General features: G+C 41.0%; 48 protein-coding genes, 3 tRNA genes and 4 rRNA genes (1 of these 55 cut by a window edge). 22 read left to right on the forward strand and 33 right to left on the reverse strand.

What is annotated here, in order from left to right; translation table 11 throughout:
* A protein-coding gene (locus EL242_RS02460; protein WP_126301358.1) for a TRAP transporter large permease crosses the window boundary here: on the reverse strand, window positions 1-104 show its beginning. 1,198 nt of this gene lie to the left of the window's left edge; 104 of the gene's 1,302 nt are visible here — the first part of the coding sequence; it begins with the start codon at window positions 102-104; its stop codon lies beyond the left edge, outside the window.
* A 16-nt stretch (window positions 105-120) separates the two neighbouring features.
* On the reverse strand, window positions 121-612 hold the full coding sequence (locus tag EL242_RS02465; RefSeq protein ID WP_032848867.1) for a TRAP transporter small permease: 492 nt from the start codon (window positions 610-612) through the stop codon (window positions 121-123).
* Between the two features lie 225 nt (window positions 613-837).
* Between EL242_RS02465 and EL242_RS02470 the strand changes: the two genes are divergently transcribed.
* The 6 genes from EL242_RS02470 to EL242_RS02495 all read left to right on the forward strand — a co-directional run bounded on the left by EL242_RS02470 (window position 838) and on the right by EL242_RS02495 (window position 7,521).
* The gene (locus EL242_RS02470; RefSeq protein WP_006251128.1) at window positions 838-1,836 is read left to right on the forward strand and encodes a TRAP transporter substrate-binding protein; all 999 of its coding nucleotides are present in this window, start codon (window positions 838-840) and stop codon (window positions 1,834-1,836) included.
* 72 nt (window positions 1,837-1,908) lie between these two features.
* Window positions 1,909-2,754 (forward strand): SDR family oxidoreductase, encoded by an 846-nt coding sequence (locus tag EL242_RS02475; RefSeq protein WP_126301359.1) that lies wholly within the window; start codon window positions 1,909-1,911, stop codon window positions 2,752-2,754.
* Window positions 2,755-2,768: 14 nt separating this feature from the next.
* The gene (gene uxaC / locus EL242_RS02480; protein ID WP_126301360.1) at window positions 2,769-4,172 is read left to right on the forward strand and encodes a glucuronate isomerase; all 1,404 of its coding nucleotides are present in this window, start codon (window positions 2,769-2,771) and stop codon (window positions 4,170-4,172) included.
* Between the two features lie 9 nt (window positions 4,173-4,181).
* Window positions 4,182-5,120, forward strand: a complete 939-nt coding sequence (locus EL242_RS02485; protein WP_126301361.1) for a sugar kinase — start codon at window positions 4,182-4,184, stop codon at window positions 5,118-5,120.
* An 85-nt stretch (window positions 5,121-5,205) separates the two neighbouring features.
* A complete protein-coding gene (locus EL242_RS02490) occupies window positions 5,206-5,844 on the forward strand; it encodes a bifunctional 4-hydroxy-2-oxoglutarate aldolase/2-dehydro-3-deoxy-phosphogluconate aldolase (protein WP_126301362.1) in 639 nt (212 codons plus the stop codon).
* A gap of 225 nt (window positions 5,845-6,069) precedes the next feature.
* On the forward strand, window positions 6,070-7,521 hold the full coding sequence (locus EL242_RS02495) for a surface lipoprotein assembly modifier (RefSeq protein WP_126301363.1): 1,452 nt from the start codon (window positions 6,070-6,072) through the stop codon (window positions 7,519-7,521).
* 31 nt (window positions 7,522-7,552) lie between these two features.
* Here the strand turns inward: EL242_RS02495 and EL242_RS02500 are convergent, their stop codons facing one another.
* Both EL242_RS02500 and mutS read right to left on the reverse strand, forming a co-directional pair.
* Window positions 7,553-7,747, reverse strand: a complete 195-nt coding sequence (locus tag EL242_RS02500; protein WP_126301364.1) for a hypothetical protein — start codon at window positions 7,745-7,747, stop codon at window positions 7,553-7,555.
* A 26-nt stretch (window positions 7,748-7,773) separates the two neighbouring features.
* A complete protein-coding gene (gene mutS, locus EL242_RS02505) occupies window positions 7,774-10,380 on the reverse strand; it encodes a DNA mismatch repair protein MutS (RefSeq protein WP_126302696.1) in 2,607 nt (868 codons plus the stop codon).
* Window positions 10,381-10,529: 149 nt separating this feature from the next.
* Between mutS and EL242_RS02510 the strand changes: the two genes are divergently transcribed.
* From EL242_RS02510 to EL242_RS02525, 4 genes are all read left to right on the forward strand, one after another.
* Window positions 10,530-11,096: a DUF5358 domain-containing protein gene (locus EL242_RS02510; RefSeq protein WP_126301365.1), complete on the forward strand. Its 567-nt coding sequence runs from the start codon at window positions 10,530-10,532 to the stop codon at window positions 11,094-11,096.
* Between the two features lie 135 nt (window positions 11,097-11,231).
* A complete protein-coding gene (locus EL242_RS02515) occupies window positions 11,232-11,900 on the forward strand; it encodes a ComEA family DNA-binding protein (protein ID WP_232019682.1) in 669 nt (222 codons plus the stop codon).
* 147 nt (window positions 11,901-12,047) lie between these two features.
* On the forward strand, window positions 12,048-12,677 hold the full coding sequence (locus EL242_RS02520; protein ID WP_126301366.1) for an FKBP-type peptidyl-prolyl cis-trans isomerase: 630 nt from the start codon (window positions 12,048-12,050) through the stop codon (window positions 12,675-12,677).
* Between the two features lie 66 nt (window positions 12,678-12,743).
* Window positions 12,744-13,259: a protein disulfide oxidoreductase gene (locus EL242_RS02525; RefSeq protein ID WP_126301367.1), complete on the forward strand. Its 516-nt coding sequence runs from the start codon at window positions 12,744-12,746 to the stop codon at window positions 13,257-13,259.
* A 46-nt stretch (window positions 13,260-13,305) separates the two neighbouring features.
* Here EL242_RS02525 and EL242_RS02530 read toward each other — a convergent pair whose 3' ends face one another.
* Window positions 13,306-14,370: an MFS transporter gene (locus EL242_RS02530; RefSeq protein ID WP_126301368.1), complete on the reverse strand. Its 1,065-nt coding sequence runs from the start codon at window positions 14,368-14,370 to the stop codon at window positions 13,306-13,308.
* 183 nt (window positions 14,371-14,553) lie between these two features.
* Between EL242_RS02530 and mnmE the strand changes: the two genes are divergently transcribed.
* Both mnmE and tilS read left to right on the forward strand, forming a co-directional pair.
* Window positions 14,554-15,912, forward strand: a complete 1,359-nt coding sequence (gene mnmE, locus EL242_RS02535) for a tRNA uridine-5-carboxymethylaminomethyl(34) synthesis GTPase MnmE (protein ID WP_126301369.1) — start codon at window positions 14,554-14,556, stop codon at window positions 15,910-15,912.
* Window positions 15,913-17,178, forward strand: a complete 1,266-nt coding sequence (gene tilS, locus EL242_RS02540; protein ID WP_126301370.1) for a tRNA lysidine(34) synthetase TilS — start codon at window positions 15,913-15,915, stop codon at window positions 17,176-17,178.
* Here the strand turns inward: tilS and xerD are convergent.
* The 9 genes from xerD to murI form a co-directional block, all read right to left on the reverse strand.
* On the reverse strand, window positions 17,168-18,061 hold the full coding sequence (xerD, locus tag EL242_RS02545; protein WP_126301371.1) for a site-specific tyrosine recombinase XerD: 894 nt from the start codon (window positions 18,059-18,061) through the stop codon (window positions 17,168-17,170). The two genes, tilS and xerD, sit on opposite strands and share 11 nt — an antisense overlap.
* Window positions 18,062-18,177: 116 nt before the next feature.
* Window positions 18,178-18,254, reverse strand: a tRNA-Asp gene (locus tag EL242_RS02550).
* A 10-nt stretch (window positions 18,255-18,264) separates the two neighbouring features.
* A 5S ribosomal RNA gene (rrf, locus tag EL242_RS02555) occupies window positions 18,265-18,380 on the reverse strand.
* Window positions 18,381-18,455: 75 nt separating this feature from the next.
* Window positions 18,456-18,571 (reverse strand): 5S ribosomal RNA (rrf, locus tag EL242_RS02560).
* 89 nt (window positions 18,572-18,660) lie between these two features.
* Window positions 18,661-21,559: ribosomal RNA gene (locus EL242_RS02565) — 23S ribosomal RNA — on the reverse strand.
* A gap of 318 nt (window positions 21,560-21,877) precedes the next feature.
* Window positions 21,878-21,953: transfer RNA gene (locus EL242_RS02570), tRNA-Ala, on the reverse strand.
* A gap of 56 nt (window positions 21,954-22,009) precedes the next feature.
* Window positions 22,010-22,086, reverse strand: a tRNA-Ile gene (locus EL242_RS02575).
* A 75-nt stretch (window positions 22,087-22,161) separates the two neighbouring features.
* Window positions 22,162-23,701 (reverse strand): 16S ribosomal RNA (locus EL242_RS02580).
* The 16S, 23S and 5S rRNA genes sit together here with 3 tRNA genes alongside, the layout of an rRNA operon.
* Before the next feature lie 344 nt (window positions 23,702-24,045).
* Window positions 24,046-24,837: a glutamate racemase gene (murI, locus tag EL242_RS02585; RefSeq protein ID WP_126301372.1), complete on the reverse strand. Its 792-nt coding sequence runs from the start codon at window positions 24,835-24,837 to the stop codon at window positions 24,046-24,048.
* Between the two features lie 129 nt (window positions 24,838-24,966).
* Between murI and EL242_RS02590 the strand changes: the two genes are divergently transcribed.
* Window positions 24,967-25,836 (forward strand): NAD(P)-dependent oxidoreductase, encoded by an 870-nt coding sequence (locus tag EL242_RS02590; RefSeq protein WP_126301373.1) that lies wholly within the window; start codon window positions 24,967-24,969, stop codon window positions 25,834-25,836.
* 35 nt (window positions 25,837-25,871) lie between these two features.
* Here the strand turns inward: EL242_RS02590 and EL242_RS02595 are convergent, their stop codons facing one another.
* The 7 genes from EL242_RS02595 to htpG all read right to left on the reverse strand — a co-directional run bounded on the left by EL242_RS02595 (window position 25,872) and on the right by htpG (window position 33,608).
* Complete coding sequence (locus tag EL242_RS02595) at window positions 25,872-26,357, reverse strand: chorismate--pyruvate lyase family protein (protein ID WP_126301374.1); 486 nt, start codon at window positions 26,355-26,357, stop codon at window positions 25,872-25,874.
* A 10-nt stretch (window positions 26,358-26,367) separates the two neighbouring features.
* Entirely contained in the window at window positions 26,368-26,964 is a 597-nt protein-coding gene (locus EL242_RS02600; protein WP_126301375.1) for a hypothetical protein, read from the reverse strand.
* 73 nt (window positions 26,965-27,037) lie between these two features.
* Entirely contained in the window at window positions 27,038-27,799 is a 762-nt protein-coding gene (gene udp / locus EL242_RS02605; RefSeq protein ID WP_126301376.1) for a uridine phosphorylase, read from the reverse strand.
* A 181-nt stretch (window positions 27,800-27,980) separates the two neighbouring features.
* Window positions 27,981-28,697, reverse strand: coding sequence for an acid phosphatase AphA (gene aphA / locus EL242_RS02610; RefSeq protein WP_126301377.1), 717 nt, complete (start codon window positions 28,695-28,697; stop codon window positions 27,981-27,983).
* A 113-nt stretch (window positions 28,698-28,810) separates the two neighbouring features.
* A complete protein-coding gene (locus EL242_RS02615; protein WP_172595340.1) occupies window positions 28,811-29,761 on the reverse strand; it encodes a glycosyltransferase in 951 nt (316 codons plus the stop codon).
* Window positions 29,762-29,872: 111 nt separating this feature from the next.
* On the reverse strand, window positions 29,873-31,588 hold the full coding sequence (gene proS / locus EL242_RS02625; RefSeq protein WP_126301378.1) for a proline--tRNA ligase: 1,716 nt from the start codon (window positions 31,586-31,588) through the stop codon (window positions 29,873-29,875).
* Window positions 31,589-31,724: 136 nt separating this feature from the next.
* Entirely contained in the window at window positions 31,725-33,608 is a 1,884-nt protein-coding gene (gene htpG, locus EL242_RS02630; protein ID WP_126301379.1) for a molecular chaperone HtpG, read from the reverse strand.
* 163 nt (window positions 33,609-33,771) lie between these two features.
* On the opposite strand from htpG, the gene EL242_RS02635 reads away from it, so the two are divergent.
* The 3 genes from EL242_RS02635 to recG are packed head-to-tail and all read left to right on the forward strand — an operon-like array spanning window position 33,772 to window position 36,554.
* Entirely contained in the window at window positions 33,772-34,047 is a 276-nt protein-coding gene (locus EL242_RS02635) for a type II toxin-antitoxin system Phd/YefM family antitoxin (protein ID WP_126301380.1), read from the forward strand.
* Window positions 34,047-34,469, forward strand: coding sequence for a type II toxin-antitoxin system VapC family toxin (locus EL242_RS02640; RefSeq protein ID WP_126301381.1), 423 nt, complete (start codon window positions 34,047-34,049; stop codon window positions 34,467-34,469). The genes EL242_RS02635 and EL242_RS02640 overlap by 1 nt, the downstream gene beginning before the upstream one ends.
* 3 nt (window positions 34,470-34,472) lie before the next feature.
* Window positions 34,473-36,554: an ATP-dependent DNA helicase RecG gene (gene recG, locus EL242_RS02645; RefSeq protein ID WP_126301382.1), complete on the forward strand. Its 2,082-nt coding sequence runs from the start codon at window positions 34,473-34,475 to the stop codon at window positions 36,552-36,554.
* A 22-nt stretch (window positions 36,555-36,576) separates the two neighbouring features.
* Here recG and EL242_RS02650 read toward each other — a convergent pair whose 3' ends face one another.
* The 10 genes from EL242_RS02650 to EL242_RS02695 all read right to left on the reverse strand — a co-directional run bounded on the left by EL242_RS02650 (window position 36,577) and on the right by EL242_RS02695 (window position 49,020).
* Window positions 36,577-37,509: a nucleoside hydrolase gene (locus tag EL242_RS02650; RefSeq protein ID WP_126301383.1), complete on the reverse strand. Its 933-nt coding sequence runs from the start codon at window positions 37,507-37,509 to the stop codon at window positions 36,577-36,579.
* A 52-nt stretch (window positions 37,510-37,561) separates the two neighbouring features.
* A complete protein-coding gene (locus tag EL242_RS02655; RefSeq protein ID WP_126301384.1) occupies window positions 37,562-39,214 on the reverse strand; it encodes a phospho-sugar mutase in 1,653 nt (550 codons plus the stop codon).
* Window positions 39,215-39,433: 219 nt separating this feature from the next.
* Window positions 39,434-40,651 carry a capsule biosynthesis protein gene (locus EL242_RS02660; protein ID WP_126301385.1) on the reverse strand — a complete coding sequence of 406 codons (1,218 nt, stop codon included), beginning with the start codon at window positions 40,649-40,651 and terminating at the stop codon, window positions 39,434-39,436.
* Window positions 40,652-40,669: 18 nt separating this feature from the next.
* Window positions 40,670-42,760 carry a capsular polysaccharide biosynthesis protein gene (locus tag EL242_RS02665; RefSeq protein WP_126301386.1) on the reverse strand — a complete coding sequence of 697 codons (2,091 nt, stop codon included), beginning with the start codon at window positions 42,758-42,760 and terminating at the stop codon, window positions 40,670-40,672.
* Between the two features lie 25 nt (window positions 42,761-42,785).
* The gene (gene glf / locus EL242_RS02670) at window positions 42,786-43,937 is read right to left on the reverse strand and encodes a UDP-galactopyranose mutase (protein ID WP_126301387.1); all 1,152 of its coding nucleotides are present in this window, start codon (window positions 43,935-43,937) and stop codon (window positions 42,786-42,788) included.
* Between the two features lie 49 nt (window positions 43,938-43,986).
* Window positions 43,987-44,916 carry a glycosyltransferase gene (locus EL242_RS02675; protein WP_126301388.1) on the reverse strand — a complete coding sequence of 310 codons (930 nt, stop codon included), beginning with the start codon at window positions 44,914-44,916 and terminating at the stop codon, window positions 43,987-43,989.
* Window positions 44,917-44,922: 6 nt separating this feature from the next.
* Window positions 44,923-45,645: a hypothetical protein gene (locus tag EL242_RS02680; protein WP_126301389.1), complete on the reverse strand. Its 723-nt coding sequence runs from the start codon at window positions 45,643-45,645 to the stop codon at window positions 44,923-44,925.
* A gap of 30 nt (window positions 45,646-45,675) precedes the next feature.
* Window positions 45,676-46,395, reverse strand: a complete 720-nt coding sequence (locus tag EL242_RS02685; protein WP_126301390.1) for a hypothetical protein — start codon at window positions 46,393-46,395, stop codon at window positions 45,676-45,678.
* 17 nt (window positions 46,396-46,412) lie between these two features.
* Window positions 46,413-47,153: a hypothetical protein gene (locus EL242_RS02690; protein WP_126301391.1), complete on the reverse strand. Its 741-nt coding sequence runs from the start codon at window positions 47,151-47,153 to the stop codon at window positions 46,413-46,415.
* A gap of 106 nt (window positions 47,154-47,259) precedes the next feature.
* A complete protein-coding gene (locus EL242_RS02695; RefSeq protein WP_126301392.1) occupies window positions 47,260-49,020 on the reverse strand; it encodes a glycosyltransferase in 1,761 nt (586 codons plus the stop codon).
* Between the two features lie 305 nt (window positions 49,021-49,325).
* Here EL242_RS02695 and EL242_RS02700 point away from each other — a divergent pair, with 305 nt between their 5' ends.
* From EL242_RS02700 to EL242_RS02715, 4 genes are all read left to right on the forward strand, one after another.
* Window positions 49,326-50,504: a polysaccharide biosynthesis/export family protein gene (locus EL242_RS02700; RefSeq protein WP_126302699.1), complete on the forward strand. Its 1,179-nt coding sequence runs from the start codon at window positions 49,326-49,328 to the stop codon at window positions 50,502-50,504.
* Window positions 50,505-50,576: 72 nt separating this feature from the next.
* Window positions 50,577-51,680, forward strand: coding sequence for a capsule biosynthesis protein (locus EL242_RS02705; protein WP_126301393.1), 1,104 nt, complete (start codon window positions 50,577-50,579; stop codon window positions 51,678-51,680).
* On the forward strand, window positions 51,680-52,477 hold the full coding sequence (locus tag EL242_RS02710; protein WP_126301394.1) for an ABC transporter permease: 798 nt from the start codon (window positions 51,680-51,682) through the stop codon (window positions 52,475-52,477). Before EL242_RS02705 ends, EL242_RS02710 begins: the two co-directional genes overlap by 1 nt.
* Window positions 52,474-53,121 carry an ABC transporter ATP-binding protein gene (locus EL242_RS02715; RefSeq protein WP_126301395.1) on the forward strand — a complete coding sequence of 216 codons (648 nt, stop codon included), beginning with the start codon at window positions 52,474-52,476 and terminating at the stop codon, window positions 53,119-53,121. Before EL242_RS02710 ends, EL242_RS02715 begins: the two co-directional genes overlap by 4 nt.
* Window positions 53,122-53,208: 87 nt before the next feature.
* Here EL242_RS02715 and EL242_RS02720 read toward each other — a convergent pair whose 3' ends face one another.
* Together EL242_RS02720 and EL242_RS02725 are read right to left on the reverse strand one after the other, a co-directional pair.
* Complete coding sequence (locus tag EL242_RS02720) at window positions 53,209-53,838, reverse strand: tellurite resistance TerB family protein (RefSeq protein ID WP_126301396.1); 630 nt, start codon at window positions 53,836-53,838, stop codon at window positions 53,209-53,211.
* A 74-nt stretch (window positions 53,839-53,912) separates the two neighbouring features.
* Window positions 53,913-54,374, reverse strand: a complete 462-nt coding sequence (locus EL242_RS02725; protein ID WP_126301397.1) for a YchJ family protein — start codon at window positions 54,372-54,374, stop codon at window positions 53,913-53,915.
* Window positions 54,375-54,826: 452 nt separating this feature from the next.
* On the opposite strand from EL242_RS02725, the gene mnmG reads away from it, so the two are divergent.
* Entirely contained in the window at window positions 54,827-56,719 is a 1,893-nt protein-coding gene (gene mnmG / locus EL242_RS02730) for a tRNA uridine-5-carboxymethylaminomethyl(34) synthesis enzyme MnmG (RefSeq protein ID WP_126301398.1), read from the forward strand.
* Window positions 56,720-57,047: 328 nt separating this feature from the next.
* Window positions 57,048-57,662, forward strand: a complete 615-nt coding sequence (rsmG, locus tag EL242_RS02740) for a 16S rRNA (guanine(527)-N(7))-methyltransferase RsmG (protein ID WP_126301399.1) — start codon at window positions 57,048-57,050, stop codon at window positions 57,660-57,662.
* The last annotated feature ends 9 nt before the right edge of the window (window positions 57,663-57,671 follow it).

Below are 57,671 nucleotides of genomic sequence, written 5' to 3' on the forward strand. Positions count from 1 at the left end.
ACCGTCAGTAGAGAGGCTAAGCCAATCGAAAAAGAAATTGGTACACCAATGAATAGAAAAAGGAAGAAGGTGGTACAAAGTACAAGAACGACAGACCATTCCATAATACGTTCTCCTAAATTAATGTAATGAAGGGACAGGTTTTGCTATCGCAAATAAGTCACGAATAACATAAACCAACATAAAAAAGCCGCTTAATGGAATAGCACTATAAATCAACCCCATCTGTACACCTAAAACAGGCGAGACCTGACCGGCATTGATAGTATCATTCACTAACTTCACACCGCCATAGCACATAATCAGCACAATAAAACATAAACTGATCAGATTAACGACAAAATGTAAGCGTTTTAATTTATCCGGTGAGGATTCCAATTTCGTTGCCAACAAATCGATGGCTAAATGCTTTTTCTGACCAAACGCATAAGCAGCACCAATCAAACCTACCCAAATAAATGAAAAACGTGCCAACTCATCGGTATATACGCTTGGTGCTTTTAAAATAAAGCGAGAAAAGACCTGCCATACCACGCAACCTACAAGCAAAATGCTAATGACAACGCATAACGTAGATAAAATTTTATCAATTTTTAAAACAAAACTATCCATACGACCTCTCTTTTGAAACAGAAAAACCTAAATTGGTGAACCAATTCTGCTGTTTTCTGGCTTTTTTAGCAACAATTCTTTGTTGATTTTGTGATCTGGTTCACAAATTTAGCAAAATTGGTTTGATATGTTCAAGATCGCTTTGTATGATAAGTCAACAATTTAGTCAATGCAGTAACAATGAATTGCAGGTTCCACATTTCCAACTTAGTAAGGAGAACATATATGTTCACGAGAAAAACCCTTCTTTCAGCTTCATTAGCCACCGCATTATCTCTGGGATTAGCCTTTTCTGCCTCAGCAAAAACCACGTTAAAGCTAAATCACAATAACGACAAAACACACCCTGTTCATATTTCAATGCAAAAAATGGCGGATGAAGTCAAAGAATTAACCAATGGAGAAGTCGTCATTCGTGTTTATCCGAACAGCCAATTAGGTACTCAACGTGAATCGATTGAATTACTACAAGCAGGTTCGCTCGATATGGCAAAATCAAACGCCAGTGAAATGGAATCATTTGAACCGACTTATGGTGCATTTAACATTCCTTATCTATTCCAAAATGTCGATCACTACTACACAGCATTAAAAGATCCGGAAGTCGGTCAAAAAATCTTGGAAGCCTCTAAAGGAAAAGGATTTATCGGTTTAACCTACTATGATGGTGGCGCCCGTAGTTTCTACGCCAATAAAGCGATTAAAACACCGGCAGACTTAAAAGGCTTAAAAGTGCGTGTTCAGCCAAGCCCAAGTGCAGTCAAGATGATGGAACTTCTTGGTGGTTCAGCAACCCCACTAGCCTATGGCGAACTCTACACCGCATTACAACAAAAAGTGGTTGATGCAGCAGAAAACAATGAAACCGCATTAACATTGGCTCGTCACGGTGAAGTATCAAAAATCTTCAGCCAAGATGAACATACAATGATTCCTGATGTGCTACTCATTAGTGAAAAGACTTGGGCTAAATTAACACCTGAACAACAAAAAGCCCTTAAAACGGCCGCAGATAATTCAATGATGTCTCATAAAGAGTTATGGGCAAAAATGATTGCCGAAGAGAAGAAAAAAGCACAAGAGCAAATGGGCGTTGAATTTATCACCGTTGAAAAACAACCATTTATTGATGCAACCAAACCGATGAAAGATGAAGCAAAAGCCAATCCGGTCATTGGTGGATTGGTTGAAAAAATCGATGCACTTGCTCCTGCCGCAAAATAGTGGTCAATCAATCGTTCTATTGCTACCTGTGGGTAGCAATAGATCTTTATAACCAGATAGAAAGGACAGATTATGGATATTGCAAAAAATCACAACTTACAAGATAAAGTCATTGTTGTTACCGGTGCCGGTGGTGTTTTGTGTGCATTCTTAGCCAAAGAATTAGCGAAAACTAAAGCAAAAGTGGCATTACTTGATCTTAATTTAGACTCTGCACAAAAAGTCGCTGATGAAATCAACGCACAAGGCGGTACAGCCAAAGCCTACCAAACGAATGTCTTAGAATTAGATAACATTAAAGCAGTACGAGACCAAATTGCAGCAGATTTCGGCACTTGCGATATTTTAATTAATGGTGCCGGTGGTAATAGCCCTAAAGCAACCACTGATAATGAATTTCACACTTTAGATTTAGCAGACAGCACAAAATCGTTCTTTGAATTAGATAAATCCGGTATTGAATTTGTATTTAATCTCAACTACTTAGGAACATTATTACCAACCCAAGTTTTCGCTAAAGATATGATTGGCAAAGCGGGGGCAAATATTGTCAATATTTCCAGTATGAATGCTTTCACACCATTAACAAAAATCCCTGCCTATTCCGGAGCTAAAGCTGCCATCAGCAACTTTACTCAATGGCTTGCGGTTTACTTCTCTAAAGTCGGCATTCGCTGTAATGCTATTGCCCCCGGCTTCTTAGTCAGTAACCAAAATCGAGGTTTACTCTTTGACAGCGAAGGCAATCCAACTGCTCGTGCCAATAAAATTCTTACCAATACTCCGATGGGGCGTTTTGGTGAACCGGAAGAATTACTCGGTGCATTGCTCTTCTTAGTGGATAGCCAATACTCCAGTTTCGTAAACGGTGTGATTGTGCCTGTAGATGGTGGTTTCTCTGCTTATAGTGGTGTATAGCCTAAGAGGTTGGTATGAAACAATTTTTATGTGAAGACTTTTTACTCTCAACCCCAACGGCACAAAAGCTCTATCACGACTATGCCAAAGATCAGCCGATTTTTGACTACCACTGCCATTTAAACCCAAAAGAAATTGCGGAAAATCGCCAATTTAACGATTTAGCCGAAATCTGGCTGGAAGGCGATCACTACAAATGGCGGGCGATGCGTTCTGCCGGTGTGGAAGAACGTTTGATTACGGGCGATGCCGATAAATACAGCAAATATTTAGCCTTTGCACAAACTGTGCCAAAATGTATCGGCAACCCGATTTACCATTGGACGCATTTAGAACTTCGCCGTCCGTTTGGGATTACCAACACGTTATTTTCACCACAAACCGCAGAAAAAATTTGGCATCAAGGCAAAGCATTACTGCAACAGCCTGAATTTTCCGCCCGTGGCATTATGCAACAGATGAATGTGAAATTAGTCGGAACTACTGATGACCCGATTGATTCTTTGGAATACCACAAAGCGATTGCAGAAGATAACACCTTTGGCATTGAAGTTGTGCCAAGTTTCCGACCTGACCGAGCATTTAAAATCGAACTGCCGCTATTTAATGACTACGTTGAGCAACTTGGTAAAGTCGCTGATATTGACATCAACACTTTTGATAAATTAAAGCAGGCACTACTAAAACGCATTGAACATTTCGATCAGCAGGGGTGTAAATCCGCCGATCACGGCATTGAAATCGTACGTTTTGCCGCTATTCCTGATGAAACAAAACTTACCCATATTTTGCAAAAAAGATTGCAAAATCAACCGCTTGCAGAAGAGGAAATCGCACAATTCAGCACGGCATTATTAGTCTGGTTAGGCACGGAATACCACAAACGTAACTGGGTGATGCAAATGCACATTGGGGCAATCCGCAATAATAACAGCCGTATGTTTAAGCTGCTCGGGGCAGACAGCGGATTTGATTCCATTGGCGACCGCACTTTTGCCGAGCCACTCTCCCGTTTATTAGACAGTATGGATCAAACCGACCAACTTCCGAAAACCATTTTATATTGCTTAAACCCACGTGATAACGAAATGCTCGGCAGTATGATCGGCAATTTCCAAACCGGTGGCATTGCGGGCAAAATCCAATTTGGTTCAGGCTGGTGGTTCAATGATCAGAAAGACGGAATGGAACGCCAACTGCAACAGCTTTCACAATTAGGCTTGCTCAGCCAATTTGTTGGAATGCTGACTGATTCCCGTAGTTTCTTATCTTACACCCGCCACGAATATTTCCGCCGTATTCTTTGCGAAATGATTGGTAGTTGGGTGGAACGGGGTGAAGCACCAAACGATCTCAACTTACTGGGCAATATGGTGAAAAATATTTGCTATGACAATGCCAAAGGTTATTTCAAATAGGAGATAGCAATGAAAAAACTCGCCATTCTTGGTGAATGTATGATTGAGTTAAACGGGGAGCCATTTGGGGAGATGCACCAAACCTACGGAGGGGATTCGCTCAACACCGCCACCTATTTGGCTCGGGTGAGTTCGCCTGAACAAATTGAGGTGCGTTATCTCTCCGCTCTCGGCACGGATAAACTCAGTCAGGGAATGTTAGCGGCGTGGCAGGCGGATAATATCAACATCAATTTTGTATTGCGTGATGAGCACCGTCAGCCGGGGCTGTATCTGATTCAGTTGGATAAGCAGGGCGAGCGGACGTTCCTCTATTGGCGAAATCAATCTGCCGCCCGCTACTTGTTGCAACACCCCGGCTATCCCAAAGCACTCTCGGCGTTACGCGAGGTGGATATAATTTACTTGAGCGGTATCAGCCTTGCCATCTTGCCTGAAAACGACCGCACTTTGTTGATTGCACAGCTGCGTGAGCTGAAAACCCAAGGGGTGAAAATCGCCTTTGACAGCAATTATCGCCCGAAACTGTGGGAAAGTCAGGCGGCAGCCCAAGCTCACTATGCCGAGCTATTGCAATTAGTCGATTTAGCTCTCGTTACCTTTGATGACGAACAACTGCTTTGGGGTGATGTGAATGAACAAGCCACCTTTGACCGTCTGGCTCAATATGGCATTCACACCATTGTGGTGAAACAAGGCTCGCTGGGGGCAACGGTGTTGCAAAACGGGGAGCAGACTTTTGTGCCGACCGTTGCAGTGGAAAACGTGGTCGATACCACTTCCGCCGGCGATTCCTTTAATGCCGGCTTCCTTAACGGTTATTTATTGGGTAAAGATGTTGTCACTTGTTGCCAGCAAGGAAATGCCGTTGCCGGTATCGTCATTCAGCACAAAGGGGCGATTATTGCCAAATCCGCCACTGCTCATCTGAAATCGCAGTTTGAATAATCAAAGTAAATAACAGACAAGCGGTTCAATTTGCAACATTTTTTACAAAAGCGACCGCTTGCAATACAACATAATGAGGCTAGAAATGCGTTATACCACCGAACAAATCATTGAAAAATTAAGACAACTGAAAGTTGTTCCCGTGATTGCTTTGGATAAAGCAGAAGATATTTTACCGCTGGCGAAAACCCTTTCCGAAAACGGTTTACCGGTGGTGGAAATCACTTTCCGCTCGGAAGCTGCCGAAGAGGCGATTAAGCTGGTTCACCAACACTATCCGGAGGTGTTAATCGCTGCCGGCACGGTGCTAACCAAAGAACAAGTCCTTGCCGCCAAAAACGCAGGGGCAGATTGCATTGTGACCCCGGGCTTTAATCCTACTATCGTTAAATATTGCCAAGAATTAGGTTTGCCGGTTACACCGGGTGTGAACAACCCGATGGCGATTGAAGCCGCCCTCGAACTTGGCATACAAGCAGTTAAATTTTTCCCTGCCGAAGCCAGTGGCGGGGTGAAAATGATTAAAGCCCTTCTCGGCCCTTACGCCAACTTACAAATTATGCCGACCGGCGGCATCTCGCCACAAAACATCAACGACTACCTCGCCATTCCCAATGTAGTTGCCTGCGGCGGCTCTTGGTTTGTGGAGAAATCCCTGATTAAAGCGCAGAAGTGGGCGGAGATTGGGAAATTGACGAAGGAAGTGGTTGAGTTGGTGAAATAACCATTTAAAGTTCCAAGCAATGAGCTATTTTCTACCCAAAATGGAGCTCTTTCCTCTTATTTACAAAGCATAACAAATATTGCATACTTTATTTAGTAGCATATAGTAGGTATATTTAAAGCTATATATATTTAACTTAATGAAAAATATAGCAAAACAACCTCAAAACTCTTCACTAAAGGCTATTGAAAAATAGCCTTTTCTATTCAAATAAAAGATAGCTTTATGAAAAAAATAGTCTCAACGCTTTTAATCCTTACCTCAAACCTGGCATTTGCGGAAACCACGCCGGCTCAACTTCAAGAAAAAATGGATAACCAGCGAATGCAGGAAAACCCCGCATTGGAAAAACCGGATAATCGAGCCAGACCACAGCAATTAAATACGCAGAATAATACCAAGCCAATCGCTATTTCAAGCCAGCAGCTTCTGCAACAGCCGGAGCTACTCAACTCTGCGATGCTAACCGCTTTGGTAACGAATCATAGCGAAAACGTGCAATTCTTACTGCCGATTTATCAACAATTACCCACCGGTGTGCAAAACAGCGAGATTGTCCAATGGGCGGAGGCGGTAAACGCTAAAGCCAAACAGCATTATTCAGAGGCAATAAAAGGCTACCGCCAGTTACTGGCAAAATACCCTGAAAATCAGCCAATCCGTATGCAATTAGCGGTTGCATTGTTTGAAAATCGGGAAAATGAGGCAGCAGAGGCTCAATTTTATAAGTTACAAGCGGACAAATTACCGCAAGAAATTGCAAATGCGGTCAATAGCTATTTGGAGGCGATTGGCAAGCAAGATCAATGGAGTTTTCAAGGCGGCTTAACCTATTTGAATGACCCGAATATCAACAATGCCCCAAATGCAGGCACAACCTATGGCAACTGGACTGCACCGAAAAAAGAATCTGCCCAAGGGGTCGGATTTTACCTTGAGGCAGATAAAAAGTGGTCTTGGGGCAATGGTTTCTTCCACGAGTTTCGTTTAAACGGAAACGGCAAATATTACTGGAACAACAAAAAATATAACGAATATTCGCTCAGAGAAAGCCTCGGCTTGGGTTATCAAAATGCAAAGCAAAAAATCACCTTGTTGCCGTTTTTTGAACAGATGTGGTATGCCGGTGGCTCAAGCCAAACCGAAAGCACCAAGCGTTACTCCAACGCAGGCGGTGTGAATGCCCGCTGGCAATATTGGATTACTCCACAGTGGCAATCTGCAATCAGCTACGAATATGCGGAACAGCGTTACACTCGCCGCCAACATTTAGACGGCAACTATCATTTTATCGCACCTAGCCTCTATTTTTACCCTAACAGCTGGCAATATTGGTTTGTGGGGGCGAATTTTAATCGCACCAGCACCCGTGATTTAGATGATAGCTTTATTCGCCGAGGTGTTTCTATTGGTTGGGGACAAGAGTGGAAGAACGGGCTTTCTACCCAATTAAGTGCGAGCTACGCCCGTAAACAATACCGTGCACCCATGCCGATTTTCCAAATTACACAACGCAACCGTGAATATGGCGTACAAGCCAGCATCTGGCACAGAGCCTTGCATTTTAAGGGCATCACCCCTCGCTTAACGTGGCAATATAATAAGGTAAAAAGCAATCATAGCTTCTATAGTTATGACAAAAACCGTGTCTATATTGAGTTTTCACATACGTTCTAAACAAAATAGCCCCTTAAACGGGGCTATTTATTCACTTTCGTTCTAAACCATTTTTTAACACATCTTTTAAACTTTCCATCACTTCATCGTGAGAAAAAAGTTCAATTTTTCCATTCATTATATCTAGCAAGAAACGCTGTTCTTCCGTTAATGATTGCTCAAACATTAATGAAATTTTTTCTTGAATATCTTTTTGAAGTTGATTTTTAGATTGTATCCCTTTCATTACTATTTTTACCTTTTTAACGCTATTTACCCCAACAATTTTTTCAAGCGATACAACTCATCTAACGCTTGTCTTGGGGTAAGCTCATCAGGCTGAAGAGCTTTTAAGGCTTTTTCAACCTCACTTTCTGTGTTTGCAAGCGGTTGAAATTGTTCATTTTTTTGCAAATCTTCGGCTAAATCAGCAGAGAATAATAAATCTGCCTGTGGGTGTTCGTTTGCTTGTTTGGTTTGGTGGGAGATTTCCTCCAAATGTGCCAAACGCTGTTTTGCCAGTTGAATCACTTGCTTTGGTACGCCCGCCAAGGCTGCCACTGCCAAGCCGTAGCTTTTGCTTGCTGCCCCTTCTTGCACCGAGTGCATAAACACAATACTGTCTTGATGTTCACGAGCGTCTAAATGTACATTCGCCACCCCTTTGAGCTGATTCGGCAAGCCGGTGAGTTCAAAATAGTGGGTTGCAAACAAAGTAAGCGACTGAGTTTTCTTCGCCAGCCATTCAGCACACGCCCACGCCAGCGATAAACCGTCATAGGTTGAAGTGCCTCGCCCGATTTCATCAATCAACACCAAGCTGTTTTCTGTGGCTTGGTGCAGAATATTCGCCATCTCGGTCATTTCCACCATAAAGGTTGAGCGACCGGAGGCTAAATCATCGCTTGCTCCAATTCGGGTGAAAATGCGGTCAATCGGGCCGATTTCCGCACTTTCTGCCGGCACAAAACTGCCGATATAAGCCATCAGCGTAATCAGGGCAATTTGTCGCATATAGGTGCTTTTACCGCCCATATTCGGGCCGGTTACAATCAATAAATGTCGTTGAGAGTTCAGAAATACAGGATTGGCAATAAACGGTTCGGTTAAAACCTGCTCCACCACCGGGTGTCTGCCGCCTTTGATATTCACCATTCGCATCGGGCTAAAGCTCGGGCAAACATAGCCTAAACTATCAGCTCGCTCGGCAAGGTTGGTTAAGACATCAAGTTCAGACAGCACCATCGCCGCTAATTGCAATTCGCCTAAGCGAGGCATTAACACATCAAACAGTTCATCATAAAGCTGTTTTTCAAGGGCAAGAGATGCCCCTTTTGCTTTCAGCACCTTGTCTTCGTAAGTTTTCAGCTCAGGGATAATATACCGCTCGGCATTTTTAAGCGTTTGGCGGCGAACATAGTGAATCGGGGCTTTGTGTGCTTGCCCTTGGCTGATCTGAATGTAATAGCCGTGAACCGCATTAAAGCCGATTTTCAGCGAATCAATGCCGGTGCTTTCACGTTCTCTGATCTCCAAATTTTCCAGATATTGCGTTGCCCCGTCCGAAAGTTGCCGCCATTCGTCAAGCTCAGCATTGTAACCTTCTGCGATCACACCACCATCACGAATGAGTTGTGGTGGGTTTTCGATAATCGCCCGCTCCAGCAAATCGTGCAACTGGCTGAAATCCGCCAGTTGAGCCAAAAGCTGATCGATACTAGCGGTCAGATTTTGTGAATTTTTTGCAATTTCCGGTAATTGAGCCAATGCCGTGCGTAGTCGGGTGAGATCACGAGGGCGAGCCGTACGCAACGCTACTCGAGCAAGGATTCGCTCCATATCGCCAACTTGTTGCAACAATGGCTGTAAATCCGGCATTCTCTCATATTGTATCAATGCTGCTATCGCTTGTTGTCTGGCTTGCAATTTGCCACAATCCCGAATCGGCTGATGAATCCAACGCTTGAGCAGGCGACTTCCCATTGGGGTCACACATTTATCTAGCACCGCCGCAAGTGTGTTTTCCGTGCCACCCGCTAAGTTTTGGGTCAATTCTAAATTACGACGGGTGGCAGCATCGAGCAAAATAGTATCGCTATGTTGTGCCAAATGAATTGCGTTAATGTGCGGTAAAGCGGTGCGTTGCGTTTCTTGGGCATAATGCAAGACACAGCCGGCAGCACAAAGTGCCACTACCGCTTTTTCCACCCCAAATCCGGCAAGTGTTTGCGTGCCGAATTGGCGATTTAGCAGCTGAATCGCCGTTACCAGCTCAAATTCCCACACCGGACGGCGGCGTAACCCTTTGTAATTCGTTAAAATTGAGGCAGCGGAAAAATCTTCCGCATACAGAATTTCTGCCGGTTGTACACGTTGTAACTCGGCGGATAGCGCCTCTTTGCTGGCAAGTTCACTGATTAAAAACCGCCCGGAGGTCATATCTAGCGTAGCAATCGCAAAGGTGCCTTTTTCTTCGTAAACTGCCGCCACAAAGTTATCTTGGCGTTCGGGTAACAATGCCTCATCGCTAACTGTTCCCGGCGTAACAATCCGTACCACTTTGCGTTCTACCGGCCCTTTTGAGGTTGCTGGGTCGCCAATCTGTTCACAAATTGCTACCGATTCCCCCAACGCCACCAATTTCGCCAAATAGCCCTCCACGGCGTGATAAGGCACACCCGCCATCGGAATCGGCTCACCGGCAGATTGCCCTCGCTTAGTGAGCGAAATATCCAATAACGCTGCCGCTCGTTTCGCATCATCATAAAACAGCTCATAAAAATCCCCCATTCGGTAAAACAACAGAATGTCCGGATTTTGAGCTTTGAGTTGTAAATACTGTTGCATCATTGGCGTGTGGGTGGAGAAATCTTGTGTCATCAGTCTATTCATTGTGAGAAATCATTACCGTTAGTTTAACAGATTCAACCAAGGGATAAAAACAAGCGGTCATTTTTCGCTGAAAATTTGCAATGGTCAGCCGCTGTTTTTTTGCTACAATGCACAAAAATTTTAAGACAGAGGTCAGAATGTTAAGAAAAATAGCATTACTTTCTACAGGCTTGGTTTTAGCCGCTTGCGGTTCCAACGCCAATGAAAATCCAACACAAACAACTTTCCCGGGCGAATTTGCGAATGCCGATTATGTGCTTTCAGAAGAAAATGCTCAAAAATGGGTGATTGCCAGCGAACAGGCAAAACAGTGTATCTACCCCAATTTAACCCGTATTCAGCAAGAGCATTTTTCCAAAGAAGATTCTTATATTTTCTCGCAATATGTGTTTTTCTATCCGCTTGAAGAGATTATCGGCGAGCAGTATGTAAAAATCATTCAAAATGATGAAAAATCAATGGGTTATGCTCAGTATTTATTCAAAAAATTGAAAAATAACGAAGCAGTTGAAGCATTACCGAAAAAACAATGTGCGACCCTACGCACTAATGCGAAAAATGATTTAGCAGTGGTAAAAGGGCAGTATCAAAGCGGTATGATTGAAGATGCAAACAACCAAACCAAATCAGGCGATAAAGTTGCTACCAATGATAATAAATTCTTCTTCGATATTATCAAATGGGGCAGTATGTTACTTCTCTAGTGAGCATCAATACTCGGTTGTTTTAATAACAACCGAGCTATTTACGCCCTACCGATTGAACTTTTATCTAAAGCATCAGTCTTAAAATACAGTTTTTTTCAATTATTTTCCCTCTTTTATATTTAAGGATTTTCAATGAAAGCATTAAAAACATTATTAGCATTGGGCGTAGCAATGGCTGTTTCAGCTACTTCATTTGCACAAACTACTCAACCTACTGCGGCTGAACAAATGAACGCAGTTAAAGCCTCTGTTGCCGAAAAAGCAACTGCGGCTAAAGAAGCAACGAAAGAGAAAGCGGCAGAGTTAAAAGTCGGTTCTGCGGAAAAAATGGAGGCAGCAAAAGCCAAAACCGAATCAATCAAAAATTCCGCCAAAAATAAAATGGACACAGTAAAAGCTACCACAGCAGAAAAAACCGATATGATCAAAGCGAAAGCGGCTTCGGCAAGCGACACAATGAAAGTGAAAGCTCAGGAAGCAAAAGCCGCCACCGCAGAGAAAGCTGCAACTGCTCGTGAAACCTTAAATTCAGCCAAAACCGCAACCGCTGAAAAAGCAGCCTCAATGAAAGCAGCTGCAACAGAAAAAATGTCAGCAGTGAAAAAATCACAAAAAGTGAATATCAACACTGCCAACGAAGAGCAATTACAATCGCTTACCGGCATTGGTGAAGCAAAAGCCAAAGCGATTGTAGAATACCGCAAAAAACACGGTAAAATCAAAAATGCAGCAGAACTGGCTAACATTCCCGGCATTGGCGATGCAACCATTGAGAAAGTTGCTCCATATTTAACTTTCTAATGTTCTGCAAGCGGTTATTTTGTTGCAAAATTTTGCAGAAAAATAACCGCTTGTTCATTTCACACCTTGTATTCTTAAATTTCACCCCCATTAAGTGAATCGTATTTCTTTCAATACAGTATTCAATAAACTCAAAAGGAACAGAAAATGGCATTAGATTTCAATTCAGTTGGATTAGATTCAGTAGAAGCAAAAGGCGGTTACGGTATCGGTTTACAAATTGGTCAGCAACTTTTAGGCAGCGGAATGGACGTAAACTCAGAAGCCGTTGCCCGTGGTATTTATGATGTATTAAACAACAATGAGCCGGCAATCGACATCAATGAAGTGACCGCAGCATTACAAGAATTAGGTCAGCGTGCGGAAGCGGCTCAAGCGGAAGCATTTAAAGCGATTGATGCAGAAAACAAAGCGTTCTTGGAAGAGAATAAAAAAGCAAGCGGTGTAATCGTTACCGACAGTGGTTTACAATATGAAATTTTAACCGAAGGTACAGGCGAAAAACCGACTGCGACTTCAACCGTGCGTGTTCACTACACCGGTTCATTAATTGACGGCACTGTGTTTGACAGCTCGGTAAAACGTGGTCAGCCGGCAGAATTCCCGGTAAACGGCGTAATTCGTGGTTGGACAGAAGCATTGCAATTAATGCCGGTTGGCTCAAAATGGCGTTTAACCATTCCACAAGAATTAGCCTACGGCGAACGTGGTGCAGGTGCATCAATCCCACCATTTGCAACCTTAGTGTTTGAAGTGGAATTGCTTGATATTCTCTAATCAAACTCAAATAAAAAACCTGTGAAGGCATTTCACAGGTTTTTGCCATTTAAGATAACTTATATTATGCAGAAAAAATCGCTCCTGTCCCGCTTAGTTAAAAACATTTTCCTCTACGGCAGTCTGTTTATCATTATTAGCCTGATGGTCGATTGGTATCGCTCGCCCTCCGCTCCGGCAAAATTTGAGCAAACCGTGCATTATGATATTCAACACCAGCCGAAAGTGATCGCCCAGTTGAGCCACGAAAAGCCGATGCTACTCTATTTCTGGGGAAGCTGGTGCCACTATTGCCAAGTGGTTTCGCCGAATATCCAGCAATTAGCGAATGACGGCACGGAAGTTTTAGGTGTTGCCCTGAAATCCGGCGATGAAAATGACGTACAAGCCTATCTCAATGAAAACGGCTACACTTTTGCTACTCTGAATGACCCAAGTGGTGATTTCTCTCGAGGCTGGAACATTCAAGCCACCCCAACCATCTTGATTATCAAAGACGGTAAAATTGCCCACCACACCACCGGTTACACCAGCTATTTGAGCTTAAAATTCAGACTATGGCTGGCGGACGTGTTGTATTAAATGATCCCTCTCATTTGCAAAAAATCTCTCAAAAACGACCGCTTGTTTACACCAAAAAGACAAGCGGTACTAAGTTCATTGTCATCATTGTGGTGATCGATAAAATCAGTCTTGATGAACCAAAAATGAAACCTCGGTTTTTGCCGTTGTCGAATTTCACCAGCAAATTTGCCATTGCTGTGAGGGCGTACACTTCCACCACCGTAAAAATCACGGTGTAAATATAGGCAGCGGTCAGAGTTGCGACTTTTACTGCAATAAACCAAGGGGCAATAATTGCCACCGCTAATAACGGTGAAATCCAAATTAATTGCTGTTTGGTGAGGTTGATTTTACGAGAAAAAGTCGATTGCAAACTGACGGTTAAAACACCGTTGATGAACAACGCAATCGGCGAATGCTCCGGTGCGTGCAGGACATTGTCGAATAAATACGGAAAAATAATAAAATAGGACGATGCCACACTCAGCGGCACAAACAACATTAAGTGAGCGAACAAAAACTCTTTGCTGATAATTTCCTTAATTTGTGCGAAACGAAATTTCACACCGCCATTCACGCCTTCCACCGAATAGAAAGGTTTCACCATAAACGCAAACAAGCCGGCTTCCAAAATAAAGCAGATCCAAATCAACGTTTCAATCATCTCAAACCGAATAAACGGAATAATAATCAGCGGGGCGAGCATTGAAGACATACTGGTAACTTTTAGATATTTGCCTTGTAAACGGGTTTTAGCAGCATATTCATCGCCGGCAATCGCCAGTAAACAGGCTCTGGCATTAGTGCCAAACAAGCAGCTTCCCAACCCAAAGCAAGTGGTTGCCAGCAATAAAATAAAGTAATTATCCGCCGCCAAAAACAGCATATAAGCGACCACATCTAATAAACAGCCCAATAACATCATTTTTGCCAAGCCGTAGCGATCCCCCCAAATGCCGGCTAAAATTGCCAACGCCTGATTACAAAACAACAGCAATGAAAGGGAAAAAGCGATTTGGGCGTTATCTAGCCCTTTCTCTTTTAAATAAAAGAAAAACACGCTTTGCATTGAAAAAAAGGCGGTGGTGGAAATAAAACGGCGTAGGAGTAACAGTTTTTCTAAAGACATTAAAAATGATTGAATTGGTTAAATAAAGAGCGGCTATTCTACCTTTTAAGCCAGCCCCAATCAATCGGCTTTTGTTTTACCTTTGGCGTGGGTTTCGGTATGATAACGGCTATGACAAGCGGTCTGTTTTTAGTAAAAATTAACAAAAATTTGACCGCTTGCAACCTAATTTGAGGATAAAAAATGAAAGATACCATTGTTGCCCAAGCAACACCGATTGGCAGAGGCGGTGTGGGGATTTTACGCGTTTCCGGCCCACTTGCCAAAACCGTCGCTCAAGCCGTATTAGGCAAAACATTGCCACCCCGTATCGCCAACTATTTGCCGTTTAAAGACGAAGACGGCACTGTGTTGGATCAAGGCATCGCCTTATTTTTTAAAGCTCCCAACTCCTTTACCGGCGAAGATGTGCTTGAACTTCAAGGACACGGTGGGCAGGTTATTTTAGATTTACTGCTCAAACGCATTTTACAAGTTAAGGGGCTACGCATTGCCCGAGCAGGTGAATTTTCCGAACAGGCATTTTTAAACGATAAGCTCGACCTTGCCCAAGCAGAAGCGATTGCGGATTTAATCGACGCCACCAGCGAGCAAGCCGCTCGTTCAGCTCTGAAATCACTACAGGGTGAATTTTCTAATAAAATCAATGAATTAGTTGATTCAGTAATCTATCTACGCACTTATGTTGAAGCGGCGATTGACTTCCCCGATGAGGAAATTGACTTTTTGGCAGACGGCAAAATTGAGGCAAAATTAAACGAGATTATCGCTCAATTAGATGGTGTTCGCCGTGAAGCGAAACAAGGCTCGATTCTGCGTGAAGGAATGAAAGTGGTGATCGCCGGTCGCCCAAATGCGGGGAAATCCAGCTTGCTTAACGCCTTAGCCGGGAGAGAGGCGGCAATTGTAACCAATATCGCCGGCACAACCCGTGATGTGTTGCGTGAACATATTCACATTGACGGAATGCCGTTGCATATAATCGACACCGCGGGTCTCCGTGATGCCAGTGATGAAGTGGAACGTATCGGCATTCAGCGTGCTTGGGAAGAAATCGCTCAAGCCGACCATGTTTTATTAATGATTGACAGCACCGAGCAACAAGCCGATCAGTTCCGACAAGAGTGGGCGGAATTTCTAGCCAAACTGCCGGCAAATATGCCGGTAACCGTAATTCGCAACAAAGTCGATTTATCCGGCGAGCAGGAAGGCTTAATTCAGGTGGACGATTTCACGATGATTCGCCTCTCTGCCCAAACCAAAGTCGGCGTTGATTTATTGCGTGAACACTTGAAGAAATCAATGGGCTACCAAAGTTCTACGGAAGGCGGATTCTTGGCTCGCCGCCGTCATCTGCAAGCATTGGAAACCGCTGCCGAGCATTTAGAGCGAGGTCATATTCAGCTTACTCAATTCTTAGCCGGTGAATTATTGGCGGAAGAGTTGCGTATGGTGCAAAATGCCTTAAGTGAAATTACCGGCCAATTCACCTCTGATGATTTATTAGGCAATATTTTCAGCTCATTTTGCATCGGTAAATAAATGGCTCTTTTTAACCGCTTTCAAACCCAGTGTGCAACGCATTTGCCGAACCAAACCGCCTTTTTAGTCGGCTTAAGCGGTGGCGTGGATTCGGTGGTACTACTCCACCTTTTTGCCCGCACCTCATTCAACGTTAGGGCAATTTATGTCCACCACGGGCTAAGCCCAAATGCGGACGACTGGGCAGCATTTTGCGAGCAATATTGCAAGCGGTTAAATATTCCCTTTATTTTGCAAAAGGTCAGAGTGGACAGCTCAAACGGCGTTGAAAACGGGGCGAGAGAAGCTCGTTACCAAGCCATTCAACAACAGCTCAAGCCTAATGAAGTGTTAGCCACTGCCCACCATTTAGATGACCAAGCCGAGACTTTCTTGCTCGCTCTCAAGCGAGGCAGCGGAATCAAAGGCTTATCGGCAATGCAAGCGGTCACTTTTTTGCAAAATTTTACCGTTTTTCGACCGCTACTCACTTTCACTAAGTCAGATTTGATGGGTTATGCCGTTCAACATCAGCTAAGTTGGATTGAGGACGAAAGCAATGCCGATAACCGTTACGACCGTAATTTCCTTCGCAATAGCATCTTGCCACTACTCAATAAACGTTGGCAGCTCTTCAGCCAAATGGTTGCCCGTTCCGCTCAGCATTGTGCAGAACAACAAGCCTTGATAGAAGAGCTATTAAGCGATGAACTCAATTCAAGAATAGGGGAAAAACAACAGCTCAAAATTAACGGCTTTGGGCAATTTTCACTTGCTAAGCAACAGCAACTTATCCGCCTTTGGCTAGAACAAAACGGTGTAAAAATGCCAAGCCAAGCCCAGCTACAAGCGGTCATTTCTGAACTGATTTTTGCACAAGCAGATAAAAACCCTCAGGTTAAACTCGGTGAGAATATCATCAGACGCTATCAACAAGCTATTTACGTCACCGAAGAAATCGCCGACATTCCGCCGTTTGAGATAGCACTTACCGCTGAAAGCAAAGTGGAATTACCTTATCAGCTCGGTACCATTATTCGCCAGCAACAAAAGATCATTTGCAAAAAAAACGGGAAAAATCACCGCTTGCCACTGCCCCAAGAGCTAGCTCAAGTAACCATCTCGCTTAAAATCGGGCAACGAGGCAAAGTAAAATGCTACGGCAAAACGCAGCGGGAAGAAATGAAAAAGATTTGGCAAAATCACGGCATACCCGTTTGGGAACGTAACCGTACACCGCTGATTTTTTGGCAAGACGAATTAGTGGGCTTATTGCCTACCCTCTAGGGTGAAATTGCTGATGCAGCGATTTCAAGCGAGCTTTTGCCACTTGAGTGTAAATCTGGGTGGTCGATAAATCACTATGCCCCAACAACATCTGTACTACTCGCAAATCAGCTCCGTGATTAACCAAATGGGTCGCAAAGGCGTGGCGAAGCACGTGAGGCGAGAGTTTATCTGCATCAATACCGGCAAGCACGGCATAGTGCTTAATCCGATGCCAAAAGGTCTGCCTTGTCATCTGCTGCCCACGCCGGCTTGGAAATACCACATCAGACTGCTGATTATTCAGCAAAATAGGACGACCGTATTGGAAAAATTCTTGTATCCAATAATTCGCCTCCTCGCCCAATGGCACTAACCGCTCCTTGTCCCCTTTACCGATAATTCTCACCACCCCTTGTTTGAGGCTGATATTATCCATCGAAAGCGAAACCAGCTCTGTTACCCGCAGACCGGTAGCATACAGCAACTCCAGCATTGCTTTATCTCGTAGCTCTATCGGATCTAACGTATTCGGGGCATCTAACAAATTCATCACCTGATCTTCACTTAAGGATTTGGGCAAAGATGCTCCTCGTTTAGGGGAAGAAAGGGTTAAAGTCGGGTCATCTTGGCGATAATGCTCAAGGCATAAAAATCGGAAAAATTTCCTTAAACAACTCAACATTCTGGCAGAACTAGTCGCCTTATAGCCTTGCTCCAAACGCTCGCCAAGAAAGCCTTGTAAGTCGATAGAATCGAGAGACAGAAACACTTTAGGTTCAGAGAAATAATCAGAAAAACGCTCTAAGTCAGAACGATAAGAGGCAACGGTATTTTCAGACAAACCGTGTTCTTGCCATAGCGTATCAAGAAATTGTTCAATAATCGGGTCAAGTTCAGCCATACAAGCGAGTGTATTTTCAGGAAATTTTGCAAATTTTAACAGAATTAAATCTATAAAAATACAAAAGCGATAGAAACGAAAAAACCGATTAGCTTATGCTAATCGGTTTAAATTATTGGCGGAACGGACGGGACTCGAACCCGCGACCCCCTGCGTGACAGGCAGGTATTCTAACCAGCTGAACTACCGCTCCTAAATTAATAGATTGATAATGCCCTACTCTCACATGGCGAATCACCACACTACCATCGGCGTTACTGCGTTTTACTTCTGAGTTCGGGATGGAGTCAGGTAGAGCCACAGCACTCTGGTTATCAATCAAATTCGTTCTATTTAGTCAGTTTACTAATTGTTGTTTGTTTACTTATTAATAAACTCACTAAATAAATTAAAACCCCGACGATGCTCTACTCTCACATGGCGAATCACCACACTACCATCGACGTCACTGCGTTTTACTTCTGAGTTCGGTATGGGGTCAGGTAGGACCACAGCACTCTTGTCGTCGGGAAAATTCCTTTCTATCTTATGATTTCTTTATCTTTTCTTTATTCGTTCTTCTCAATACAAAAACAAGCCTAAAAACATTTGAGCGTTGTATAGTTAAGCCTCTCGGGCAATTAGTACTGGTTAGCTCAATGTCTCACAACACTTACACACCCAGCCTATCTACGTCGTAGTCTCCAACAACCCTTACACACTTATAGTGTGGGAGAACTCATCTCTTGGCAAGTTTCGTGCTTAGATGCTTTCAGCACTTATCTCTTCCGCACTTAGCTACCCGGCAATGCGTCTGGCGACACAACCGGAACACCAGTGGTGCGTCCACTCCGGTCCTCTCGTACTAGGAGCAGCCCCAACCAATTCTCCAACGCCCACGGCAGATAGGGACCGAACTGTCTCACGACGTTCTAAACCCAGCTCGCGTACCACTTTAAATGGCGAACAGCCATACCCTTGGGACCTACTTCAGCCCCAGGATGTGATGAGCCGACATCGAGGTGCCAAACACCGCCGTCGATATGAACTCTTGGGCGGTATCAGCCTGTTATCCCCGGAGTACCTTTTATCCGTTGAGCGATGGCCCTTCCATTCAGAACCACCGGATCACTATGACCTGCTTTCGCACCTGCTCGACTTGTCTGTCTCGCAGTTAAGCTTGCTTATACCATTGCACTAACCTCACGATGTCCGACCGTGATTAGCAAACCTTCGTGCTCCTCCGTTACTCTTTGGGAGGAGACCGCCCCAGTCAAACTACCCACCAGACACTGTCCGAGACCGCGTTCCGCAATCTTCGTTAGAACATCAAACGTTAAAGGGTGGTATTTCAAGGACGCCTCCACAATCACTGGCGTGACTGCTTCTAAGGCTCCCACCTATCCTACACATCAAAATTCAATGTTCAGTGTCAAGCTATAGTAAAGGTTCACGGGGTCTTTCCGTCTAGCCGCGGGTACACCGCATCTTCACGGCGATTTCAATTTCACTGAGTCTCGGGTGGAGACAGCCTGGCCATCATTATGCCATTCGTGCAGGTCGGAACTTACCCGACAAGGAATTTCGCTACCTTAGGACCGTTATAGTTACGGCCGCCGTTTACTGGGGCTTCGATCAGGAGCTTCTCTTTCGATAACACCATCAATTAACCTTCCAGCACCGGGCAGGCATCACACCCTATACGTCCACTTTCGTGTTTGCAGAGTGCTGTGTTTTTAATAAACAGTTGCAGCCAGCTGGTATCTTCGACCGGTTCAACCTTCGTGTGCAAGACACTACAATCTACGCCGGCGCACCTTCTCCCGAAGTTACGGTGCTATTTTGCCTAGTTCCTTCACCCGAGTTCTCTCAAGCGCCTGAGTATTCTCTACCTGACCACCTGTGTCGGTTTATAGTACGGTTTATAATAACCTGAAGCTTAGTGGCTTTTCCTGGAAGCGTGGTATCAGTTACTTCATCTCCGTAGAGACTCGTCATCACTTCTCGGTGTTAATAAGCGTCCGGATTTGCCTAAACGCTCCACCTACCGGCTTAAACAGACATCCAACAGTCTGCTAACCTAACCTTCTCCGTCCCCACATCGCAGTTATTACAAGTACGGGAATATTAACCCGTTTCCCATCGACTACGCTTTTCAGCCTCGCCTTAGGGGCCGACTCACCCTGCCCCGATTAACGTTGGACAGGAACCCTTGGTCTTCCGGCGAACGAGTTTTTCACTCGTTTTATCGTTACTTATGTCAGCATTCGCACTTGTGATATCTCCAGCAGACTTCTCAATCCACCTTCATCGACTTACACAACGCTCCCCTACCCAACAGACTTTCATCTGATGCCGCAGCTTCGGTGCTATATTTGAGCCCCGTTACATCTTCCGCGCAGGCCGACTCGACTAGTGAGCTATTACGCTTTCTTTAAATGATGGCTGCTTCTAAGCCAACATCCTAGCTGTCTAAGCCTTCCCACTTCGTTTCCCACTTAATATAGACTTTGGGACCTTAGCTGGCGGTCTGGGTTGTTTCCCTCTCCACGATGGACGTTAGCACCCACCGTGTGTCTCCTGAGTATCACTCTTCGGTATTCGCAGTTTGCATCGGGTTGGTAATCCGGGATGGACCCCTAGCCGAAACAGTGCTCTACCCCCGAAGGTGTCCGCTCAAGGCTCTACCTAAATAGATTTCGGGGAGAACCAGCTATCTCCCGGTTTGATTGGCCTTTCACCCCCAGCCACAAGTCATCCGCTAATTTTTCAACATTAGTCGGTTCGGTCCTCCAGTTAGTGTTACCCAACCTTCAACCTGCCCATGGCTAGATCACCGGGTTTCGGGTCTATACCTTGCAACTAGACGCCCAGTTAAGACTCGGTTTCCCTTCGGCTCCCTTATTCAGTTAACCTTGCTACAAAATATAAGTCGCTGACCCATTATACAAAAGGTACGCAGTCACAGAATAAATCTGCTCCCACTGCTTGTACGCACAAGGTTTCAGGTTCTATTTCACTCCCCTCGCCGGGGTTCTTTTCGCCTTTCCTTCACAGTACTGGTTCACTATCGGTCAATCAGGAGTATTTAGCCTTGGAGGATGGTCCCCCCATCTTCAAACAGGATATCACGTGTCCCGCCCTACTTGTTGTTAGCCTAGTACCACAATGGAGTTTTAAGGTACGGGATTATCACCCTCTACGATTGTCCTTCCCAGAACATTCCCCTAACTTCACTGCTATCACTAACTGGCTCTTTCGCGTTCGCTCGCCGCTACTAACGAAATCTCGGTTGATTTCTTTTCCTCGGGGTACTTAGATGTTTCAGTTCTCCCGGTTTGCCTCACACAGCTATGTATTCACTGGGTGATAGTAGGTTCTTCACCTACTGGGTTTCCCCATTCGGACATCTTGGATTAAACGCCTCTTATCGACTCATCCAAGCTTTTCGCAGATTAGCACGTCCTTCATCGCCTCTGATTGCCAAGGCATCCACCTTGTGCGCTTAGTCACTTAACTATACAACCTCAAATGTTTTCTAAAACTTCTTAGAAATAAAAAGTAAAAAACAATGAAGTCAGTTTTACAACTAAACACTTGACTGCTTTTGTTCAGTCAAGATTTTTTTACTACTCAGACTTTCAATTTATTCGTTATCACTTATGTATAATTACTTATGCGTAACGAACTTGAAATATCTCTCAGTTTTTCAGCTTGTTTCTATATTGTTAAAGAACAAAGATAATGGCTTTCGCCTATCATCATACCTAAAATTGCAAATAATCCGGTATTTTTAACCGCTTGTAATCTTAGGTATGATGATAAAGTCACGATGATTGGTGGAGATAAGCGGGATCGAACCGCTGACCTCCTGCGTGCAAGGCAGGCGCTCTCCCAGCTGAGCTATATCCCCATTTCATCTTCCGTTTTCTTCACTCATAGTCGCTTCGCTTTCGCTTGCCTTCTGAGTGGTGGGTCTGAGTGGACTTGAACCACCGACCTCACCCTTATCAGGGGTGCGCTCTAACCACCTGAGCTACAGACCCAACGGATGACCTTCGGTTTTTGTCTTCTTTTATCAAACAATCTGTGTGAACACTTGCTGTCGTTCTCGATTTTGGTAAGGAGGTGATCCAACCGCAGGTTCCCCTACGGTTACCTTGTTACGACTTCACCCCAGTCATGAATCATACCGTGGTAAACGCCCCCCTTTCGGTTAAGCTATCTACTTCTGGTACAACCCACTCCCATGGTGTGACGGGCGGTGTGTACAAGGCCCGGGAACGTATTCACCGCAACATTCTGATTTGCGATTACTAGCGATTCCGACTTCATGGAGTCGAGTTGCAGACTCCAATCCGGACTTAGACGTACTTTCTGAGATTCGCTCCCCATCGCTGGCTCGCCGCCCTCTGTATACGCCATTGTAGCACGTGTGTAGCCCTACTCGTAAGGGCCATGATGACTTGACGTCATCCCCACCTTCCTCCGGTTTATCACCGGCAGTCTCCTTTGAGTTCCCGACCGAATCGCTGGCAACAAAGGATAAGGGTTGCGCTCGTTGCGGGACTTAACCCAACATTTCACAACACGAGCTGACGACAGCCATGCAGCACCTGTCTCAGAGCTCCCGAAGGCACCCTCGTATCTCTACAAGGTTCTCTGGATGTCAAGAGTAGGTAAGGTTCTTCGCGTTGCATCGAATTAAACCACATGCTCCACCGCTTGTGCGGGCCCCCGTCAATTCATTTGAGTTTTAACCTTGCGGCCGTACTCCCCAGGCGGTCGATTTATCACGTTAGCTACGGGCACCAAGCTTAAAGCCCAATCCCCAAATCGACAGCGTTTACGGCGTGGACTACCAGGGTATCTAATCCTGTTTGCTCCCCACGCTTTCGCACATGAGCGTCAGTACATTCCCAAGGGGCTGCCTTCGCCTTCGGTATTCCTCCACATCTCTACGCATTTCACCGCTACACGTGGAATTCTACCCCTCCCTAAAGTACTCTAGTTGTCCAGTCTGAAATGCAATTCCCAGGTTAAGCCCGGGGCTTTCACACCTCACTTAAACAACCGCCTGCGTGCCCTTTACGCCCAGTTATTCCGATTAACGCTCGCACCCCCCGTATTACCGCGGCTGCTGGCACGGAGTTAGCCGGTGCTTCTTCTGTGATTAACGTCAATCGACTGTTCTATTAAAACAGTCGCCTTCCTCGTCACCGAAAGAACTTTACAACCCGAAGGCCTTCTTCATTCACGCGGCATGGCTGCATCAGGGTTCCCCCCATTGTGCAATATTCCCCACTGCTGCCTCCCGTAGGAGTCTGGACCGTGTCTCAGTTCCAGTGTGGCTGGTCATCCTCTCAGACCAGCTAGAGATCGCGGGCTTGGTGAGCCTTTACCTCACCAACTACCTAATCCCACTTGGGCTCATCTTATGGCAGGTGGCCAAATGGTCCCACCCTTTAGTCCTAAGACATTACGCGGTATTAGCTACCGTTTCCAGTAGTTATCCCCCTCCATAAGCCAGATTCCCAAGCATTACTCACCCGTCCGCCACTCGTCAGCAAAGAAGCAAGCTTCTTCCTGCTACCGTTCGACTTGCATGTGTTAAGCCTGCCGCCAGCGTTCAATCTGAGCCATGATCAAACTCTTCAATTCAAAAAGTTTAATCGCTCAATACTGCTGACATAAAATCGCACTTTCAAATTTAAACCTAATTAAAATCAGGTTAAACGAAAGTAATGAATTTCTAGTTAGCACCTATTAAGACTTCAAAATTAAAAAAATATTTTCAATCAAGTCAATCAACAAGTGCCCACACAGATTGTCTGATAAATTGTTAAAGAACAAAAAGAAACGACGCACTGGAAATCAATTTTAAATCGTTCACAACAGCGCGTCGTTGTGTGCTGCGTATTATAGGGATTTTAAAATTGAGTGCAAGCCCTTTTTTAAAGTTTTTGCTCAACTGAACCTTTTTTCATCAAAACAGATTGTTTTGTTTAAATGTCAATCACCGAAAGATTATTAAATCCCCAATTCTGCATAACGTCTTGTTTGATATTAAATGCAGAACTTTGTTTAGTGCAGAATGCTTGATTTTCAAAATCGGCTTTTTGTTGAAATTTGCGTTCTTCCAAAAGGCTTAGCACCCGTTTAGCAATACCTACACCCGGATCAACAAAATATTTCACATCGGGCAATAATTGCTGTAATTCAGCTTTGACTAAGGGAAAATGGGTACAACCGAGTATAACCGTATCCAATTCCGGCTTACCTTGCCAAGCCTCGACCACTTTTTGTAGTCGGTTCATATCCACTTTACCGCTTCGTTGTTTTTCTTCAACAATTTCAACCAAATCGGTTGTGCCAATTTTTTCTACCGTACAATCCTGAGCGTATTTTCTTATCAATTCATCAACATAAGGGCGAGCAACCGTGCCTTTAGTGGCGAGCAAGCCGATGACTTTAGTTTCAGATATCGCTGCTGCCGGTTTAATTGCCGGTACGGTTCCTACAATCGGAAAAGAAAAATGCTCACGCAATGCCGGCAGAACCACAGTGCTTGCGGTGTTACACGCCACCACTGCCATATCAAGCGGTTGTTTTTCTGCAATTTTTTGCACAATTTTAACCGCTCGCTCAATTAAAACAGCTTCCGACTTCTCGGAATATGGGAAAAAAGCGTTATCAAAGCAATATAAATAGTGAGCGTGCGGCAACACTTTTCGGACTTCATCGTAAATCGTCAATCCGCCCATTCCAGAATCGTATAAAAGAATTGTTGGTTTCATTGGTATTGTTCAAAAAAGTAAGTAGTAAAATGCTACTCTTTTCCATAGCTATATTCAAGTTCTCTCTATTTGACTTGATGAGGGAAAATAGCAATAATCAATTTGCTTTATTCAGTAAGGAGAAAAATAATGAAAAACATTAATACACAAGCAGTCGGTTGGATTGGTTTAGGGCAAATGGGCGAACCGATGGCAAAACATTTGCTAAATAGCGGTGTGAAAGTGGGCGTTTACAACCGCAACCCAGCAAAAGCAGAAAAAGTCGTTGAAGCAGGCGGCACATTATATCCTTCTGTGTTGGAATTGGTGAAAGCCTACGATGTGATTTTCTTGATGATTGCAGACTATGCCGCCGTGCAACAGGTGTTAAGCGATAAAGTGTTGGCTGAATTAAACGGCAAAGTGGTGGTGAATATGAGCACCATTTCCCCAAGCCAAAACCAAGCGGTAGAAGCTCTACTAGCCCAACACGGTGCAGAATTTGTTGAAGCTCCGGTTTCCGGTTCAAGCAAAGTGGCAGAAGCCGGTAAACTATTGGTACTGGCTGCCGGTAAAGAAGAAACCATTGAGTTGCTCAAACCACTTTTCGCTGCCTTTAGCACTACCACCTTCTATTATGGTGAAGTAGGTAAAGCCGGTGGGATTAAATTGATGATCAACTCGCTACTGGGAATCTTTATTCAAGCCTATGGCGAGGCGTTAAACTTCGCCGACCAATATGGCATTCCGAAAGAGAAAGTAATCGAAATGATTTCAGGCTCGTTTATGAACAGCCCGATCTTCCAAGCGAAAGTGCCGATGTACCAAGCCAATGAATTTCCGCCTGCGTTTATGATGAAACATATGACCAAAGATTTTAATTTAGCGAGCGAGGAAATTGCTAAATTAGGCAAATCTTACCCGCTCATTGAGCAAGCTACTAAAACCTATAATCAAGCCAATGACTCAGGCCTGAGCGAAGTAGATATGGCTGCGATTTATCAGTTCTTGGCAAAATAAGATGAAAATCGGTTGGTGCATTGCCAACCGATTTTTTATAAATAAGGAAAAGTTTCTAAAAAAAGCTCTCGGATTTCCAGAGAATACCCTCTGATTTCATACACGCCACGCCGAGCAAATAAGCCGTTTTTAGTTTTTGTCCATTCTAATTTGGTTCGAGTAGGATTTTGTGCAAACAACCATAAACCTATCGGCTGATTACCTAATTCCAATACGTTTTGAGCGATATTTTCGATTGTTGATCTCGGCACAAGGGTTTGGGCGAAAATCCAATTTATTTCGCCATCTTTTAGTAACACTTCCCGTAACCAGACATCTTCATTACAAGCGGTCGTTTTTTCACTGTTTTTTGCAATCCACTTTTCTTGCACCACTTCCACGTTGAAATTAGTTGCGACCTCAAGGAGTTTTTGGGTAAGCGATCCTTCGTGCAGAAGCCATTCTTGCTGAGAGGTAGAAGGTATTTTTGGATCACAATACCAATCGCATTCCGAGAAAATTTTCAGGTATCGAGAATACATAAAAAATTCTTTAACATCCGTGAGAGGCACAAGCACCAACCCAAAACATATAGAATGGAACAACAGCTACTACAGCAACAGGCAACATTACAATACTTAACGCTCCTTCAGCCGTATTTTGAAAACCACTTTTAATTTTGTAATAACGAACAGTCGCCTCAAGCGGTTGTTTAAAGCGGAATTTTTGCAAAAGCTCTTCTCGATTGGCTAATTTCACCAAATTCCCTTCCGCCTGATAAGTAATAGATGGATTTTGAACTGAATTAAAATGAAAGGTATTCATCACGGTATTTCTCTCACTTTCTGTAAGTGATTTTCCATCTAAAATAATTCTATAACTACCTTCAACTTTTTTGGATTCCTTAACCTTGAAACTCACCTCAACAGATTTGATTTTATTGGCAATTAGGCTTTTGAGAAAATTATTCAGTTCCGTAACTTGCTGATGTTCAAATTCATAATCGTGCAGTTCACCCACCACATATAATTTATTACCAACAATAAGGAAAGAATTGATTTTTTCTTGTTTACTTTCATCAAATTCTAAACTAGAAGAACAAGCTGTAATCCCGAAAATCAATGCAAGTAACACCAACCATTTTTTCATAGAAAGTTCCTTAAAAATAAAAAGGTAAATTGTAACAAAGACAATTTACCTTTTTTGATTTTAAATTTAAAGATTAACCTTTAATTAATTTTCTCACACCCTCAACCACAACAGCAATCGCTCGTTGCTCGGTTTCGTGGATTGTTGCTTCGTTTGGAATTTCTTGTTGGGTACGGTTTACAATCACGCCTGACACCATACCGGCACGCAAGCCCAATGCCGAACACATTGTAAAGAGTGTGGCTGATTCCATTTCAAAATTCATAACATTAAGTTCTTGCCATTGTTTTAATGAACCTTGGAAATGACGGTAGATTTTACCGGTAAAGGTATCGTAACGTTCTTGCCCCGGGTAGAAGGTGTCTGATGACGCAGTAATCCCCACATAAGGTTTGACTCCTGCCTCAACCGCGGCATTATAAAGGGCGGTTGTACATTCAAAGTTTGCCACTGCAGGGTATTCCATTGGTGCGAAGTGTTTACTTGCACCATCTAAACGTACCGCACCAGTGGTCACTAAAATATCGCCAACATTAATATGTTCTTGAATTGCACCTGTTGTGCCGATGCGTAAGAAAGTACGAACGCCTAATTGTGCTAACTCTTCCACACAAATCGACACCGATGGCCCGCCAATACCGGTTGAGCAAACCACCACTGGTTCGCCATCTAAATAACCTAGCCAAGAGGTAAATTCACGAGTTGAAGCTAAAAATTCGGGGTTGTCCATTTTTTTAGCAATACGTTCTGAACGTGCAGGATCTCCCGGAACAATCGCAATTTTAGCTCCTTTTAACATTGCTTTGGTTAAACCTAAATGAAATACTTCAGACATTTGTTGTCTCCTATCTATCTAACTGAATATAAACCATTCTATCTTAGCAAGCGGTTAATTTACGACAACTTTTTGCAAGCAAAGTTTGATTTTGTGAACTAGATCAAAGGTAAACGGTTTCGTCATTATATAAATAAAAAATGATGGCCACGCAATGGTGGCCATATTTCAGACTAAGAAATTAATAACTTGAATTGACAACAACTTCTTCACCATATCCTCCGGCCTGAGGGAATGGCGTATAATTAGAATTTGCTGCACGAAGTATACGAATACCTCGAATACCGGCTTCACGGGCAGCTAAGATATCATCATCACTGTCACCATAGTGAATTTGCACCTTATGTTCAATAATCGCAGGGGTTTTATCATATTTTGTTGAATGTGCTTTCCCCCCCATAAAATTTACCGGTTGCATATTTTTAATACCAAGATACTTTTGCATAATCGTTGTAACTTGTTCATTTTTACCTGCGGTACGCCCCGTAATTAAATAAACTTGATCACCACGTTCTTGGTGCATTTTTATTAAATTAATAGCAACTTGCTTTGGCAAAGAATATTTATCACAGCCAGCATTAATTTCGTCCCAAAAATCTTGATTTTTTAAGTAGCTGAAATCGTCTGGTGAATATTTTTGCTTTCCGTAGTGGAAGCAACCGCTAGTTGCAGCAACAGTATCATCAATGTCAAAACTTACCGCCATAGGGGGTAAATCTTTGATGCTTTCTTTAATTTGCTCAATAGATACCCAATGAATTGGCGCTTGCTGTGCTTCATGTGTTCGCATATCAATTCCCGGCTGGGTATAAGCTACTTTTGGTCCGCCTGCTTGTGCTGAAAAAGCAATAAGAGATGCAAACATTGTCGCTGCCGTCATTTTTAATGTAAATTTCATAAAATACCTCCATATGATTAACCATACCTATTTTAATCTTATTAGGCACTCTTAGCTAATACAAAAACCTTATTTTGTGAATGTGATCACAAGCAAACGATTACGCTTAACGGTTATGAGTCATTGTTCTGTTCCCAAATCAAGCAACCTCCCCAAGCTTTAAGGCTTTCTTCTGAATGAAATTTAATCACCTCATTCGTAAATTGATAGGCATCATATTCGCTTAATAAAAATGGCTCCTCTAATAATTCATTAAATACTGATCCATAATATTTACGTGTATCAAGAGTATAATTAACCGTAACTTTCTTTGTACAATTTCCTTTTAGTGCCAATTCTTGTAATTTTTTATATACATTTCTATCATTATGAATACCTGTGTACCAAGCCGTACTGATAAGGCGAGCTATCTCACTACGAATAAAATAGCAATTCGTATCAATATGCTGACTATCATTCAGATTTATTGATAAAACACCTTTAACACCACCTAATTGATAATTACATTCTAATGGTTCTTGATAAGCACAATGATATTCTCCCAATGATTCAATCGTATCAATGCACAGAAACTCACCATCTAAATCATAAAAATTGCGTAAAGAGTAAGCATAATCAGATTGCATTTCGAGTAAAGTATGCACACCAGATTCAACGTGAGTAGGTTCAAACCAATTATCATCATCCAGATAACAAATAATATCTTCTTTCACTAAAAATGGTGCAATCGCATTAATGCTACTATTTACCCAACCATCAGCCCCGGTATTCATTGGAAGATAAGTAACAATAACATTTGGAAAGTTCTTTAAAATATCAGCCGCTTGTTGGTGATATTTCTCTCCATCAACAAAAACATAATGTTTACACGGATAAGTCTGATTTTGTACGCTTAAAACAGCTCTTTCTAATTCAGGACGACCAATTGTTGAACTGATAACAGCTACAGTTGGTTGGTTGGTTGGTTGGTTGGTTGGTTGGTTGGTTGGTTGGTTGGTTGGTTGGTTGGTTGGTTGGTTGGTTGGTTGGTTGGTTGGTTGGTTGGTTGGTTGGTTGGTTGACACACATTCTATTTCCTATATTCTAAAAATAATAGAGTATTTTATACTTTAGTTAAATACTCGCTGCTTTATATTAAAGGGCGTATTTTATACGCCCAATTTTGTTATTTATAATTAAGCTTTCACATTCGCTTTTAAGAACGCAAGCAAGTTCTCTTTGGCGATCATTTGTTTTTCACCGCTGCGACGGTTTTTGTATTCAATTTCGCCATTCTCAAGGTTTTTCTCACCAATGACCACCATATGCGGCACACCGATAAGCTCCATATCCGCAAACATCACGCCCGGGCGTTCTTTACGATCATCAAAAATCACCTCAACGCCTTGAGCTTTTAAGGTAGCGTATAACTCTTCAGCGAATGCCTGCACTTTTTCCGATTTGTGCATATTCATCGGCACAATCGCCACCGTAAATGGAGCCATTTCATCACAAGGCCAGATAATACCACGATCATCATAATGTTGTTCAATCGCGGCTGCCACCACACGGGTAACGCCGATGCCGTAACACCCCATTGTCATCACTAGCGGTTTACCGTCTTCGCCTTGCACAGTAGCTTTCATTGCTTCTGAGTATTTTTTGCCTAATTGGAAAATATGCCCTACTTCAATACCTCGTTTGATTTGAAGTGTGCCTTTACCGTCTGGGCTTGGGTCGCCTTCCACCACATTGCGTAAATCTGCAATTTCCGGCACCGCAACATCACGCTCCCAGTTCACGTTAAAGTAGTGTTTGCCATCAATATTCGCCCCGCAGCCGAAATCTGACATCAACGCCACTGAGCGGTCAATAATCACCGGAATCGGCATATTCACCACACCTAACGAGCCAACACCGGCACCGATTTTGGCTTTAATTTCCGCTTCATCAGCAAACTCAAGCGGATCAGCCACCAGCGGGTGTTTTTGGGCTTTAATTTCGTTTAACTCGTGGTCGCCACGAATCACCAACGCAATTAACGGTTGCTCTTCGGTTGCCCCTTTCACCACCAAGGTTTTCACCGTTTTTTCAATGGTTAAACCGTGATTTTCCACTAATTCGTTGATGGTTTTCGCATTTGGTGTATCCACTAACTGCATTTCTGCCGTTGGTGCTTGGCGTTCACCCACCGCCACCGCTTCAGCTAATTCAATATTGGCAGCAAAATCTGATTCGGTTGAAAATACCACATCATCTTCACCACTTGAGGCTAACACTTGGAACTCGTGAGAGGCTGAACCGCCGATAGAGCCAGTATCCGCCTGCACCGCACGGAAATCTAAGCCCAAACGGGTGAAAATATTGCTGTAAACCTGATACATCACATCATAGGTTTCTTGCAGGCTCTCTTGCGTGGTGTGGAAAGAATAGGCATCTTTCATCACAAATTCACGTGAACGCATCACCCCGAAGCGAGGGCGGACTTCATCACGGAATTTGGTTTGAATTTGGTATAAATTCAGCGGAAGTTGTTTGTATGAAGAAACTTCACGGCGAACCAAGTCGGTAATCACTTCTTCGTGGGTCGGGCCAAGTACGAAATCACGCTCGCCACGATCTTTAAAGCGTAATAATTCCGGGCCGTAATCATTCCAACGACCAGATTCCACCCATAACTCGGCAGGCTGAACCACCGGCATTAATACCTCGATAGCCCCGCCTTTGTTCATCTCTTCACGAATAATATTTTCGACTTTTTTCAACACTTTGATCCCGGTCGGCAACCAGTTGTATAAACCTGACGCCATCGGGCGAATCATTCCGGCACGCAACATTAATTGATGGCTAACTACTTGTGCATCATTCGGCGTTTCTTTAAGGGTTGAAAATAAATATTGACTTGTACGCATTGCTATTCCTATTCTTTTTAAACTTTGAAACCTGAAAAAATCTGCTTATTTTAAAACAAAGCGGTCAAATTTTCAGGAAATTTTGCAAAATCCTATAAAAAAATAACCGCTTGTAAGCGGTTATTTTGTTGCACATTTAACTTAATAGCTTATTCACCCGTTTAATAAACGCCGTTGGGTTTTCTAATGTGCCTCGTTCGGCAAGCAGGGCTTGTTCAAACAGCAGTTCAATCCAATCGGCGAACTCGGCTTCATCGGCAAGATCAGCCACTTTTTTCACCATTGGGTGATCTGGGTTCAGCTCAAAGGTATATTTCACTTCCGGTGCTTGTTGCCCCATTGCCGCAAACAGTTTTGCCATTTGGGTGGTCATTTCATCGCTGTCGGTGGAAACCACTGCCGGCGTGTCGGTTAAGCGGTGAGTCAGCACCACGTTTTTGACCCGCTCACCAAAGTAACCTTTCGCCCGTTCTAAGAACGAACCAAACTCCGCCTGTTGAGCTTTTTGGCTCTCTTCTTCCTGCTTGTCGGCAAGCTCGCCTAAGTCTAAGTCCGACTTGGTAATGCTTTGTAGCGGTTTGCCGTCAAACTCGGTGAGGTGGCTCACCAACCATTCATCAATGCGGTCGGAAAGCAGTAGCACCTCAATGCCTTTTTTGTGGAACAGCTCTAAGTGCGGGCTGTTTTTAGCCGCTTGGTAGCTATCGGCGGTTAAGAAGTAGATCGCTTTCTGCCCCTCTTTCATTCTTGCAATATAATCGGCAAAACTGACCGCTTGTTCGCTGTCATCACGCTGGGTAGAGGCAAAACGGAGTAAGCCGGCAACCTGTTGTTTATTGGCAAAATCTTCGCCCACGCCCTCTTTCAGCACCACACCGAATGCTTGCCAGAATTGGGCATATTTTTCGGCATCGTCTTTCGCCAATTTTTCCAGCAGTTGCAACGCACGCTTGGTTAAAGCGGAACGGAGCGATTGGGTAACTTTGTTCTCTTGCAAAATTTCACGGCTGACATTGAGCGGCAGGTCATTGGTGTCGAGCAAGCCACGCATAAAACGCAGGTAATTCGGCATAAAGACTTCCGCATCGTCCATAATAAACACACGTTGAACATAGAGTTTCAAGCCGTGTTTTTGCTCACGCTGGAACAGATCCCACGGGGCTTTGCTCGGCACATACAGCAAGCTGGTGTACTCCTGCTTACCTTCCACTTTGTTGTGCGACCAAATCAACGGGTCGGCAAAATCGTGGCTGAGGTGTTTGTAAAATTCGGTGTATTCCTCGTCACTAATCTCATTTTTGGCTCGTGTCCAAAGGGCTTGGGCTTTGTTAATTTTTTCCCATTTTTGACCGCTTGCTTTGCCCTCGTCATCGTATTCGTTGGTCTGAATTTCCACCGCCAAGCCGATATGGTCGGAATATTTGCCGATAATCTCACGCAAACGCCATTCGCTTAAAAACTCTTTTTCGTCCTCACGCAAGTGAAGAATGATTTCCGTGCCACGCTCTTTTTTCTCCAGATCGGCAACGGTGTAATCGCCCTCACCGGCGGATTCCCAAATCACACCTTGCTCGGCAGGCACGCCGGCGGCACGGGTTTTGACCGTAACCTTATCCGCCACAATGAAAGAAGAGTAAAAGCCCACGCCGAACTGCCCGATAAGTTGGCTGTCTTTGGCTTGATCAGTGCCGAGTGCGTTCAAAAATTCTTTGGTGCCGGATTTTGCAATCGTACCGAGATGGTCGATCACCTGCTCACGGGTCATACCGATACCGTTATCGGCAATCGTAATCGTACCGAGTGTTTCATCCACAGACACACGCACACGCAGTTCGCCATCGCCTTCATACAAAGACGGCTCGGAAAGGGCTTTAAACCGCAATTTATCGGCAGCGTCAGAGGCGTTGGAAATCAGCTCACGCAGGAAAATTTCTTTGTTGGAGTAAAGCGAATGGATCATCAGTTGCAATAACTGTTTTACTTCCGACTGGAAGCCTCGGGTTTCTTGATTATTTGCCATTGTGTATTCCTTTATTCATTAAAAAACAGAGAATAGATGGGGCAAGCGGTCAAATTTTCAAGATTTTTTGCAAAATATCTGTTGCCAAATGGCGAATTAATTGAAAGATATTACTACATTTAATAAAATACACTCATCTTTTTACTACATTTTGGAGATCAATATGGCAATAACCATTACTTCCAGAGAATTTAATCAAAATGCCAGCAAAGTGTTAAAAATGGCAGAAAAAGAGCCGGTATTTATCACCAAATGGGGCAAAATCGTCAATGTGGTGTCTAGTTATATGGATTATCAGCAGAAAGCAAAGCCACAAACGCTGGCAGATGTTTTTGCCTCCCCTATTGTTGAAGAAGATGATGTGGATATGGAAGATTTTGAGCAAATTTTGCGAGATATTCGCCAAAATTCAAAATGTCGCCCCGTGGAGTTTGATTAATGTATTTGCTGGATACAAACATCGTTTCTGAACTGCGGAAAGCGAGCAAAGGCAGAGCCGATCCAAACGTAATGCGTTGGTTTTCAAAAGTAGAATTACAAGATTGTTATCTTTGTAGCACCGTTATTAGTGAAATACGTGTTGGCATTTTGGCAAAGAAAAAGCGAGATGTGGAACAATACTATATTTTAAATGATTGGTTTGAAAATCAACTACTTACGCAGTTCTCAAATCGAATTTTACCACTTGATTTAACGGCAGCATTACTCTGTGCAGAATTTCATATTCCTGATCGAAGCCCGATTAATGATGTCTATATTGCGGCTATCGCAAAAGCAAACCATTTAACCTTAGTCACCCGCAACACCAAAGATTTTATCCGTTGTGATGTGCGTTTATTTAACCCATTTGAAATCGCATAAATAATGAGTGAACAATTATTAGACGGTGTGCCTTTAACCGCTCTTTCCGGCGTAGGAGCGGCTATTTCCGAAAAGCTAAGTCGAATCGGCATTAATAATGTGCAGGATTTACTGTTTCATCTGCCAATGCGGTATGAAGATCGCACCCGTATTACTCCGATTGCTGATGTTCGCCCGGAAAGCTTTGCCACCATTGAAGGCTATGTGCAACTTACTGAAGTGCAGTTTGGTAAACGACCGATTTTATCGGTTACACTCTCCGACAGCACCAGCAAAATTATGCTTAAATTCTTCAATTTCAATGCCGGAATGAAAAATAGCCTCGCTACCGGCGTTCGGGTAAAAGCCTTTGGGGAAATTAAGCGTGGGCGATTTATGGCGGAAATTCACCACCCCGAATATCAAATTATTCGGGATAATCAACCGCTTGTGCTGGCTGAAACCCTAACCCCTATTTACTCCACCACAGAGGGGTTAAAACAAACCTCTTTACGGAAATTAACCGAGCAAGCCCTCGCTTTATTAGAGAAAGTGAAAGTTGCCGAGCTGTTGCCTGATGAATACAATCCGCACAAATACAGCCTAAAAGAGGCGTTGCAGTTATTGCACCGTCCACCGCCGACCATTTCTGCCGAAGTATTGGAAAAAGGCGACCACCCTGCTCAAAAAAGGCTGATTTTTGAAGAACTGCTGGCACACAATTTGGCGATGCAGCAACTCCGTTTAGGAGTAAAACAGCAATATGCAGAGGCACTCACTTACCAAACCGATATAAAACAGCGTTTTCTCGACAGTTTGCCTTTTAAACCGACCAACGCACAAAGCCGAGTAAGCGCAGATATTGAGCAAGATCTTGCCAAACCGCACCCGATGATGCGACTGGTGCAAGGCGATGTTGGCTCGGGCAAAACCTTAGTAGCCGCATTAGCGGCACTATTGGCGATTGATAACGGCAAGCAGGTGGCATTAATGGCACCGACCGAAATTCTTGCCGAACAGCACGCCAATAATTTTGCCAACTGGCTTAATCCCTTTGGGATTGAAGTCGGTTGGCTTGCCGGTAAAGTAAAAGGCAAGGCGAGAACCGCACAACTTGAGGCAATCAAAAACGGTGATGTGCAGATGATTATCGGCACTCACGCCCTGTTCCAAGACAATGTGGAATTTCACCATTTAGCACTGGTGATTATTGATGAACAACACCGTTTTGGCGTACATCAACGGCTGACCTTGCGGGAAAAAGGAGCGAAAGAAAATAACTATCCGCACCAGCTCATTATGACGGCGACCCCCATTCCTAGAACACTGGCAATGACGGTCTATGCTGACCTTGATACCTCCATTATTGACGAACTGCCACCGGGTAGAACGCCAATCACGACCGTGGTGATTTCTGAAGATCGGAGAGCAGAAATCGTCCAACGGGTGTACCAAGCCTGTAAGCAAGAAAACCGCCAAGCCTATTGGGTCTGCACCCTGATTGATGAGAGCGAAGTGTTGGAGGCTCAAGCCGCAGCGGCGATTGCCGAAGATTTACAGCGAGCCTTGCCGGATTTACGCATCGGGTTAGTACACGGACGGCTGAAACCACAGGAAAAACAAGCAATTATGGCGGAATTTAAGGCAGCGAATTTAGATTTGCTGGTTGCAACTACCGTAATTGAAGTAGGCGTGGACGTGCCGAATGCCAGTCTGATGATTATCGAAAATTCCGAACGACTCGGGCTGGCTCAACTCCACCAGTTGCGTGGACGGGTTGGGCGAGGGGCAACCGCCTCGCATTGCGTATTAATGTACAAACCACCGCTCGGGAAAATTTCCAGCAAGCGGTTACAAGTAATGCGTGATAGCCAAGACGGTTTCTACATTGCCGAAAAAGATTTGGAAATTCGAGGCACAGGTGAAATTCTCGGCACGAAACAGACCGGAATGGCAGAATTTAAGGTGGCGGATTTAATGCGAGACCGCAAAATGATTCCGCTGGTGCAACGTTACGCCAAGCAAATTATTAGCGAAAATCAACCGCTTGCAGAGGCATTAATTAAGCGTTGGTTAGACAACAAAGCGGAATACACCAACGCTTAAACAGGAGAGAGGATTATTTAGATTACGGCAGGTTTTTCACCGACTCAATGACCAAATCCCAAAAACGGGATTTGTCTAATTTTTTCGCTACCCAAGTATTACACTGTTTTGGCGGGTAGCGGAAATCCGCCACCGTCATACCCAATGTGTGCGTGCCTGTGAGCTCAATATTGACGGGCACTTGCTGAACTTCAATCAGGCTTGGGTCAATCACATACGCCACCGCACAGGCATCGTGAACCGGTGGAGCATCAAAGCCTTGAGCCTGTTTATACATTTTGGCAAAGAACGCCAGCAATTCTACCACAAATTGCCCCGATTGGCTGTTTAATGCCTTAAAGCGTTCAACCACATCGGGGGTCGCAAGAGCTTGGTGAGTTAAGTCTAAGCCGACCATTGTCACTTTCCAACCGGCATTAAACACAATATGAGCAGCTTCCGGGTCAATTTTAATATTAAATTCTGCCACCGCACTCCAGTTGCCGGTGTGATAACCACCGCCCATCAGCACCACTTCTTTCACTCTTTCAATAATACTAGGCTCAAGGCGGGCAGCTAAACCAATATTGGTTAGCCCACCGGTCGGCACTAAGGTAATGCTTTTCTCCGGGTGCGACATTACCAAATCAATAATTAATTGAGCAGCGTGTTTTTCCTCAAATTGTCGGGTAGATTCTGGGAGTACAGGCCCATCCATTCCCGAATCACCGTGAATATCCGGGGCATTTTCCACTTCACGCACCAGCGGTCTGGCACAACCTTTGGCAAAAGGAACGTTGCAAATATGAGCAATTTCCGCAACCGCCAACGCATTACGCGATACTTTTTCTAAAGTTTGATTGCCTACCACCGTAGTCACTGCCAACAAATCAATATTAGGATTCCCCCAAGCGAGCATCATCGCAATCGCATCGTCATGCCCCGGGTCACAATCTAAAATAATTTTTTGAGCCATTATTGTCTCCTTTAAAAAAGGGAGAGCCTAAGCTCTCCCTAAATTAATGCCATTAGCAGTCTTGTTTGCCGTATTCTTCTTGGCGAAGCAGCGAACGCACGCTTTCGTCAAACTGAGCCAACACTTGCTCTGCGTTTTCAGCGTCTTTGCCTCGAGCATCTAAATAGAATTTAATTTTCGGCTCAGTACCTGAAGGGCGAGCAATCAAGCGGCTGCCATTTTCCAACACAAACACTAAAATATCATTTTGGCGTGTGGTTTTGGTATGGTCGATAAACTCAGCCACTTTAAAGCCACCAATTTCGCTTGGCGGATTGTTGCGTAACGCCGTCATTAATTTGCCGATTTCGGCTAAATCGCAAACTCTTATCGAAATTTGACCGCTTACATAAGCTCCAAACTCTTTTACAAACTCGGCGGTGTAATCCGCAAGGGTTTTGCCCTCTTGTTTGAGGCTGCAAACTAAGTCTAAGAACATAATAGCAGCGGAAATACCGTCTTTATCACGCACTTTGTCTGGGTCAACCAAATAACCTAAGGCTTCTTCAAAACCAAATAATAGGTTTTCGACTTTGCCGATATATTTAAAGCCGGTTAAGGTTTCTTCCGAGCTTAGACCATATTTTTTCGCAATTTCAGCTAACGCCGGAGAGGATACTAACGAGCAAGCCAACACGCCTTGTTTACCTTGTGCGTGGAATTGTTTGGCTAAATACCAGCCTAAGAAGCAACCGATCACGTTGCCGTGCAGTGGTTTCCAATTGCCTTGTGCATCAGGCACGGCTACCGCTAAACGGTCAGCATCCGGGTCGTTGGCGATAATAAATTCGGCATTTTTCTCTTTCGCCAGTTTAATCGCTAAATCTAACGCCCCTTTCTCTTCCGGGTTCGGGAAATTAACCGTTGGGAATGAACCGTCCGGCTGAATCTGCTCACTAACTAAATGCGGTTGTGGTAAGCCGGCTTTTTCTAACGTTTTGCTTAACACTTCATAGCCCACACCGTGCATTGCGGTGTAAACGTAGTTTATTTCGGCTTTTGGCTGTTTGGCTAGTGAGGCGGTTTTCTCAATATAAGCATTTACCACTTCATCGTCTAACACCGTGAAATCTTGGCTACGAGGTAAATCACGAATATCGCCTGCTGCTACTTTATCAATCAGAGCAGCAATTTCTTTATCTGCCGGCGAAACAATTTGTCCACCACCGTTGGCTTTACCTAAATAAACTTTATAGCCGTTATCTTCCGGTGGGTTGTGGCTTGCTGTTACCATCACACCGGCTGTGGTATCAAAATATTGAATCGCATAGGCAAGCACTGGTGTTGGCAATTTGCGAGGAAGCAGGTACGTTTTAATGCCTGCCGCTGCCATAATTTCAGCGGTGTCACGGGCAAACACATCGGAATTTTTACGACCGTCATAACCAATCACAATTGACGGTTCTTTATCATAACCTTTAATAAACTCAGCTAAACCACCGGCAGCTTGTGCCACTAAAACACGGTTCATTCCCATTGAGCCGGCTTGTAAGCGACCACGTAAACCCGCCGTACCAAACTGCAGACGTCCGTCAAAACGAGCGGTTAATTCTGCTTTTGCTTTCTCATCCGATTCTGCCGCTTGAATTAACTGCTCTAATTCCGCACGGGTTTCCGCATCGGGGTCTTGGGCAAGCCAGTTTTGGGCAACGTCAAAAATAGTCATTTTTTTACTCCTATGTAATTTAATTATCCTGTTTAGATTAGACTAAAGTGCCTTGATTTAAAAGGCTCTCTTTGCTTTTTTGTGATCTAGTTATCAAATAAAAAACAAGCAAACGGTTGCTATTTCTATTTTAGATGATAAAAAAGAACAAGCGGTCATATTTCACAAGTTTTTCGCAAAAAACTCTCAAAATATAACCGCTTGTATAACCTTGTATCGTTATGATTTATTGTAAGGATATCGAAGAATCACTTTATTATAAAAATTACCGTTAATGTGTGTTTTATGTAAATGATATTGCCTATATCCTTTAAAAACCTCAGTATTTGGTGGTTGTGGATTGATCCAAAAAGCAGCTAAGTCTTGTTGATCTGTTAAGCCATCAAAATCATAGTTAGCTCTACCTAAGGTTTTCACCGGCATATTGTGTAACAATGCGGAAAGGCCACTTGTTGAATTCAATGTCACCATACCTTTTCCATGTCGTAAAAATACCGGTAAAGGAACATCGTGAATATAAAAAACTCTGCCGTTTAATTGAGGATATTTTTCCAAGAATTCATAAATCACTATTTTATAATCTATAAACCCTCTATCCATTGGGTGATGTTTAATAATTAAATTCAAATGTGTTGGTGCGAACTTAGCAAAGGAATTTAATACTTCTCTTAAAAAAACCTCAACGCTTTTTTGGTCACAATGTACTCTCACTTGAGTATCATCATAAACCTGTAATGGCACGATGAAAAATTCACCGAACTCGCCTTGCTCAACCCGCTTTGCAAAACCACTATCATGTACCCAGTAACGAAGTCTCTTAATAGCCGATCTTGTCCACAAATTAACGTAATATCCTATATTGATAAAACGGTGATGTTGATATTTAGAGTAAATTTTTCGCTTTTTATAGGCATTCCAATAATAGAATATTGCTTTGCTTGCCATCTTTTTAAAACCTTTAGACACTTTTTCAGGCTCATTTAACTTAGGTAATGTCGAATAAGGCAAAAAGAAAGATGAATTTCTTTGTAGAGGAGAAAATGCGTTTACACCCCATTTTTCAAGTGTAATATATTCGGGGCGGAAATATCCTTCTTCAAACGCCCAGAAAATAATATCCAATTTTTGGCAAACATTTTTAGCTACCTTATGGTAATAACGATTATCGCCAAAACATAATATATTATCTATTTGATGCTTTTTACAAAAATCAATTAAATAATCTTCAAAACTATCTAAGTTTTCATAATAAGGAAATGTATTAGCTTTATTATTTGGATAAAAATACTCATCTCCACCATTAAAATTTAATTTGAATACCGTTTTTTTCTCACTTTCTAGCCAAAGTGCAAAATCAGTAAAAAAAGAACCTATTGGGCCTTGCAATAATAAAATACGCTGACTATTATTAATTAGCTCATCTAAATAATGTTCCATTCCAAATTCCTTGCACGGCTATTTAGTATTAGATGTATATTTAAACGCTCGATAAAGATGTTGTAGCTTCCCATACTGTTTACTTACCCAAGAACGTTTAATTTCTTGATTCACTAGATTATTTTTTTGTTTTTCCAATAAATTTATTGCTTGATTGGCATCAATAAATCTTCCTTGTATCGGATCAACATACAGAGGATAATATATTAATGTTGCTGCAATTAACTGTGGTAATGTTAAAGATTTACCCCTGCGTTCCAACTTCAATAAATCTTCCGTCAATCCCCAACCTGCATAGAACGGTAACCCATAACAATATACTTTTTTACCTCTTAATAGTGCCTCAAAACCGGCTAAAGAAGTCATTGTATGTACTTCATCAACTTTAAGAATACAATCTAAAATATTGGCGTTATCTATAATTTGATCAGCAAACTGAAGTGTTTCCTTCGTTACAATTTGGCCAACCCGATTACCACTTACGACATCAGGATGAGGCTTATAAATAATATACGCATCCGGATTCAATTCCCTGACTTTTCTCAGTAAATCCGCATTTTTCTTAATTTGTGGAGAGCCTGATTTGATCGAAGCGTCATCTTCTACCTGCCCCGGTACAAGAATTATTTTTTTACCTTGAGCATTAAATTTTACATCGCCACCGCCCACATTATATTTTCCAATATGGCTAACCACTAATTTCTGCCTTAATGTTTCAGCATAAGACAAATCAGTTTCAGAAAAATGCTCTGCACTCAATAAAATTTGTTCTAATCGTGAAGTGTTCTCTGCATTAAAATAAATGCCTAAATCATCGACTACTAAAGAAAGCGGTGCAACTAAATTAGCGCCTAGTCCGACAGAGCGAATGAATCCATCTTCCATTCTTAACAATGGAATATTATTCTGCTGTGCAAATTGCAAGACATCCGCTTTACCATTGCTCCAAACTAAAATTTTTGCATTATCTGCAAGCGGTCGTTTTTTTAAAGAATTTAGCGAACGAACAAAATGTAATCGACATTGTGGCAAATTAAAAAACGGCTTAATTACCGCCTGTTTCCATAGCGACATACCAATACAGTATAGATTCCCACTTAAGCGCTGATTTAATCTTTTGGCTTTATATAGATAATCGATGACATCAAAAATAGAGCCTTTCTCACCGGTATTCGGATTAATATAACGGCTGTAATCAAAATACGCCGCATAAAAAAGTTGCAGTAATGAACGATCTTTCCGTCTATTTTGTTGAACTAATAGTTGAACAGCTTCGTTACGATCATCTGTTACCCCCCAACCGGCAAACCAAGGCACACCAAAGGTAATCACTTTTTTGCCTAAGAGTAACGCTTCAAACCCCATTTGCGAAGTTACGCAATAGACTTTCTCACACCATTTAATCAAACTTGCAGGATTCACATCTTCGGTGATAATACGGACTCTCTCAGCATATTGTGACAAATCGGTCAAGTAGCCTTTTTTCTTGCCACTTAATACATCAGGGTGGGTTTTTACCCAAATTTGAGCCCCTGGATTTTCACGGATTGCCGCTTCCAACATTTTATTGAAATCAACTTCACTTGCCTGACCATATTTCACCGCCATATCTCCAAAGGTTTGGTCAATAACTAACACAATTTTTTCTTTGGCAGAGGGGATTTCACTAAAATCTAATGCGTGATTATATTTAGAAAGCTGATAAGTTAAGATTTGGTACAAAGCTTTCTCTGCAAGCTTAATTTGCTCTTGATCCTGCAAAGGTTGTTCAAGCAGGAATTTTTCTAAACGGGAAGGACGAGTAGTATCGTAATAAATCCCAATATCGTCATACACTAAAGAAAAAGGCGGATAGCCTTTTACACCTAATCCTAATGAGCGTAAAAAGCCGTCCTCTAATGCGACATAGGGAATGTGGTGTTTTTTTGCATAATCCCTTGCTTTTACCGTTGAAGGGCGAAGCCCCCAGCCGATGATTTGATCTACTTTAGTTTTAGAAATAAACTTAACAGTAAAATAAGATTTTTGGATTAGAATGCTTTCAGGTAAAAAACTCTGCAAAAAAGGGATTTTAAAAATCCCTTGAGAAAAGATAAAAGAATGATACATTTTCAATGTAAATAATTCAGGTAATTTAAATATCCATATTCACATAGAACGGTTCAAAAGCTTTATTTTCTTTAATAGAATCTTTAATTTTGTCTGCTGTTTCTAAAGCTTCTTTAATTGTTACATCCATATCCAAATAACGATAAGTGCCCAAGCGTCCAACAAATGTTACTTGGGTTTCGTCATTTGCTTTTTCTACATATTGACTTAATAAAGCTTTGTCTTTCACTAAACGAATAGGGTAATAAGGAATGTCTTTTTCTTCACAGAAACGACTATACTCTTTATAACAAATAGTCTTTTTGTGTTGTTCCCAAGGAGCAAAATGCTTATGCTCAGAAATTCGAGTATATGGAACTTCTTCATCTCCATAATTGATTACTGCATTACCCTGATAATCTCCTTCTGTTCTGAATACCTCAAAGTCTAATGTTCTATAACCTAAACGACCAAGCTCAAAATCAAAATAAGCATCAAGTGGTCCAGACCAAAAAATATGATCAAATTCAGTTTTCATTTTTGAGTTGAAAGGAGTATTAAGACGAATTTGAATATTTTCATGTTTTAAAATGTTTTCTACGATTGCTGTATATCCATCTTTTGGCATACCTTGGAATTTATGAGCAAAATAATTATCATCATAGTTAAAACGAACAGGTAAACGTTTTAGAATACTTGCTGGTAATTCCTTTGGTTCTACACCCCACTGTTTTTTGGTATATCCATAGAAAAAAGCCTTATACAGATCTTTACCAACAAAACGCATCGCTTGCTCTTCAAAGGTTTGAGGATCTTCAATAGATAAATCAGCTTGGCTCTCAATTAAGGATTTCGCCTCTATTGGAGAACAAGTTTTACCAAAAAATTGATTAATTGTGTGCAAATTAATTGGAAGGGAATAAACAGCTCCTTGGCTAATCGTTTTTACTCGATTAACAAATGGCATCCACTCACCAAACTTATTAACGTAATTCCAAACTCGCTCATTATCAGTATGGAAAATGTGAGGACCATAAATATGCACCATTACATTTGTTTCAGAATCACGTTCAGAATAGCAATTTCCAGCTATATGATCTCGTTGATCAATGACAGTAACTTGGTAACCTTGCTCTGCTAGTTCTCTCGCAATGACTGCATTTGAAAAACCAGCTCCAACTAATAAAAATGTTTTCATCAGAACCTTACCTCTAAAATAATTAACTCTTTGATATGAAAAAATAGAATTACAATAGAATCCTATTCAAAAATTTTAAATCATTTTTCATTATACCTAATATCCCAAAGGAAGAAGATATTAAGTAATTGTAACATCCTCTAAAATCCAAATTTCTATGAATTAGATAAAAAAACATATAATTTATGGATTCTATAAAAATTTTTCTTATTCTTTTAAAACCTTTAAGATTTGTTCTATACATATAGAATTTATTTCTAATAGAAAAGAAATTCTTAATTTTATTATCTATATGATAAAACACGTTATTACCAACTTTATATCTTTCATTTAAAGATGTTGGATGACATACATAATTTTCTGTTATTACTCCTAATTTAAACCCATACTTAATAATTCTTTTCTTATATTCAACTTCATCACCTCGAATAAAAAATATAGGGTTGGGATAACCAATAGTCTTGATTACGTTACAATCAAATAATGAACCATTAAATAATTTCAGGTCATCTCTAATGAGTTTATGTTTTTTGATCTCATTTAAATCACTATATTTTATTCCTTCTATATTATAAAGAAATGCTGTTTTACTCCGGTTTTTAATGTCAACAACAATAGGAGCAATAACATCTAAATCATACTCAATTTTCTTATTCAGTAATATTTTTATAAAATCATCACTTTCTAATACTGCATCATCATCTAAAGTAATTACGAAATCACTGGAGATATTTATTGCCTCTTGTAACCCTATATTAAAACCACCTGCTCCACCAATATTTTCTTTGGCTACATGTAAAGTAATTTTTAGAATTGTAATATAGTTATTAATAATTGCTACTGTTTGATCGGTACTCGCAGTATCAACTATTATAACATTATTAGCTTTAACACTTTGCGATAATATACGTTCCAGTAATCTACCGATAACACTCTCAGAATTATGGGTTACTATAACAATAGATATATTTTTTCCCATTTTTTATTATCTACAAGTCCTTGGGCGAGGTTTGCCTGTTTTTAAAATAACATCAGGAGCATATCCTAAATGCTCATATAATTCTCGATGTTTAGGTATTCTCATCTTTAGCATTCCCTCTATATTATTAATATGATTATATACAATCTCTTGAGATTTAATATAATCAAGATGATGATCATCATTTTTTCTAACAAAGCGAGGAGCACTAATTGGGTTATTATTTGAATCTATTAATGCATATAAGCAATTAATGGTTGGAATAATCTCTGAAATTCTATTTGCAAAATCTAACATCAAATTTCCTCTTACTTTGTATGGTAAAGGAGGATAATCCCAGTAACCATCTTTAAGACCTGTTGGGGGGGCTGTGAAAACAGCAAAAATATTATAAAATCCCATATTATTCAAGAATTTCTTCAGTTCTAATAGTCCTTCACACATTTCATTTAAAAAAAGAGGAATATCATAATAATGTTGATGATACATTTTATAAGGTAAATTAAAATCAATATCTACATTACCAAAATGAAGAAATATATTTGTGTCTTTAGAAAGACTTTTAAGATAAGGAATATAAGGCTCCATATCTTTATTAGATTTTTTCAAATTTCTTAATCCTCTTGCACTCCAACCAGATGCCCAAAATGGGTAATATTGAGGATTATTCCCAAATATATAATCAAACACTTCGGAGGAAGATGAACCAAAAACAATAATATTACGCATAATTAATCTAAATGATACCTTTTAATAACATTATCTACAAGTCCGTATTCTAGGAGAATTATCCCTTAAAATAGATTTAATATGCTTAGGCACATGTACATACAATTCAGTATGTTTAGGACTCCTTTGTTCTAAAATCCCATCAATTTCTAATAAATTAGAATAAATTACATCTTGTGCTTTTACATAATCAATATGGTGATCATTCTTATTTCTAAAAAATGAATAAGCACAAACAGGATTATCTACCGATTCAATTAAAGAATAAAAACAATCAATCATAGGAATAGACTGAGATAAAATTTTTACAAAATTTAAGTATAAATTTCCTCTTGTTTTATGAGGTAGAGAAGGATATGCCCAATATACATCAGGTAATCTTATAGGAGCTATAGGAAGAGCCGCATATATATTTGAAAAACCTAATTTATTCAGGTAATCTCTCAATGCTAAAATACCTTCACACATTTCCTCTATAAATTTAGGAAAGTTATAAAATCTTTGATTATGGATTTTATAAGGTAGATTAAAATCTACATCTCCAAAGCACAGGATTATATTTGCATCTTTTGATATTTTTGATAAGTAAGGAATATAAGGCTTCATTATATTATTAGACTCTTTTACTTCTCTCAATCCTCTTGCACTCCAGCCAGATGCCCAGAACGGATAATAACTAGGATTGTCACCAAAAATATAATCGAATACCTCAGCTGATGATGTTCCAAAAACTACTAATTCTTTATACATAAATAATCCAACTTAATTTATCTACAGGTATTTTCCCTTGGTTTCTGCTCTTTTCTTACAGTATCAATCCCGACATTTTTATGAATATAATGTACTGTATGTTTAGGATTTCTTTGTGACAGCATACCTTCTAATTCAGATAAGGCAGAATAAATAAGGTCTTGAGCCTCAATAAAATCAATATGGTGGCTAACTCTAGCTCTAGTATAATCAGGCGAACAAACAGGATTTTTATATGATACTATCAGTTTATCTAAGCAATTAATACTAGTTGTCAATTTGCTTACTTCACTCGCAAAATCTAACAACATCTGCCCTCTTATTTTTAGTGGGAAAGGCTTAAACTTAAAACAATTTTCCCAATGGCTATTAGGTAACCAAATAGGAGGAGAAGTAAATATAGGATATATATTTTTAAAACCATAATTATCTTGTAAAAATGATTTAAAAATAATTATGCCATTAATCATTTCTTTTAAAAAAAGAGGGAGATTATAAAATCCAGTATCTCTTGCTAGTATCGGCAAGCCAAATTCTATATCTGTCATACCAAAATGAAGTAGTATAATAGTATCTTTAGGTAACCCTTCTAGAGTAGAAGCATAAGGCTTAATATCTATATCAGAATGTTTAATTTGGTTTAAGCTTCTCGCACTCCAACCCGATGCCCAAAATGGGTAATAGTTTTTATTCTTTCCAAAAATATAATCAAATATTTCTGCGGAAGAGTCTCCAAAAACAACTAGTGGTTTTTCCATTAATATATTCCTTCTTACTAGCGTATAAATTTTTGAAATCATAGCATCTATAGTTTATTGCTATTAAATATACATCCTACTATAAATAATAGAATGTATATAGGCATTATGAAAATATAGTCTTCCAGAAACTAAATTCCTTATATTCGCTGATTTTACTCCAATTATTTTCTTTAATTGCATTAATATAAGTTTTTCTTGCCTTTAATATTTCTGAAAGTAATTGACGGAAAGTTTCCTTATCAGGTGAATATAGGTATAAATAGCTTTGGATTCCATTAGTCTTAATATAAGGTTTGCAGGAAACATTTTGAGGAGCAACATCTCTATCCCATAAATGTTTAGCTTTATGTTTAGAAAAATCATTCATATAGAGTAACATTGTCTGTTTGGCGAAATTAATTCTCCGCTCTGTCGAAATCCATTTTGGCTTTAATTCATTGTTACTAGTTGGATTAAATACTGTGCTTTCTAAACTTACTGGAGCAAATTTTTTGGCTATATCACTAACCTTTTTATGAATTTCATTCGATGGAACATCAAATAATGCAGTTCCTTTAGCAAAATCATTAATAGCCTCTAAAATTAATTTAACAGACTGATAATCATGGCATAATAAAAGATTATAAATTTTTAAGAATAATTTATTCACATTTTCACTTTTTAATTGCTCATAGCTACTTGTTAAAATCATTCTATTTCTAAAATCATAATAAGTTTGCCAGCCCCCTATTTTGGCATAGAATGGTTCGTGCCATAAAGCAACTCCAGGCAAACCGACAGTTTCTACACCACTATTTTTTAATCGCAATCCATACTCTAAGTCATCACCACGAATAAAAATTGGAGCTGGAAGATTAATTTCTGCTATTTTCTTAGTAGGAATCATACAGAACCACCAAGCATTATAATCAATCTTTGTTACTTTATTGAATAGATGAAAATTCGCCATATCAGCAACATCTAAATTATGAAAAATTGCTTTTATATTGCCATTATCATCTAATTTTCCACCATATTCGTGCATAAAGTTAGGTCTTAATAGGTCTAACATTTGTCCACCGACTGCGATTTCTTTTTTAGATAGACTTGCAAAACAAAATGCTGTTTTGATGACATTTGCATCAAGTATGATGTCATCGTCCATTAACAAATGGAGATCAGATATCTCATTTTGAGAGGCTTCATACAATGTTCTAGTAAATCCTCCTGCTCCACCTAAATTATCTTGTTTATAGACTTGAATTAGGGTTGGATTAGACTCTATTAATTTAACTAGCTTCTTATTGGAAAATAGATTTCCTTGGTTAACAATAATAATCTTACTTAAGTTTGGAAGCTTTTTAGAAAGATCTAATAATGACTCTAAATTCTGACACAAGAAATCTTCCTTATTAAAAGTACATAATCCAATACTTAATTTTTTCTCAATAGTATCAGGAATACAAAATTCAATAGATTCAATTTCAGTATTAGTATTTCTAGAATCTATATCAATAAAGATGCGACCAGTATCAGGAATTAAATCATCCAAAGATAAATTCAACTCTATTGTTTTCATTTCAGATGAAATCAAATGCGAGTCTAATAGTAGGTAGCATCCATTCATAGGGCTATCTCTATAAATAGATACAACACAATCGCCTTTAAATTTTACAGATAGGATAACAGATGAAAGAGTAGTATATTGCTTCCAATAACTTTCATAAAAAGAATTTAAGTAACTATTAAAAGATACTTTTGAGTTAGGATGTAAAATCAAAGAAGAATTGAGCAAATCATAACGACCATATAGAAGATTTAAATATAATTTTTTAACCTTTTCTAAATTAGATCTAGGAAATTGTAAAGATTGAATAGAAAACATAATAACCCTAATAAAAATTTAGACTTAATGAAAATACTAGTTAACAATATCTTCAATTAGAATTTAGCTACAATTTTATCTTGTAAAAAACTTGTAAAAAAGATATTACTAAATATCTAGTTTGTAGATAAGACAATGTTATACCATATTATCCCTCAAAGAAACATACTTTAAAATCCCTTGAAATATTGATAAATCGACCTTACCTTTTATGGATGGATTTAATATCAATATGTTCCCTAGAATAAAAAGATATATGGTATACTATTCATACTCATACCTCAATAGTAGTTAAAATTATGCATATGAATATTAACAAAATAACCTCTATTTTAGTAATGATAACCTTACTTTCTGCTTGTTCTAGCTTACCTACCTCGGGTCCAAGTTATAGTGAAGTCTTATCAAGTAATGAAAATACATCTGAAACACAGTTGCCTGAAGTCAATTTAATCAAGTTAGATAACATCACCGTACAAAACTTATACCAAGCTCAACAATCTCAACGTTTTTCCGGCTTTGATGGAACAATGGGTGTAGGAGGTTATGCCGGAACAGTGAATGTCGGTGATGTGTTGGAAATATCAATTTGGGAAGCTCCACCTGCCGTGCTATTTGGTGGAACATTTAGTGCTGAAGGGCAAGGTAACGGGCATTTAACCCAATTACCACAGCAAATGGTAAATAAAAACGGAACAGTTACAGTGCCTTTTATCGGTAACATTAAAGTGGCAGGGAAAACACCTGAAGCAATTCAGAACCAAATTGTCGGAACATTGAGCCGTAAAGCCAATCAGCCTCAAGCATTAGTTCGTATTGCGAATAACTTATCGTCTGATGTTACGGTTATCCGCCAAGGAAATAGCATTCGTATGCCATTAAGTGCCAATAATGAGCGTATTTTAGATGCAGTTGCGGCAGTAGGCGGTACAAGCGAAAATATTGAAGATGTAACAGTTCGTTTAACACGTGGAAATAAAGTGCGTTCAATGGCGTTCGAAACATTAATTGCCGACCCCTCACAAAATATTACATTACGTTCAGGTGATGTTGTAGCCTTAATGAATACCCCTTATAGCTTTACCGGATTAGGTGCTGTAGGTAATAATCAACAAATGCGTTTTTCAAGTAAGGGGATAACGCTTGCCGAAGCTATTGGTAAAATGGGGGGATTAATTGATGAACGTTCAGACCCTCGAGGTGTTTTTGTATTCCGCCATATTCCATTTACGCAATTAGATTATAACGATCAATCTTTATGGCGTGAAAAAGGTTATACAGAAGGAATGGATGTGCCAACCGTTTATCAGGTGAATTTATTAGAACCACAATCAATGTTTTTATTACAGCGTTTCCCAATTCAGGATAAAGATATTGTTTATGTATCAAATGCACCTTTGTCTGAATTCCAAAAATTCTTAAGAATGATTTTTTCGATTACATCACCTATTACAGGTACAGCAAATACGATCAGAACTTTTTAATCATTGATTAAAAATATATTTGCAAAAAAGCCTAAAAAAATAACCGCTTGTAATCTATTTATTGAGGACATTATGTCAAAAAAGAAAAAAAGTTTTTTAGCCAATCCATTACTTTGGCTAACAGTAATTATTCCAACAGCTTGTGCGAGTATCTATTACACGTTATTTGCTTCTGATATTTATATTTCAGAATCAAGTTTTGTTGTGCGTTCTCCTCGTAATCAATCTAGCTTAACCGGTGTGGGGGCAATATTACAAAACTCAGGCTTTGCCCGTTCACAAGATGATACTTATTCTGTACAGGAATATATGCGTTCGCGTACAGCTTTGGAGCAGCTTGAAACAGAATTACCTGTAAAAAGCTTTTATAGCACACAAGGTGATATTCTAAGCCGTTTTAATGGCTTGGGTTTAAATGATTCGCAAGAGGCATTTTATCGTTATTTTAGAGAGCGTCTTAATATTGATGTTGATGCAATTTCCGGTATTGCTACTTTACGTGTGAGAGCCTTTAATGCTGAAGAAGGGCAACAAATTAATGAAAATCTTCTCAGACAAGGTGAAGATCTGATTAATCGTCTGAACGAGCGAGCCAGAAAGGATACTGTTGAGTTTGCCGAGCATTCAGTTCAAGAAGCTGAAAAAAATGTAGGTGATACAGCTCTCGCATTAAGCCAGTACCGTACAAAAAATAAAATTTATGACTTACCTGCTCAGTCAGGTGTTCAACTTTCGTTAATTTCAACTTTAAAAAGTGAATTAATTCGTGTTGAAACTCAGTTAGCACAACTGCAATCTATTACGCCGGATAATCCTCAGGTAGCCGCACTACAAACAAGACAAAAGAGCTTAAGAAAAGAAATTGATGAGCAATCAAAACAGCTTTCGGGTGGAAGTACATCTGTTGCTACGCAAACCGCTGAATATCAACGTTTAGTATTGGCAAATGAGCTTGCTCAGCAACAACTTGCAGCCGCAATGACTTCATTACAAAATACGCGTAGTGAAGCTGATCGCCAGCAGCTTTATTTAGAGGTGATTGGTAAACCAAGCAAGCCGGATTGGGCATTGGAACCCTACAGAATTTATAATATTATATCAACTTTTTTTATCGGCTTAATTCTATTTGGAGTATTAAGTTTGTTAATAGCAAGTATCAGAGAGCATAAAAACTAATGAGATATGGTGATAATACAACCTTTAAACGTTCCTGTGTGATTCAAAAACGGGTGATTCACGCTCTTTTAATGAGGGAGTTAATTACTCGTTATGGGCGTAAAAATATTGGTTTTTTGTGGCTTTTTGTTGAACCTCTACTATTAACTTTACTTATTGCATTATTATGGACATATAGCAAAGCCGATCAATTTTCTACTCTAAATATAATTGCTTTTATGATTACGGGATACCCTATTACTATGATGTGGAGAAATGCATCTAATCGAGCCAAAGGAGCTATTGAGGCAAATATTAGTCTTCTGTATCATCGAAATGTAAGAGTATTAGATACTATTTTTTCTCGTGTTTTACTGGAGATAGCAGGTGCAACAGTCGCACAAATTTTCATAATAATAGCATTTATTATCCTAGATTGGATTGAGCCTCCTAACGATGTTTTCTATATGCTAGTAGCTTGGATATTAATGGCATTTTTTGCCTTTGGATTAGGATTGATTATTTGTGCTATTACATATTATGTCGAAGCTTTCGGTAAAATATGGGGAATTTTGAGTTTTGTGTTGTTTCCTCTATCTGGTGCAATGTTTTTTGTCCATAATCTCCCCCCTAAAGTACAAGAAATAGCTCTTTGGTTTCCTATGATTCATGGTACAGAAATGTTCCGTAACGGTTATTTTGGAGAAACAGTAATCACTTATGAAAATATTAGCTTTATTATTGTTAGTGATATTATTTTTATTTTCTTGGGATTATTACTAGTGAGGAATTTTAGTAAAGGAATTGAACCAAGATGATTAGTGTTAAAAATGTAAGTAAGCAATATCGAACTAATAATGGTTGGAAAACAGTACTGAAAGATATTAACTTTGACTTACAAAAAGGCGAAAAAGTGGGGATTTTAGGAAGAAATGGCGCGGGAAAATCAACCTTAATTCGTTTAATGAGCGGAGTAGAGCCACCATCAACAGGATCGATAGAACGCAAAATGTCTATTTCTTGGCCCCTGGCATTTAGTGGAGCTTTCCAAGGAAGTTTAACCGGTATGGATAATCTACGGTTTGTAAGTAGAATTTATGGCGCAGACTTCGATTATGTAAAATCCTTTACTGAAGAATTTTCTGAGCTAGGAGAATACTTATATGAGCCGGTCAAAAGCTATTCTTCCGGTATGAAAGCTAGACTTGCTTTTGCCTTATCGCTTTCTATTGAATTTGATTGTTATTTAATTGATGAAATAATAGCTGTTGGAGATGCCCGATTTGCAGCAAAATGTAAGAATGAGCTGTTTGAAAAACGCAAAGACCGATCATTGATATTGGTTTCCCACAGTCCGACATCTATTAAAGAGTATTGCGATTCCGCAATGGTGCTTGAAGAAGGGATAATGCATACCTTTGATTCCATTGAAAGTGCGTATAATTTCTACAACAAAAAGTAAAAAAAACAAGCGGTTATATTTTGAGAGTTTTTTGCAAAAAACTCTCAAAATATAACCGCTTGTCGCTAAAAATTATGTCGAATAAAATTAGAAACCTGCATCTTTTTCTAATTGTTCAACTAATGCCTCTGCTAACCCTAGAGCTTCAGCTAGATTAGCTAAGAAAACTATTTCTTTGCGTTCTAAATTGGTACATACTGCCCGGGCAGCTAAGTACACTTGAGTAGCCAATGCTTGATCATTACCTACTTGACGGGCAATCTCTTCAACTGTAGCCGGAGTGTTCATTTCTTGACGAATCCACTCAATGACTTCTACATCATCTCCAACTTGAGAAACGATAGCCGCTTTTTCATCTTCAGTAATAAGGCCATCAGCGGCAGCGGCTGCAATCATGGCTTGTAAAATCACTTTACTTGCTACATTTTGATCAACATTCTCAAAACTATTTTGGCTTAACTCTGATGCTGATGCATTTTGTGCTTGGTATTTTTGATATGCCTGATAAGCAAGGCTACCTAAAGCAGCTAAAGAGCCTAATTTAGCTAAGCTCGAACCACCATTGCGTCCAAAAAGCATTGAAATTAAACCAATGGCTGCTGCACCACCACCAATTTTAGCAATTTGATCATTTTTTGAATTACCTTTAATTAATCCGTTTGTAGCGGCATCTTTTGCTGTATCCAACACTTGGCTTAAAATCTTACTGAAATCCATTTTTTGGTTCCTCTTGGTAAGTGAATAAAATCTATTCACTTAGTCCTTACAACGCAAGAAGAGTTCAATTCAAATTAAAGATAATTGCCACAACAATGTTTAAATTTCTTTCCTGAGCCACACACACAAGGTTGTTTTTGATTGGGTAACTGTACCGTTGGGTCAACAAAATACCATTTTTCATTGATGTTCACAAAAAGAGAGCTTTCGTGGTGAACTTGCTTGCCTTCTTCTGTTTCAAAATAGGCTTTAAACTCCACTAAGCTGTGTATTTTCGATAGATTAGGCAGATGTTTGATAATGTCTAAACCCACCCAGTTTGTATTTTCTGCCCATTTTTTCATTGCTGTTTTTTTAAGCAACCCCTGCTGACTAGGTACAGTCGTTTCTACAATGTAAGGAATGTTAACTAAAGTATAAGCACAGTAACGGGAACGCATAAGTTGCTCTGCGGTTTCCGGTATTCTGGCTTTTAAATGAAAAGGTTCACAACATTCGGTATAGTTTTTGCCTGATTGGCAGTAACAAGCGGTCATTTTTACTTACTTTTTTGCATCTCAAATTGGCGTAAAATTTTAGCGTAGAAATAAGAGAAAAGGAATGAGCTCTAAAAAACGTGACACACCCTTTGTGGATAACTTATGAAAAAAGTGTTGCATTTTTTGGGGGTTATTCTGTTTGTAATGTATTTATTTTGCCCTATGTGGATAACTTTAGATTTTATCCACAGGTTAATGGATTGAATTATTGATAGTATTCACCTATTTAAATTTTGCTAACTCATTGTTTTAAAATAAAAAGATCTTTTATCCCCTGTTATTTTAGGATCTAATAAGAGTAAGAATAAAGATCTTTATATAGATCTATATTATATTTAGTGTCGCTTTTAGATCTTAACCTCTCTAAAAATCTATTTCCCAGATGATCCCTTTTTACGCTAAAATATGCGTTTATTTTTCAGCAGAATTTGTAAGATAGTAGAAGAGATATGATTTACAACCAAATTTACGATGTTATCGTGGTCGGCGGTGGTCACGCCGGCACAGAAGCGGCCCTAGCACCGGCACGAATGGGCTTAAAAACCCTGCTTTTAACCCATAATGTAGATACCTTAGGGCAAATGTCGTGTAACCCTGCCATCGGTGGGATCGGCAAAGGCCATCTGGTTAAAGAGATCGATGCGATGGGCGGTTTAATGGCAAAAGCGACTGACGTTGCCGGGATCCAATTCCGCACCCTAAACAGCTCGAAAGGGCCGGCTGTGCGTGCTACTCGAGCACAAGCAGACCGTGTGCTTTACCGCAATGCAGTGCGTACAGTATTAGAAAATCAACCGAATTTAGATATTTTCCAGCAAGAAGTGGTCGATATTTTGGTGGAAAACAACCGTGCAGTGGGTGCAGTCACCAAAATGGGCTTAACGTTTAAAGCCCGTGCGGTAGTTTTAACCGCAGGTACGTTCTTAGCGGGTAAAATACACATTGGATTAGATAACTATGCAGGAGGTCGTGCCGGCGATCCTGCTGCAACAATGTTGGCAGATCGTCTGCGTGATCTTAATTTGCGTGTTGATCGCCTTAAAACCGGCACACCACCTCGCCTCGATGCCCGTACCATCAATTTTGACGTACTTGCCAAACAACATGGTGATGAAGTGTTACCCGTCTTCTCTTTTATGGGCGATGTTTCACAGCACCCACGCCAAATTCCGTGCTACATCACTCATACTAACGATCAAACTCACGATTTAATTCGCAACAGTCTTGATCGCAGCCCGATGTACACCGGTATTATCGAAGGTGTCGGCCCACGTTACTGCCCGTCTATTGAAGATAAAGTAATGCGTTTTGCCGATCGTAACAGCCACCAAATCTACCTTGAACCGGAAGGCTTAAATACGATTGAGGTTTACCCGAACGGGATCTCTACCAGCTTGCCGTTTGATGTGCAAATGGGAATTGTGAACTCAATGAAAGGCTTGGAAAACACCCGTATCATCAAACCGGGCTATGCGATTGAGTACGACTACTTCGACCCGCGTGATTTAAAACCGACCCTTGAAACCAAAGCGATTGATGGCTTATTCTTTGCCGGACAAATTAACGGCACGACCGGTTACGAAGAAGCAGGTGCGCAGGGGTTATTGGCGGGGATTAACGCTGCGTTACAAGTTCAAGGCAAAGAGAGTTGGTATCCAACCCGAGATCAAGCTTACATCGGCGTATTGGTGGACGACCTCTGCACATTAGGCACTAAAGAGCCGTACCGTGTGTTCACTTCCCGTGCCGAATATCGCCTGTTACTGCGTGAAGACAATGCCGATATCCGCCTCACGCCAAAAGCCCACGAACTTGGCTTGATTGATGAAGCTCGTTGGGCAAGATTTAATCAAAAAATGGAAGCTATTGAGCAAGAAAGAGCCCGCTTGAAATCCACTTGGGCACATTTACAAATGCCAAATCTGGATGAACTGAATGCGTTACTCAATAATCCATTGACTCGTGAGGCAAGCGGCGAAGATTTAATCCGTCGTCCGGAAATGAGCTATGAAAAACTGACCCAAATTGCCCCATTTGCCCCGGCGATTGAAGACAAAGAAGCGGCAGAACAGGTGGAAATTGCGATCAAATATCAAGGCTATATTGAACATCAATCGAACGAAATTGAACGCCATAAACGCCACGAAAACACCCTGATTCCGGCAGAGTTTGACTACGACAAAGTCGAAAGCCTCTCCAACGAAGTGCGAGCTAAATTGATGCAACACCGCCCTGTCTCCATCGGGCAGGCAAGCCGCATTTCCGGTATCACACCGGCAGCAATTTCCATTCTTTTGGTTAATTTGAAAAAACAAGGAATGTTGAAACGGGGTGAGTTGTAAATACTACAAGCGGTTGATTTTGCAGAATTTTTTGCAACCTTGACCGCTTGTATTCTTTGGAGAAGGAAATACCCGAACTACCGCCGTATTTTTAATTAGATATCTGCATAACCTCGGTTTTTTGCCGTTCGATCACCAAATGTTTGCCCAACATTCGTGGTATTTCTGCAATGCATTTGTTCATACCAATTATGAAAATCTGCGACAAGGTGTATTTGCGACTACAGATTTAGTGATGTTTCTTGAAAATTTATTGTTTGAAAAAAGTCATTCGTTAAGTAATCGGGCATTGCGTATTAATGAAAATAATGATTAAGGAATTTGCAAAATGTTAGCTAAATTAAACCGCTTGCTTGCTCAAGCAGAAATAAATTTGACCGATCAACAAAAAGAGCAGTTAGTTGGTTTTGTGCGATTATTGGATAAATGGAATAAGGCGTATAACCTCACTTCTGTTCGTAATCCTGATGAAATGTTGGTTAAACACATTTTAGATAGCCTTGTGGTTAGCCGCCATTTACAGGGCGAAACGTTTATTGATGTGGGAACAGGTCCGGGCTTACCGGGGATTCCGCTGGCAATCGCAAATCCGGATAAACAATTTGTATTGCTCGACAGCCTTGGCAAACGGATTAGTTTTATTAAAAACGCGTTGCGTGAGCTTGGGATTAAGAACGTTACCCCGGTGCAAAGTCGAGTGGAAGAATACAGCGAAAGCCAATTTGACGGCGTATTAAGCCGAGCTTTTGCCTCACTTAATGATATGGTGAGCTGGTGCTACCATTTACCGACGGAAAACGGAAAATTTTATGCGTTAAAAGGCGTGTATGACGAGCAGGAAACAGCTGAAATTAAACAGCCTATTCAGTTGGTGGAAGTGATTAAGCTTGAAGTACCTGAGCTGGTTGGGGAGCGGCATTTAGTGGTGTTGAAAAAGCCCTAACAGAAAGCG

It is taken from the genome of Mannheimia haemolytica, from assembly GCA_900638155.1.
GTDB classification, from domain to species: domain Bacteria; phylum Pseudomonadota; class Gammaproteobacteria; order Enterobacterales; family Pasteurellaceae; genus Mannheimia; species Mannheimia glucosida.

Bases quoted from the DNA above. Each gene is read 5' to 3' on its own strand.
- EL242_RS02725 (WP_126301397.1), bottom strand. From the start codon at position 54,374: ATGACCGCTTGTTACTGCCAATCAGGCAAAAACTATACCGAATGTTGT.
- rsmG (WP_126301399.1), top strand. From the start codon at position 57,048: ATGTTAGCTAAATTAAACCGCTTGCTTGCTCAAGCAGAAATAAATTTG.
- EL242_RS02590 (WP_126301373.1), top strand. From the start codon at position 24,967: ATGAAAAACATTAATACACAAGCAGTCGGTTGGATTGGTTTAGGGCAA.
- tilS (WP_126301370.1), top strand. From the start codon at position 15,913: ATGGCTCTTTTTAACCGCTTTCAAACCCAGTGTGCAACGCATTTGCCG.
- EL242_RS02705 (WP_126301393.1), top strand. From the start codon at position 50,577: ATGTCAAAAAAGAAAAAAAGTTTTTTAGCCAATCCATTACTTTGGCTA.
- mnmE (WP_126301369.1), top strand. From the start codon at position 14,554: ATGAAAGATACCATTGTTGCCCAAGCAACACCGATTGGCAGAGGCGGT.
- EL242_RS02525 (WP_126301367.1), top strand. From the start codon at position 12,744: ATGCAGAAAAAATCGCTCCTGTCCCGCTTAGTTAAAAACATTTTCCTC.
- EL242_RS02595 (WP_126301374.1), bottom strand. From the start codon at position 26,357: ATGTATTCTCGATACCTGAAAATTTTCTCGGAATGCGATTGGTATTGT.
- EL242_RS02650 (WP_126301383.1), bottom strand. From the start codon at position 37,509: ATGGCTCAAAAAATTATTTTAGATTGTGACCCGGGGCATGACGATGCG.
- EL242_RS02530 (WP_126301368.1), bottom strand. From the start codon at position 14,370: ATGTCTTTAGAAAAACTGTTACTCCTACGCCGTTTTATTTCCACCACC.
- aphA (WP_126301377.1), bottom strand. From the start codon at position 28,697: ATGAAATTTACATTAAAAATGACGGCAGCGACAATGTTTGCATCTCTT.
- EL242_RS02500 (WP_126301364.1), bottom strand. From the start codon at position 7,747: ATGAAAGGGATACAATCTAAAAATCAACTTCAAAAAGATATTCAAGAA.
- uxaC (WP_126301360.1), top strand. From the start codon at position 2,769: ATGAAACAATTTTTATGTGAAGACTTTTTACTCTCAACCCCAACGGCA.
- EL242_RS02635 (WP_126301380.1), top strand. From the start codon at position 33,772: ATGGCAATAACCATTACTTCCAGAGAATTTAATCAAAATGCCAGCAAA.
- EL242_RS02520 (WP_126301366.1), top strand. From the start codon at position 12,048: ATGGCATTAGATTTCAATTCAGTTGGATTAGATTCAGTAGAAGCAAAA.
- glf (WP_126301387.1), bottom strand. From the start codon at position 43,937: ATGAAAACATTTTTATTAGTTGGAGCTGGTTTTTCAAATGCAGTCATT.
- EL242_RS02655 (WP_126301384.1), bottom strand. From the start codon at position 39,214: ATGACTATTTTTGACGTTGCCCAAAACTGGCTTGCCCAAGACCCCGAT.
- EL242_RS02715 (WP_126301395.1), top strand. From the start codon at position 52,474: ATGATTAGTGTTAAAAATGTAAGTAAGCAATATCGAACTAATAATGGT.
- EL242_RS02515 (WP_232019682.1), top strand. From the start codon at position 11,232: ATGAAAGCATTAAAAACATTATTAGCATTGGGCGTAGCAATGGCTGTT.
- EL242_RS02640 (WP_126301381.1), top strand. From the start codon at position 34,047: ATGTATTTGCTGGATACAAACATCGTTTCTGAACTGCGGAAAGCGAGC.
- mutS (WP_126302696.1), bottom strand. From the start codon at position 10,380: ATGACACAAGATTTCTCCACCCACACGCCAATGATGCAACAGTATTTA.
- recG (WP_126301382.1), top strand. From the start codon at position 34,473: ATGAGTGAACAATTATTAGACGGTGTGCCTTTAACCGCTCTTTCCGGC.
- EL242_RS02490 (WP_126301362.1), top strand. From the start codon at position 5,206: ATGCGTTATACCACCGAACAAATCATTGAAAAATTAAGACAACTGAAA.
- EL242_RS02700 (WP_126302699.1), top strand. From the start codon at position 49,326: ATGAATATTAACAAAATAACCTCTATTTTAGTAATGATAACCTTACTT.
- EL242_RS02720 (WP_126301396.1), bottom strand. From the start codon at position 53,838: ATGGATTTCAGTAAGATTTTAAGCCAAGTGTTGGATACAGCAAAAGAT.
- htpG (WP_126301379.1), bottom strand. From the start codon at position 33,608: ATGGCAAATAATCAAGAAACCCGAGGCTTCCAGTCGGAAGTAAAACAG.
- EL242_RS02685 (WP_126301390.1), bottom strand. From the start codon at position 46,395: ATGTATAAAGAATTAGTAGTTTTTGGAACATCATCAGCTGAGGTATTC.
- mnmG (WP_126301398.1), top strand. From the start codon at position 54,827: ATGATTTACAACCAAATTTACGATGTTATCGTGGTCGGCGGTGGTCAC.
- EL242_RS02690 (WP_126301391.1), bottom strand. From the start codon at position 47,153: ATGGAAAAACCACTAGTTGTTTTTGGAGACTCTTCCGCAGAAATATTT.
- EL242_RS02660 (WP_126301385.1), bottom strand. From the start codon at position 40,651: ATGGAACATTATTTAGATGAGCTAATTAATAATAGTCAGCGTATTTTA.
- udp (WP_126301376.1), bottom strand. From the start codon at position 27,799: ATGTCTGAAGTATTTCATTTAGGTTTAACCAAAGCAATGTTAAAAGGA.
- EL242_RS02495 (WP_126301363.1), top strand. From the start codon at position 6,070: ATGAAAAAAATAGTCTCAACGCTTTTAATCCTTACCTCAAACCTGGCA.
- EL242_RS02675 (WP_126301388.1), bottom strand. From the start codon at position 44,916: ATGGGAAAAAATATATCTATTGTTATAGTAACCCATAATTCTGAGAGT.
- EL242_RS02665 (WP_126301386.1), bottom strand. From the start codon at position 42,760: ATGTATCATTCTTTTATCTTTTCTCAAGGGATTTTTAAAATCCCTTTT.
- EL242_RS02710 (WP_126301394.1), top strand. From the start codon at position 51,680: ATGAGATATGGTGATAATACAACCTTTAAACGTTCCTGTGTGATTCAA.
- EL242_RS02680 (WP_126301389.1), bottom strand. From the start codon at position 45,645: ATGCGTAATATTATTGTTTTTGGTTCATCTTCCTCCGAAGTGTTTGAT.
- EL242_RS02695 (WP_126301392.1), bottom strand. From the start codon at position 49,020: ATGTTTTCTATTCAATCTTTACAATTTCCTAGATCTAATTTAGAAAAG.
- EL242_RS02475 (WP_126301359.1), top strand. From the start codon at position 1,909: ATGGATATTGCAAAAAATCACAACTTACAAGATAAAGTCATTGTTGTT.
- EL242_RS02600 (WP_126301375.1), bottom strand. From the start codon at position 26,964: ATGAAAAAATGGTTGGTGTTACTTGCATTGATTTTCGGGATTACAGCT.
- EL242_RS02465 (WP_032848867.1), bottom strand. From the start codon at position 612: ATGGATAGTTTTGTTTTAAAAATTGATAAAATTTTATCTACGTTATGC.
- murI (WP_126301372.1), bottom strand. From the start codon at position 24,837: ATGAAACCAACAATTCTTTTATACGATTCTGGAATGGGCGGATTGACG.
- EL242_RS02510 (WP_126301365.1), top strand. From the start codon at position 10,530: ATGTTAAGAAAAATAGCATTACTTTCTACAGGCTTGGTTTTAGCCGCT.
- EL242_RS02485 (WP_126301361.1), top strand. From the start codon at position 4,182: ATGAAAAAACTCGCCATTCTTGGTGAATGTATGATTGAGTTAAACGGG.
- proS (WP_126301378.1), bottom strand. From the start codon at position 31,588: ATGCGTACAAGTCAATATTTATTTTCAACCCTTAAAGAAACGCCGAAT.
- EL242_RS02470 (WP_006251128.1), top strand. From the start codon at position 838: ATGTTCACGAGAAAAACCCTTCTTTCAGCTTCATTAGCCACCGCATTA.
- xerD (WP_126301371.1), bottom strand. From the start codon at position 18,061: ATGGCTGAACTTGACCCGATTATTGAACAATTTCTTGATACGCTATGG.